The sequence below is a fragment of the Nocardioides carbamazepini genome (assembly GCF_024614185.1).
Classification (GTDB): domain Bacteria; phylum Actinomycetota; class Actinomycetes; order Propionibacteriales; family Nocardioidaceae; genus Nocardioides; species Nocardioides carbamazepini.
Genome location: NZ_JAHTLF010000002.1, coordinates 55,002 through 106,052, shown reverse-complemented (window position 1 = coordinate 106,052; position 51,051 = coordinate 55,002). Strand labels below are relative to the sequence as shown.

Sequence of the window (51,051 nt, the reverse complement as noted above, 5' to 3'; positions counted from 1 at the left end):
AGTTACGGCGGCCATAGCGGCAGGGAAACACCCGGTCCCATCCCGAACCCGGAAGTTAAGCCTGCCAGCGCCGATGGTACTGCAACCGCGAGGATGTGGGAGAGTAGGACGCCGCCGGACAAACATTGGCTCAGGGCCAGCACGTCACGTGCTGGCCCTGAGTGCTTTTTGGTCCCATCGGCTCGATCTCGGACCGTTGATTCTCCACAGCCGAGGGTGCGCGGCGGCTTCTCCACAGGCGTCGTCGTCAGGAGCGCGTCCAGGCGGGCCGATTCCGGATGATGTTCGTGAAGGGCGAGCCGCGGGGCTGGCCCGACGAGCTCATCGGGAGGTGCGGGCCATGACGGTCGAGCAGGACACGGGTGCGGCCAATGCGGTGCTGCTGACGGGTCGGGTGGCGGCGGACCCGGAGGAACGAGTGTTGCCGAGCGGTGATCGGCTGTGGACCTGCCGCGTCATCGTGCCGCGGGCCGACGTTCGCGTGCTCGCATCGGGCCGGAAGGGTCCGTCGGTCGACGTGGTCGATCTGGCCGGCTGGTCGGCGAGGGTGCGGCGGTCCATGCGCGGTTGGCGCGCCGGTGACGTGGTCGGTGTGGAGGGTGCGTTGCGACGCCGGTTCTACCGCGCCGGCGGGCAGACGGCCTCGCGGATGGAGGTCGAGGTCACGACGGCTCGGGTGCTACGTCGCGCAGTGAACGGATGAGCACCCCGAGGCTGGGCTTGGGCTGGAAGGACGTGGCCTTCTCGGGAAGCAGTCGATCGGCCTCGGCGACCCGGAGCACCAGCTCGACCGACGGCGCCGGCATCAGCACGGCGATGGCATCAGAGCGGGCGCCGCCGAGGGCGTCGTCGACCGTGTGGTGGTAGGCGATGGCGGTGGGGCCGTGAGGCAGAGCCGGGACGATCCGGCGATGGAGCGCCTCGACGGCGGCCTCGTCGGGCCCGATGCCGAGTCCCACGACGGCCCAACGCTCACCGTCGGTTGCGGCGAGGCGTGCGGACGAGAGCGCCTGGACGGCGTCGGCCTGGGGCTGCTCGCGGTACTCGAGGCCGAGCGTCTCCGCGGCGTCGCGGAGGTCCGCCAATGACGTGCCACTGAGCGTGCGGTGGATGGGCCCGAGGAAGAGCGGCGTGTCGGCCTGGTCGACGAGCATGGCCAGGCCGAGGTCGGTCGGGCGGGGACCGGTCGGGGCACCCACGCGACGTCGCTGGAGCCGGAGGTAGGCCGCGTAGCGGTGATGCCCGTCGGCGATGAGGGCCCGACCATCGGCCAGCTCGGTGGCGATGGCTGCCAGAGTGGTGGGGGAGCGCTCGGCCCAGATCCGATGCTCCTGACCGCCACGGTCGGTGAAGGCGTGGTCCGGATCGCGACGGGCTACCGCGGCGAGTATGTCGCGCAGACGCCGGCCGCCCTGGTGGACGAGCAGGATCGGAGCCGGGTTGAGCTGCATCTCGTCCATCCGGTCGGCGAGCTCGTCGGCCTGGGCGGGATGGATGCCCTCATGCGGCAGCACGGCGCGGTCCTCGGGCCGGGCGGCGCGCCGGGAGACGTCGAGGGCGCCGACGAGACCGCGGACCGTCATCCCGTTGGCGCTGTACTCGTGCAGGTAGAGCGCCGGCTCCGTGTCCGCGGTGAGCAGGCCACGTGACTGCCAGCGCTGGAGGCGGGCGGAGACATCCTTGTACGGGCGGGCGAAGGCGCGCCCGGTGGTCGGGTTGCCGACCCGGGCGGGGGCCAGCATGAGGGCAGGGAACGGCTCGAGACGCAGCGGGCCCGCGACGTACGGCGGGGTCACCAGGGCGGTCGCGTCCATCAGGGCATCGTACGGAGCCTGTGGTGGGGGCGGATGGCAAGGTGGTCCCGTGTTGCTCACCTCCACCACACCCCTGGCCGCGACCTACGACCTGGCGATGCTGGACCTGGACGGGGTCGTCTACATCGGCCAGCATGCGGTCACCGGTGCCGCCGAACATCTGGCCCGGGCCCGCGACGCGGGGATGCGGATCGCCTTCATCACCAACAACGCCTCCCGGTCGGCAGGGGTGGTCGCCGAGCACCTGCGTGAGCTCGGCGTGCCCGCGGCGGAGGGCGACGTGGTCACCAGCGCGCAGGCGGCGGCGCGGCTCCTCGTGGAGCGGTTCGGTCCGGGGGCCCGGGTGGTGTGTCTGGGCGGTCCCGGCCTGCGGGCCGCGCTCGATGAGGTGGAGCTGGTCGCCGTCGACGGGGACGCCGACGCGGTGGCGGTGGTCAGCGGGTACGGTCCCGACCTGCTGTGGCGCGACATCATGCAGGCGGCGGTGCGGATCAGGGACGGGCTCCCGTGGCTGGCGAGCAACACCGACCACGCCATCCCGACCGCCTACGGCGTGGCGCCGGGGCACGGAGTGCTGGTGGACATGATGCAGCGGTTCACCGGGATGACGCCGCAGGTGGCCGGGAAGCCGGAGCGGCCCCTGCTCGACGAGACCGTGCGTCGGGTCGGCGGCCGGCGGCCACTGATGGTCGGCGACCGGCTGGACACCGACATCGAGGGCGCGCGCAACGCCGGCGTGGACTCGCTGCTCGTGCTGACGGGCGTGACCGGTCTCCCCGAGCTGGTCGCCGCGGACCCGGCGGAGCGCCCGACCTACATCGCTCCGGACCTCGGTGGTCTCACGGTGCCGCACGAGGCGCCGGAGTCCGTCGAGGGACAGGGCTGGCGCCTGGGCGCCTGGACCGGACGGGTCGCGGCCGGCCGGCTGGAGCTGGATCGGTCCGGCGCGCACGCGTCGGCCGCCGACTGGTGGCGGGTGGCCGCGGTGACGGCCTGGGACCACCGGGACCGGACCGGACGGGCGCCGGACATCACGACGGCACGGGTCCCCGAACCCGGCCCGGGGGCGCGGTAGCCTCACGTCATGACCGAGGTAGGTGTTCCAGCGCCCACGCCGACCGGGATCGATGCCGTCGACCGAGTGCTCGACCTCGTAGCGGGGCTGGACGGGCGTCCGATCGAGGAGCACGCCGGCGTGCTGGAGGAGGCGCACGGCGAGCTCCGGCGCGCCCTCGACAGCCCGCCCGCCGGCCCCGCCACACCGTAGTGCCGCCGCGCCGACTGCGCCTCGACGCGGAGCTGGTCCGCCGCGGGCTGGCGCCGTCCCGAGAGCGCGCCGCACAGCTGATCGCCGACGGCCGGGTCAAGGTGGCGGGCGCCGTCGCCTCCAAGCCCGCGACCGGCGTCACCACCGATGTCGCCATCGTGGTGCGCGAGGGCGAGCACGGACCCGACTACGTCTCGCGGGGCGCGCACAAGCTGGTGGGCGCACTGGCCGCGTTCACCCCACGGGGTCTGCGGGTCGACGGGCGGCGCTGCCTCGACGCGGGCGCCTCGACGGGCGGGTTCACCGACGTCCTGCTCCGCTCCGGCGCGGCGGAGGTCGTGGCGGTCGACGTGGGCTACGGCCAGCTGGACTGGTCCCTCCAGCAGCACGAGCGCGTGGTCGTCCACGACCGGACCAACGTCCGCACGCTCACGACCGAGGACATCGGCGGACCGGTCGACCTCGTCGTCGGTGACCTGTCGTTCATCTCCCTCACCCTGGTGCTCGACGCCCTCCTCGGCGTCACCCGGCCGGATGGCGATCTGGCCCTGATGGTGAAGCCGCAGTTCGAGGTCGGCAAGGACCGGCTCGGCAAGGGCGGCGTGGTCCGGGACCCCGAACTGTGGGTCGAGACGGTGCTGGGTGTGGCGCACGCGGCCGCGGAGCGTGGCTGGGGGGGCCGCGCGGTGACAGTGAGCCCGTTGCCGGGGCCGTCGGGCAACGTGGAGTTCTTCCTGTGGCTGCGGCACGGACCTGCGGAACTGGACGACGCGTCCATCGCGGAGGTCGTCCGCCGCGGGACGTCGGCGCCGGATGAGAGGGTGAGCCCATGACGTCCGTGACCGACGAGACTCCACGCCGGGTGCTCGTGCTCGCCCACACCGGGCGCAGCGAGGCCCGCGACGTCGCACGAGCATTCGTCAAGGAGCTGACCGGGCACGGCATCGTCGTCCGGCTGCTGCGTCACGAGGCCGACGAGCTCGACCTGGCGCCGCAGGACTACGAGCCGTCGGTCGAGCTGACGGACTCCGAGTCCGACGCGAGCCACGGCTGCGAGCTCACCGTGGTGATCGGCGGCGACGGCAGCATCCTGCGCGCCGCCGAGGTGACCCATCAGCGGTCGACCCCGGTCCTGGGCGTCAACCTCGGCCACGTCGGGTTCCTCGCCGAGGCCGAGCACGAGGACGTCGCGGCGACGATCGACGCGATCATCGACCAGCGCTACACCATCGAGGACCGGCTCACCCTGGACGTCAAGGCGTACGTCGAGGGTAGACTCGTCTACTCGACGTTCGCGGTCAACGAGGCCAGCGTCGAGAAGGCCGCCCGCGAGCGGATGCTGGAGGTGGTCGTCGAGATCGACGACCGACCACTGTCGCGCTGGGGCTGCGACGGCGTCGTGTGCGCGACGCCGACCGGTTCGACGGCCTACAACTTCAGCGCCGGCGGGCCGATCGTGTGGCCGCAGGTCGAGGCGCTGTGCATCGTGCCGCTGAGCGCCCATGCGCTGTTCGCCCGCCCCGTGGTGGTCGCGCCGTCGTCGGTCATCGCGATCGAGGTGCTCGAAGGCAACCAGGGCTCCGGCGTCCTCTGGTGCGACGGCAGGCGCAGCGTCGACCTGCCGCTCGGCGCACGGATCGAGGTCAGCCGCGGGCAGCGCCCGGTCCGCCTGGTGCGGCTGCACTCGGCACCGTTCACCGACCGGCTGGTCGCGAAGTTCGGTCTGTCCGTCGAGGGCTGGCGCGGCGCCGCGGCGGAGCGCCGCCTGCGGCAGAGCGAGGCGGCGGCGACGGCGACGGGAGAGACCCCGTGATCGAGGAGATCCGGATCAGCTCGCTCGGGGTCATCGACTCCTCGACGCTCGAGCTCGGCCCGGGTCTCACGGTCATCACCGGTGAGACCGGCGCCGGCAAGACCATGGTCGTCACGGCGCTCGGCCTGCTGCTGGGCGGCCGTGCCGACAGCGGCGCGGTCCGCGCCGGCGCCAAGCAGGCGCGGGTGGAGGGGCTCGTCTCGGCCACCGCGCTGCCCGGCCTGGTCGCCGCGGTCGAGGAGGCCGGCGGGGAGGCCGAGGACGACGGGATCGTGCTGGCCCGCAACGTGAGCGCGGAGGGCCGCTCCCGCGCGTTCGCCGGCGGAGCCGCGGTTCCGGTCGCCACCCTGGCCGCGCTCGCCGAGCCGCTCGTCGCGGTGCACGGCCAGTCCGACCAGCATCGGCTGCTGAAGGCGCAGACCCAGCGTCACGCGCTCGACCGGTTCGGCGCCCTGGAGGAGCTGCACGCCCAGTACGTCAGCCTCCACGACCGGCTCGTCGCCACCGAGCGCGAGCTGGCGGAGGTGGCGGCGACCGCCCGCGAGCGGGCGCGGGAGGCCGACCTGCTGCGGTTCGGTGTCGACGAGATCGCCGCCGTGGCACCCCAGCCCGGCGAGGACGCGGAGCTGGCAGCGGAGGAGGCGCGCCTGGGGCATGCCGACACCCTGCGTGGGGCCGCCGAGCAGGCCCGGGAGGTGCTCTCCAGCGAGGACGGCTCGCCCGATGCCCTCGCGGCAGTGGCCGCCGCGCGCGGCCTCCTCGACGGTGTCCGTGGCCACGACGCCGAGGCGGGCGCCCTCGCCGACCGGGCCGCCGAGGTGAGCTACCTGCTCTCCGACGTCGCCGCCGACGTGGCGTCGTACGCCTCCCGGATCGACACCGACCCGACCCGTCTGGCAGCCGTGTCCGAACGACGGGCCGCGTTGACCGCCCTGACCCGCAAGTACGGCGACACGATCGACGAGGTGCTGGCCTGGGCCGAGCAGTCGGCGCTGCGGCTGCTGGACCTCGACTCGACCGACGACCGGATCAAGGAGCTGACCGCCGAGGCGACCAGACTCCGGGCCGACCTGGCGACGGCGGGCAGCAGCCTCAGCGAGGCGCGGGTGAAGGCCGCGAGTCGGCTGGGGACCGCGGTCTCCGACGAGCTGACCCTGCTGGCGATGCCCCATGCCGTGGTGACCATCCGGGTCACGCCGCGCGCCACCGAGGCGCCGAGCGATCCCGAGCATCCGCCTGCGGACGTGCTGCGGGTGGGGAAGCGCTGGGTCCGGTTCGGTCGCAGCGGACTCGACGAGGTCGAGTTCCTGCTCGCCGCCAACACCGGCTCCGAGCCCCGTCCCCTCCACAAGGGCGCCTCCGGCGGCGAGCTCTCGCGGGTCATGCTCGCGGTCGAGGTCTGCCTGGCGGGCACGAGTCCGGTGCCGACGTTCGTGTTCGACGAGGTCGACTCGGGTGTCGGTGGCGCCGCGGCGGTCGAGATCGGCCGTCGCCTGTCCACGCTGGCCGGCCAGGCCCAGGTCCTCGTCGTGACCCACCTGCCGCAGGTCGCGGCGTTCGCCGACCGCCACGTCCTGGTCGAGAAGTCCAGCGACGGGTCGGTCACCAGCTCGGGCCTGGTCACCCTCGACGACACCGGCCGCGAGCGCGAGCTGTCCCGCATGCTGGCGGGCCTCGCCGAGTCCGACACCGCCCTGGCCCACGCTCGGGAACTTCTCGAACTCGCACGAAACGCCCCGCGGGCACGGTGAAACGCCCGGGCATGACGTAGGATGGAATCCCGTGAACATGGCGCCGGGTAAGCAGGCAAAGCACGTCTTCGTCACCGGAGGTGTCGCCTCCTCGTTGGGCAAGGGACTCACGGCCTCCAGCCTCGGCCGGCTGCTGCGCTCGCGCGGTCTGCGGGTCACGATGCAGAAGCTCGATCCGTACCTCAACGTCGACCCCGGGACGATGAACCCGTTCCAGCACGGCGAGGTGTTCGTCACCAACGACGGCGCGGAGACCGATCTCGACATCGGCCACTACGAGCGCTTCCTGGACACCGATCTCAACCAGATCGCCAATGTCACCACCGGGCAGGTCTACTCCTCGGTGATCGCCAAGGAGCGCAAGGGCGAGTACCTCGGCGACACGGTCCAGGTGATCCCGCACATCACCAACGAGATCAAGGACCGGATCCTCGCCATGGGCCGCGGCCCCGACAACACAGCGCCGGTCGCTCCTGTTGATGTCGTGATCACCGAGATCGGCGGCACCGTCGGTGACATCGAGTCGCTGCCCTTCCTCGAGGCCGCGCGTCAGGTGCGCCACGACATCGGACGCGACAACGTCTTCTTCCTGCACGTCTCGCTGGTGCCCTTCATCGGCCCCTCGGGTGAGCTCAAGACCAAGCCCACCCAGCACTCGGTCGCCGCACTGCGCCAGGTCGGCATCCAGCCCGACGCCGTCGTGTGCCGCGCCGACCGGGAGCTGCCGGAGAGCATCAAGCGGAAGATCTCCCTGATGTGCGACGTCGACCAGGAGGCGGTCGTAACCGCCGCCGACGCGCCGTCCATCTACGACATCCCCAAGGTGCTGCACCGCCAGGGTCTCGACGCCTATGTCGTACGCCGGCTCAACCTGCCGTTCCGCGACGTCGACTGGACGGTCTGGGACGACCTGCTCCGCCGGGTGCACCACCCGAAGGAGGACGTCACCATCGCCCTGGTGGGCAAGTACATCGACCTGCACGACGCCTACCTGTCGGTGACCGAGGCGCTGCGTGCCGGTGGCTTCGCGCACGAGGCGAAGGTCCACATCCGGTGGGTCGCCTCCGACGAGTGCGAGACACCCGCCGGCGCGATGAAGCACCTCTCCGACGTCGACGCGATCTGTGTTCCCGGCGGCTTCGGCATCCGCGGCCTCGAGGGCAAGCTCGGTGCGCTCACCTACGCCCGCACCCACGGCATCCCGACGTTGGGGCTGTGCCTGGGCCTGCAGTCGATGGTGATCGAGTACGCCCGCACCGAGCTCGGGCTCACGAAGGCCGGGTCGACCGAGTTCGATCCCGACACCCCCGAGCCGGTCATCGCCACGATGGAGGAGCAGAAGTCCATCGTCGAGGGGGCCGGTGACCTGGGCGGCACCATGCGGCTCGGCCTCTACCCGGCCCATCTCGAGCCCGGCACGATCGCGCGCGAGGTCTACGGCGCCGAGGTGATCGAGGAGCGGCACCGCCACCGCTACGAGGTCAACAACGCCTACCGGGCACAGCTCGAGGAGGCCGGTCTGGTGTTCTCCGGGCTCAACGCCGAGCTCGACCTGGTCGAGTTCGTCGAGCTGCCGCGCGACGTGCACCCCTACTACATCGGCACCCAGGCGCACCCGGAGCTGCGCTCGCGGCCGACCCGTCCCCACCCGCTGTTCGCCGGCCTGATCGGCGCCGCCATCGAGCGGCAGCGCGAGACCCGGCTCGAGATCGACGACTCCAACCTGCACGCCGAGCCCGCCGACGACCAGTGAGTGTGCTACGGGACGTCCCCGAGTCCTGGCCGGTGGAGGACAGCGCCGACCTCCACCGCGACGACTGGGTCGTGGCCTTCCGCTCGGACCGGATCCGGCGCCCCGGCGCCGACGACGAGGAGCCGTTCCGGCGGCTCGTCCTCGAGCACCCGGGAGCGGCCGTCGTCCTGGCGATCGACGAAGACGACCGGGTGCTCTGCCTGCGGCAGTACCGGCACCCGGCGCAGTACCGGCTGGTCGAGCTGCCCGCGGGCGTGATCGACCACCCCGGGGAGGACCCGGAGGAGGTCGCCCGGCGCGAGCTGCGCGAGGAGGCGGCGCTGGCGGCCGAGCGCTGGACCCATCTGCTGTCGACGCTCAGCTCGCCCGGCTACTCCGCCGAGCGCATCCACTACTACCTCGCCGAGGGCCTCTCGCCGGCCGACCGGGGCGACTTCGTGCTGCGGCACGAGGAGGCGGACCTGGAGACGTTCTGGGTGCCCTTCCCCGACCTGGTCGACGCTATCCTCGCCGGCGACGTCACCGACGGTCCGGTCGTCCAGGCGGTCCTGGCGTGCCAAGTGCTGCGGGACCGGAGCCCGCGGGCGTAGATTGCCCGGTATGCGCATCGGCGTGCCGAAGGAAGTCAAGAACCACGAGTACCGGGTGGCGATCACGCCGATCGGCGTCCACGAGCTGGTCGCCCACGGTCACGAGGTCGTGGTCCAGACCGGCGCCGGTGAGGGCTCGTCGATCGACGACGCCGAGTACGTCGCCGCGGGGGCCGCGATCCTGCCGGACGCGGACGCGGTGTGGAGCTCGGCCGAGATGGTCCTGAAGGTCAAGGAGCCCATCGCCGAGGAGTATGCGCGGATGCGGGAGGGGCAGGTGCTCTTCACCTACCTCCACCTCGCGGCCGACAAGACGCTCACCGAGGAGCTGATCGCGCGCAAGATCACCGCGATCGCCTACGAGACGGTGCAACTGCCCTCCGGTGCGCTGCCGCTGCTGTACCCGATGTCCGAGGTCGCGGGCTGTCTGGCGCCTCAGGTCGGCGCCTACGCGCTGATGAGGGCCCAGGGCGGGCGTGGGGTGCTGATGGGCGGGGTCGGTGGTGTCGCCAACGCCAAGGTCGTCGTGATCGGCGCCGGTGTCGCGGGCCAGAACGCCGCGAACATCGCGCTCGGCATGGGGGCGGACGTGACGCTGCTCGACACCGACCTGGACAAGCTGCGGATGTCGTTCTGGCGCTACAACAACCGCGTCCACGGGCTGGCGTCGTCGAGACTGGCGATCGAGCAGCAGGTGATGGAGGCGGACCTGGTCATCGGTGCGGTGCTGATCCCGGGGGCGGCGGCGCCGAAGCTGGTGTCCAACGAGCTGGTGTCGCGGATGAAGCCGGGCTCGGTCCTGGTCGACATCGCGGTCGACCAGGGCGGCTGCTTCGAGGACACACATCCGACGACGCACGCCGATCCGACGTACCGGGTGCACGGCTCGACCTTCTACTGCGTGGCGAACATGCCGGGCGCGGTGCCGACCACGTCCACCTACGCGCTGACGAACGCGACGCTCCCGTACGCCGTCGCGCTGGCCGACAAGGGCTGGCGTGAGGCGTGTCGCGCCGATCCGAGCCTGGCGTCGGGCATCAACACCCATGCCGGCGAGCTGACCAACGGCCCGGTCGGCGAGGCCACCGGCATCGCGTCGGTCCCGATGGCCGAGGCGCTAGCCTGACCGCGTGAGTGGCGCAGGGGCGGTGGACCGGGCGGTCCGTACGTACCTGGACCACCTGACGGTCGAGAAGGGCCTGGCGCCGAACACGCTGACGTCGTACCGCCGTGACCTGCGTCGGTACCGCGCCCACCTCGCCGCGGCCGGCATCGACTCGCTCGACGCCGTCACCGAGGCAACGGTGGTCGACTTCCTCGTCCGGCTGCGCGAAGGCGATGCGGACCATCCGCCACTGAGCGCGGCCAGCGCCGCGCGCACGGTGGTCGCGGTGCGGGGCTTCCACAGGTTCGCCGTCGCCGACGGGCTGGCGCAGGCCGACCCGGCGGCTGCCGTGAAGCCGCCGAGTCCCGCCAAGCGGCTCCCCAAGGCGCTGCCGCTCGGCGACGTCGAGGCGATCCTCGAGGCGGCCGGTGCCCCCGACACCCCCCTCGCACTGCGTGACCGCGCCCTGCTGGAGCTCCTCTACGGCACCGGGGCGCGGATCTCGGAGGCGGTCGGCCTCGACGTGGACGACGTCAGCCACCTCGCCGAGCCGGGACTCGACCCGGCCGACGCGACCCTGCTGCTGCGCGGCAAGGGCGGCAAGGAGCGGATGGTGCCGGTCGGCTCCTACGCGCGGGCCGCGCTGGCGGCGTACCTCGTCCGGGGACGCTCGGCGCTGGTCGGGGTCTCGACCGGCTCGACCAGCAGTGCGGCGCTGTTCCTCAACGCCCGCGGCGGCCGGCTCTCGCGCCAGTCGGCGTGGGCGGTGCTGGTCAAGGCCGCCGAGCGCGCCGGGGTGACGCGCGACGTCTCGCCCCACACGCTGCGCCACTCGTTCGCCACCCACCTGCTCGACGGTGGCGCCGACGTCCGCGTGGTCCAGGAGCTGCTCGGGCATGCGTCGGTCACGACGACGCAGGTCTACACGCTCGTCACCGTCGACAACCTGCGTGAGGTCTTCGCCACCGCGCACCCGAGGGCCCGCCATGGCTGACGCCTACGACCGCATCCTGGAGCATGCCGAGAGCCAGGGGCTCACGCTCTACCCGCACCAGGAGGACGCGATCCTGGCGCTGCTCTCCGGCGACAACGTCGTGCTGGCCACGCCGACCGGCTCGGGCAAGTCGCTGGTCGCGATGGCCGCCGCGATGGGCGCACTCGCCGAGGACCGGGTCACCTTCTACACCGCGCCGATCAAGGCGCTGGTGAGTGAGAAGTTCTTCGACCTGGTCGAGATCTTCGGTGCCACCGACGTCGGCATGCTCACCGGCGACGTCGCGGTCAACGCCGACGCCCCGATCATCTGCTGCACCGCCGAGGTGCTCGCAAACATCGCCCTGCGGGAGGGCAGCGCCGCCGATGTGGGCATGGTGGTGATGGACGAGTTCCACTTCTACGGCGAGCCCGGTCGCGGCTGGGCCTGGCAGGTGCCGCTGATCGAGCTGCCGCAGGCACAGTTCCTGCTCATGTCGGCCACCCTCGGCGACACGACCGAGCTGGCGGCGGACCTGACCCGCCGCAACGGTCGCGAGACGTCGGTCGTCGACGACGCCGAGCGTCCGGTGCCGCTGGACTTCTCGTGGTCCCTGGAGCCGATGGGGGACAGGCTCGCGGAGCTCGTGACCACCGGCCAGGGGCCGGTGTACGTCGTCCACTTCACCCAGGCCGCGGCAGTCGAGCACGCGGTGTCGCTGCTGAGCGGACCCGGCCGGCTCGACGTGGTCCTGCCGAAGGACCGAAAGGAGCAGATCGCCGATCGGATCGCCGGAGTCCGGTTCGCCGCCGGCTTCGGCAAGACCCTCAACAAGCTGCTGCGACAGGGGATCGGCGTCCACCACGCCGGCATGCTCCCCCGCTACCGCCGCCTCGTGGAGCAGCTCGCCCAGGCCGGGCTGCTGACCGTCATCTGCGGCACCGACACGCTCGGCGTCGGCATCAACGTGCCGATCCGCACGGTGCTCTTCACCGGGCTCGCGAAGTTCGACGGCAGCCGGCAGCGGGTGCTGCGCACGCGGGAGTTCCTGCAGATCGCCGGCCGGGCAGGACGCGCGGGCTTCGACACGGCCGGGTATGTCGTCGTCCAGGCGCCTGAGCACATCATCGAGAACGAGAAGGCGAAGGCCAAGGCGGCCGCCAAGAACGCCGCGATGAGCGCCGAGAAGCAGGCGAAGCGGGGCTCGAAGGCCCAGCTCAAGAAGCCGCCGCCAGGCACTGTGGTGTGGACCGAGCAGACCTTCGAGAAGCTGGTGGCCGGCAAGCCGGACCCGCTGAAGTCGCAGATGAAGGTCGACAACGCCATGCTGGTCAACGTGCTCTCCCGCGAGGAGGACGCGTTCCCGGTCCTGCGGCGGCTGCTGATGGACAACCACGAGGAGCGGCGCGGCCAGCTGCGGCTGGCGAAACGGGCGGTCCGGCTGGCCCGCAGCCTGGTCACCTCCGAGGTGCTGACCCGGCTCGACCAGGTCGACGGGTTCGGGCGGCGCTATGTGCTCACCGAGGCGCTGCCCGAGGACTTCGCGCTCAACCAGCCGCTGTCGCACTTCGCGCTCGCCGTGCTCGACGTGCTCGATCCCGACAGCGACACGTTCACGCTCGACGTGGTCTCGGTCGTCGAGGCGACCCTGGAGGCGCCCCGGCCGCTGCTGATGGCGCAGCGCCATGCCGCGCGGGGTGACGCGATCGCGGCGCTCAAGGCCGACGGCGTCGAGTACGACGAGCGGATGGCTCTCATCGAGGACATCACCTGGCCCGAGCCGCTGAGCGACCTGCTCGAGCCGCTCTTCGAGACGTACCGCGAGCGGCACCCGTGGCTCGCGCCCGACGCGCTGGCGCCGAAGGCGGTCGTGCGTCAGATGTGGGAGCAGGGCATGGGGTTCACCGACCTCGTCTCCCGCTACCAGGTGGCCCGTTCCGAGGGCCTGGTGCTGCGCTACCTCACCGACGCCTACCGTGCGCTGCGCCAGAGCGTGCCGGCGGCATACCGGACCGACGAGCTGGACCTCCTCGCCGACTGGCTGGGGGAGACGATCCGGCAGGTCGACTCCTCGCTCCTCGACGAGTGGGAGGCGCTCAACGACCCCGACCACGCCTCGACGGCGGTCAGCCACCACGAGCCCCCACCGCCGCCGCGGCCCCTCAGCCAGCAGGGCCGGGTGTTCGAGGTCATGGTCCGCAACGCGCTGTGGCGCCGGGTCGAGCTGGTCGCCCGCGACGACGTGGCGAACCTGGCGGCGTTGGACACCGCCGCGGACGCTGACAGGGGCGGTGACGAGTCCGACTGGGGCAGTGCCGAGTGGGACCAGGCGATCGAGGACTACTACGCCGAGCACGACCGGCTGCTCACCGACGCCGACGCGCGCGGTCCGGTGCTGCTGAGCGTGGAGAAGGGGGCTGATCGGTGGCGGGTGACGCAGACGCTGCACGACCCGGACGGCAACCACGACTGGGTGATCCGCGCCGAGGTCGACCTCGCGGCCAGCGACGAGGCCGGCGAGGCCGTCGTCCGGACCCTCGAGATGGTGAGCCTGAGCGGCCCCTCCTGAGCGCCCCCTGAGTGCCCTCCTGAGTGATTGTCGGCGCGCCTCCCGAATGTCGCTGTGTCGACATTGTTGGATGGAGGAGTCCCGGGCTCTGGGGAAGGAGCCCGCAACCACTCCAGACAAAAGGTGAGGGCGATGGCCGGCTTCTACGGAGGATCCAGTGCACCCGACATGCCGCCGCGGATGCCGATCCCGGCGCCCGGCAGTGACGTACCACTCGGCACGGAGGACGCGGCCGTGACGAGCGAGGCGGCGCGCGAGGACGCCATGACCCTGCAGTTCCCGCTGCCTGAGCAGCGGGTTGTGGAGAGCGCCGCCGGGCGTGCCGCCGTGCAGACGGTCACCGGCGAGACCGGCCCGACCGGTCGCCCGATGCCGGTCCTGCCCGACCCCCGGCCGGTCACCGAGCACGGCAACGCCCGCGTGATCTCGATGTGCAACCAGAAGGGCGGCGTCGGCAAGACCACGACGACCATCAACCTGGGCGCGGCGCTCGCCGAGTACGGCCGCAAGGTGCTGCTCGTCGACTTCGACCCGCAGGGCTCGCTGTCGGTGGGGCTCGGCCTCAACCCGCACGAGATGGACAGCACGGTCTACAACCTGCTCATGGACCCCGAGGCCACGCTCGACGAGGTCGTCGTACCGTCCGGCGTGCCCGGCATGGACCTGCTGCCGTCCAATATCGACCTGTCGGCCGCCGAGGTGCAGCTGGTCCACGAGGTCGCCCGCGAGCAGACGCTGCAGCGCGTCCTCGCGCCGGCGATCGAGAAGTACGACGTCATCCTCATCGACTGCCAGCCGTCGCTCGGCCTGCTGACGGTCAACGCGCTCACCGCGTCCGACGGCGTGATCGTTCCGCTGGAGTGCGAGTACTTCGCGCTGCGCGGCGTCGCGCTGCTCAAGGCGACGATCGACAAGGTCAAGCAGCGCCTCAACCCGGGCCTGGAGGTCGACGGCGTCCTCGGCACCATGTACGACGGCCGCACCCTGCACGGGCGCGAGGTGCTCGAGCGCCTGGTGCAGGCCTGGGGCGATCAGGTCTTCCACACCGTCATCCGCCGCACCGTGAAGTTCTCCGACTCCACCGTCGCGGGTGAGCCGATCACGTCGTACGCCTCGGGGTCGAGCGGGGCGGAGGCCTACCGCCAGCTCGCGAAGGAGGTGGCCGCCCGGTGTCTCGACGTGTGAGCATGCCGGCCGCGGACGACCTGTTCCGGCCGACCGCCGAATCGGCAGGGCCGGCGGTCCGCGCGGTCCCGGACCCGCCGGCCGACGTCCCCGAGCAGCCCCAGAAGGGTCCGAGCGGCCGGGTCCGGCACGACGAGAAGATCACCGTCTACGTCACCGCGGCGGAGCTGATGGAGCTGGAGAGGGCCCGGCTCACGCTGCGCGGGGAGCACGGCATGGCGGTCGACCGCGGCCGTCTGGTCCGCGAGGCGCTGCACCTGGTCCTGGGCGAGCTCGAGTCCGAGGGGGAGGGCTCCGCGCTGGTCAGGCGCCTGCGTGAGTCATGATGCAGGCGTGAGCAGCCAGGACGGGGTCGAGGGCGGCTTCGCCGTCCACCTGGCGAACTTCGAGGGTCCGTTCGACCTGCTGCTGAGCCTGATCTCCAAGCACAAGCTCGACATCACCGAGATCGCGCTCTCGCAGGTCACCGACGAGTTCATCGCCCACATCAAGCAACTCCCCGACCTCGGCGACACGGGCCTCGAGGAGACCACGTCCTTCCTGCTGGTCGCCGCCACCCTGCTCGACCTCAAGGCCGCCCGGCTGCTGCCGGCCGGCGACGTGGAGGACGAGGAGGACCTCGCCCTGTTGGAGGCGCGGGACCTGCTGTTCGCGCGGCTGCTGCAGTACAAGGCCTACAAGCAGGTCGCTGCGGTGTTCGACGCCCGGCTGCAGGCCGAGTCGCGGCGCTTCCCGCGGGCCGTCGGGATCGAGGAGAGGTTCGCGGCGCTGCTGCCCGAGGTGCTGATCGGCATCGGGCTCGACCAGTTCGCCGCGCTCGCGGCCAAGGCGATGACACCGAAGCCGGAGCTGCAGCTGACCCTGCACCACATCCACGCCCCCACGGTCAGCGTGCGGGAGCAGGCCGCGATCGTGGTCGACCGGCTGCGGCGCAGCGGCACGCTCACCTTCCGGGCCCTGTGCGGCGACTCGCCCGACACGCTGACGACCGTGGCGCGGTTCCTGTCGTTGCTGGAGCTGTTCCGCGAGGGTGCGGTGGCCTTCGACCAGGTGACCCCACTGGGCGAGCTCACCGTCCGCTGGACCGGCGACGAGGCGGTCGACGTCGAGGACCTGATCACCGACGAGTTCGACGGGGTGGCGCCGGCCGACGAGCCGCCCCCGGAGGAGAATCCGAGCGATGACTGAACAGACCGACGTGCCCACCGACGAGGCGCTGCCCGTCCCCCTCGCCGAGCTCCGCCCGGCCCTGGAGGCGGTGCTCATGGTGGCCGACCAACCCCTCGACGCGGTCTCGCTGGCCACGGCGGTCGGCTACCCGCAACCCCAGGTCGCCGAGGCGCTGTCCATGCTGGCCGCCGAGTACGACGAGCAGCGCCGCGGCTTCGAGCTGCGCAATGTCGCGGGCGGATGGCGCTACTACACGCGCGAGGAGTTCGCTCCCGTCGTCGAGGCCTTCGTGCTGGAGGGCCAGCAGGCCCGGCTCACCCAGGCCGCGCTGGAGACGCTCGCCGTCGTCGCCTACCAGCAGCCGGTCTCGCGGGCCCGCGTGTCCGCGGTGCGCGGGGTCAACGTCGACGGTGTGATGCGGACCCTGATCAGTCGTGGTCTGGTCGAGGAGGCCGGCCGCGACGGCGAGCACGGTGCCACGCTGTACCGCACGACGTCGTACTTCCTGGAGCGGATCGGCATCGTGTCCCTCGACGAGCTGCCCGACCTGGCACCGCATCTGCCGGACCTCGCCGACGTCGAGGAGGAGCTGGCGCCGACGTCGGAGCCGGAGGAGGAGCCCGCCGATGACGCGTGACATCGCCGTCGACGACGACGGCCAGATCCGTCTGCAGAAGCTGCTCGCCCAGTCCGGCGTCGCCTCCCGGCGTCGCTGCGAGGAGCTGATGCTCGCGGGCGAGGTCGAGGTGGACGGCGAGATCGTCACCCGGCTCGGCACCAAGGTCGACCCGCGCGCGGCGGTCATCAAGGTGTCCGGCAAGCGGCTGCCCCCGATCTCCGACCACGTCTACCTCGTGCTCAACAAGCCACGTGGCGTCGTCTCCACGATGTCCGACCCGCAGGGACGACCCACCTTGACGGACGTGGTCGCGAGCTGGCGGCCGGGCGACGAGGCTCTCCGGCTGTTCCACGTGGGACGCCTCGACACCGACACCTCGGGCCTGCTGCTGCTCACCAACGACGGTGACTTCGCGCACCGGATGGCACACCCCTCGTTCGAGGTCGAGAAGACGTACGTCGCCGAGGTGGCCGGTCGGCTCGCCAAGGGCACCGTCGCGGACCTGCTCGCCGGCGTCACGCTCGACGACGGACCGGTCGAGGTCCGCCGGGCCCGCGTCATCGACACCTCCGCCGACAAGTCGATCATCGAGCTGGTCATCCACGAGGGCCGCAACCGGATCGTGCGGCGGCTGCTCGACCAGGTGGGGCACCCGGTGCGCCAGCTGAGCCGGACGAGGTTCGGTCCGATCGAGCTCGGCACGCTGCGGAGCGGCGCGCTGCGGGAGCTGTCCGACGACGAGCTGGGCCAGCTGCTGGAGCTGGTCGGTCTCTAGACCTACGGTGGGTGGGGTGATCCCGGTTCCACCGGTGCCCGCCTCGCTCCGGAAGTACGTCGTCGCATGGATCCCGTACGACGTCGACTTCGGGGCGCCCGGCACCCACCGCGGACTGCCATCGACGACGCTCACCCTGGTGCTGCCGCTCGACGACCCGCTGCGGGTCTCCTGGGCGGGCCGGCCGGCCACCCTGCACGCGGCGTGGGGCTCGCTGTCGGGGCTGCACACCGAACCGGCCACCATCCACCACGACGGCTCCCAGCGCGGCGTGCAGCTGGCGTTGACCCTCGAAGGCGCGCGGGTGCTCCTCGGCCGCCCGGCCGCGGACCTGTCGGGGGCGCTGACCGACCTCGACCAGGCCGCCGTACCGCCGACCCTGCGAGAGCTGCCCGAACGGCTGCACGGGGTCCCCACCTGGGCGGGACGGGTGGCGCTCGTCGACCGCACCCTCGCCCGGCTGGCCGCGCGCGGGGGAGACCCGGAGCCGCGGGCCGAGGTCGCGCACGCCCTCGCACTGCTGACTGCCGGGACCCGGGTGGCGGACGTCGCGGACGCGGTCGGCTACAGCCGGCGGCGGCTGGGCACGCTCGTCCGGGTGGAGTGCGGGCTGGCGCCGAAGGCGTTCCAGCGCGTGGCGCGCCTCGAGGCAGCGCGCAGGGTGCTCGGGCGACGGCCGCTGGCGGAGGTCGCCGCGGCCTGCGGGTACGCCGACCAGGCGCACCTCGCGCGGGAGTGGAGTGCGCTGGCGGGATGCACGCCGACGACATGGCTGCGCGAGGAGTTCCCGTTCGTTCAAGACCACGGCAACGACGAGGGGCAGGCTCAGGGGCATGAACACTGATGCAGCAGCAGTCCGGCTCTGGCCGGCGATGCAGTTCCGAGACGTCGACGCGATGACCGCGTGGCTGCGGGCGATCGGCTTCACCGAGCACGCCACCCACCGCGACGAGGCCGGCACCGTGGTCCACGCCGAGTGGCTCTGGCCCGGTGGCGGTGGGCTGATGTTCGGCGCCGTGCGTCCCGAGAGCCCGCTCCAGCCGGCCGGGTCCGGCGCGGTGTACCTGGTGACCGACGACCCCGACTCCGTGTTCGACGCCGCCGTCGCCGGGGGCGCGAGCATCGAGCGGGCGATGGTCGACCAGGACTACGGCGGTCGCGGCGGCAGTGTCCGCGATCCCGAGGGCAACCACTGGTCGTTCGGGTCCTACCAGCCGGGCGCGGAGGCCATCCCCTAACCTGTCCTGCGTGTCAGAGACGAGTGTGCTCACGGGCCCGGTCGAGATCGTCGGGACCGGCCTGATCGGCACCTCGATCGCGCTGGCCTGTCGCCGGGCCGGCCTCGACGTGCTGCTCACCGACACCACCCCGGACCACGTGCGGACCGCGTCCGGCCTCGGCGCCGGCCGGCCCCGTACGGAGCAGGACGTGCCCCAGCTCGTGGTGGTCGCCGTACCTCCGGACGCCCTGGGCGCCGTCCTCACCCAGGTCCTCGACGACGCCGGGCCGGACACCGTCGTCACCGACGTCGGCAGCGTCAAGTCCGGCCCGCTGGCCGCCGTCGCCGGGCATCCGGCGGCGAGCAGGTACGTCGGCAGCCACCCGATGGCGGGCACCGAGCACTCCGGGCCGCTCTCGGCGAGTGGTGAGCTGTTCGACGGGCGTCCCTGGGCGCTCACGCCGGGACCGGGGGTCTCCCCGGCCGCGACCCGGGTGGTGGAGGCGCTGGCCGTGGTCTGCGGCGCGGTGCCGGTCCACCTGAGCCCCGTCGAGCACGACCGGGCCGTGGCCCGGACCTCGCACGTGCCGCACCTGATGGCCTCGCTCGTCGCCGGGACCCTCGCGGGCGCGTCACCGGACCACCTCGCCCTGTCGGGCACCGGCGTGCGCGACGTCACCCGCGTCGCGGGTGGGGACCCTCGTCTCTACAGCCAGATCATCAGCGGGAACGCGACCGCCGTCGCGGCGCTCCTCGCCGAGATCCGCGACCGCCTCGACCTCGCGCTCGAGGCCGTCGTCGGCGGCGACCGGGTCGGCCTGGAGTCGCTGCTGGCCTATGGCCAGGCCGGCACCCGTGCGATTCCCGGCAAGCACGGTGCGGCACCGCAGCCGATGGAGGCGGTCCGCGTGGCCCTGCCCGACCAGCCGGGCGGCCTGGCTCGGCTCTTCGCCGACGCCGGCGACAGCGGGGTCAACATCGAGGACGTGCGGATCGACCACGACCCCGGCCGACCCGTCGGCCAGGTCGAGCTCGACGTCGTCGCCGACCGCGCGGATGAGCTGCGCGCGGCGCTGGAAGCACGGGGCTGGACCACCCACCGGTAGGGTGCAGGCCGTGAACGAGCCGGTGAACGTCCCCGTCAGTGTGGTTGTCGCCGTGGACGGGACCTCCGGCTCGGGCAAGTCCAGCACCTGCCGCGCGGTCGCCGACCGGCTCGGTCTGCGCTATCTCGACACCGGCGCGCAGTACCGCGCGATCACCTGGTGGATGCTCGACCACGACATCGACGTGCACGACGCGGCCGCCGTCGCGGCGCGTGCCGGCGAGCCGGTGCTCGTCTCCGGGACCGACCCGCTCGCGCCCACCATCACCGTCGACGGGGTCGACGTGTCGGTCGAGATCCGCAGCGACGTGGTCAACGGCGCGGTCTCGCCGGTCAGCGCGGTCCCCGAGGTACGCACCCGGCTGGTCGAGCTCCAGCGGGAGCTGATCGCCCCCTCTGACGGGCCCCGTGGCGGCATCGTCGTCGAGGGCCGCGACATCGGCTCCGTGGTCTGGCCGCAGGCCGAGCTGAAGGTCTACCTCACCGCCGACCCGGCCGCCCGCGCCGCTCGCCGGGCCCTGGAGAACGGCGGCGCCGACGTCACCGCGACCCAGGAGTCCCTGCTCGCCCGCGACAGGATCGACTCGGGCCGGGCGGTCGCTCCGCTGACCATGGCCGACGGCGCGGTCCACGTCGACTCCACCGAGCTGAGCCTGGACGAGGTCGTGGACGTGGTGGTGGGCCTGGTGATGGAGCGCGTGTGAGCGCGCACAGGGCCCCACGGCCCGCTCGCCGGCTCCTCGTCGGGGGAAGACCCACGGCACGGTGGCTGATCCGGCGCCGCTGGGACGTCCGTGTACGCCACGCCGAGCGGTTCCCGGCGACGGGACCGGCCGTCGTCGCGGCCAACCACATCGGGTTCGTCGACGGCCCGCTGATGGCGATCTTCGCGCCCCGGCCGGTGCACGCGCTGACCAAGATCGAGATGTTCAAGGGGCCCCTCGGGCCGTTCCTGCGGGCATCGGGGCAGATCCCGCTCGATCGCGACCACACCGACCCGGGCGCGGTACGGATCGCGCTGCGGGTGCTCCACGAGGGGGACGCGGTCGGGGTCTTCCCCGAGGGGACGCGGGGTCCGGGGGACCTCGAGACCTTCCGCGGAGGGGCGGCGTACCTGGCGCTGGTGACCGGGGCGCCCGTCGTCCCCCTGACCTTCCTGGGGTCCCGCGACCCGGGCGGCTCGAGCGGCTCGCTGCCGCGCAAGCGGGCCCGGATCGACATCGTGGTGGGGGAGCCCTACGTCGTCGATGCGGTGCCCTGGCCCCGGACGCGGGAGAATGTCCGTCTGACCTCGGCCGCGCTGCGCGATCACATGCAGCAGCAGCTGGCCGTTGCCCTGGACGAGACGGGGCGGAGCCTACCGGGCCCGCTCCCGCAAGGAGAGCGTGATGAGTGAAGACACCCCGACCGGGGTGGTCCCGGTGCTGGCCGTCGTCGGTCGCCCGAACGTCGGCAAGTCGACCCTGGTGAACCGGATCCTCGGCCGCCGTGAGGCGGTCGTCGAGGACGTCCCCGGCGTGACCCGGGACCGGGTCTCGTACGACGCCGAGTGGGCCGGGCGGGCGTTCACGCTCGTCGACACCGGCGGCTGGGACCCCGACGCCCGCGGCATGGCCGAGCGGATCAAGATGCAGGCCGAGGTCGCCGTCACCCTCGCCGACGCCGTGCTCTTCGTCGTCGACGCGTCTGTGGGCATCACCGACGCCGACGAGGCCGTGGTCCGGGTGCTGCGCAAGTCCGGCAAGCCGGTCGTGCTCGCCGCCAACAAGGTCGACGACGAGCGCGCCGAGGCGGAGGCCTACGGCCTGTGGAACCTCGGCCTCGGTGAGCCGTTCGTCGTCTCCGCCCTGCACGGCCGCGGCTCCGGGGACCTGCTCGACGCCGTCCTCGAGGTGCTGCCGGTGGCGCCCGACCGGGTGGGGGAGGAGATCGGCGGACCCCGCCGGATCGCCATCGTCGGTCGGCCCAACGTCGGCAAGTCCTCGCTGCTCAACAAGCTCGCCGGCGAGGAGCGCGTGGTCGTCGACAATGTCGCCGGCACGACGGTCGACCCGGTCGACGAGCTGGTCTCGCTGGGCGGGCGGGAGTGGCGGTTCATCGACACCGCCGGCATCCGCAAGCGGGTCAAGGAGGCCTCGGGTCACGAGTACTACGCGTGGCTGCGGACCTCGACGGCCATCGAGCGCGCCGAGGTGTGCGTGCTCGTGCTCGCCGGCAACGAGTCCATCGCCGAGCAGGACATGCGGATCCTCCAGGAGGTGCGCGAGGCCGGCAAGGCGCTCGTGATCGCCTTCAACAAGTGGGACCTCGTCGACGCCGAGCGCCGCTACTACCTCGACCGCGAGATCGACCGTGACCTCGTGCAGGTGCAGTGGGCGCCGCGGATCAACATCACCGCGAAGACCGGCTGGCACGTCGACCGGCTGGTGCCTGCTCTCGACCGCGCCATCGAGGGCTGGGAGACCCGGATCTCCACCGGTGCCCTCAACGCCTTCCTCGGCCGGATCGTCGCCGAGCACCCGCACCCGGTGCGCGGCGGCAAGCAGCCGCGGATCCTGTTCGGGAGCCAGGTGCAGAGCGCGCCGCCGGTGTTCAAGCTGTTCACCACCGGCAAGCTCGACCAGGGCTACGAGCGGTTCATCGAGCGCCGGCTGCGCGAGGAGTTCGGGTTCGTCGGCACGCCGATCGAGATCAAGGTGCAGCCGCGGGAGAAGCGCGCGCGCAGGTAGGCCGGTTGTTGCGGTTTGGTCCCAAACCGCAACAATTCGGGTCCCGGGCATGCGGTCTCTGCCCAATCGAGGGGGCCGCCGCTTGCCATGTTCGAACAAATGTTCGAATATGGCGGAGTGAGCGTCCGCCCCCTCGAGATCGACGACCCCCGCGCGGTCGTGGACCAGCTGCGCGGGCGGATCGCCGCCCTCGAGGGCGGTCCGACCCGGCTGCACGTGCCGGTCCTGCCGGTGCTGGCCGGGCTGGTCCAGCTGCGCACCGGCGGGGTCTACGGCGTCGACTCGGCGACCCTCGGCATGACCCTGGCCGCCGGTGCCTCGCAGGCCGGGGAGTGGGTCGGCTTCGCCGGCTGGGACGACTTCGGCGCCGAGGCCGCCCAGCAGCGGGGGATCGTGCTCGGGCGCACGGTCCTGGTGCCGGCGCCCGGGGAGCACTGGCTCGAGGTGACGGCGGCCCTGGTCGACGTACTCAAGGTCGTGGTGCTGCGCCCGCCCGGTGGCGTCGACGCCACGTCCGCCTCGCTCCTCGAAGCCCGGCTGCGGGCCCGGTCGGCGGTGCTCGTGGTGCAGGGGGAGTGGCCGCGCTGCGAGGCGCGGATCAGTGCCGAGCAGGTCGCCTGGGACGGGATCGGCCAGGGCCGCGGCCGGCTGCGCGAGCGTCGGACGACGCTCGTCGCACGCGGTGGTGGGCGGATGCCTGCTCGCGTGGACGTGGTGCTGTGATGCGGACGATGGTCCTGTGGTGCCCGGACTGGTCGGTCACCGCAGGCATGCTGGAACTGGCCGACTCCAGCGCGGGAGCGGGAGCGGGACCGGACGTCGACGCGGCGGCCCCGGCCGTCGTGCTCGCCAACAACGTGGTGGTCGTGTGCAACGCCGCCGCCAGGGCCGAGGGCGTACGCCGCGGGCAGCGGCGCCGAGACGCCCAGGCGCGCTGCCCCGACGTGGTACTGCTCGCGGCCAACCCCGACCGGGACGCCCGGTGGTTCGAGCCGGTGCTGGCGGTGGTCGAGGAGGTGCGGCCGGGAGTGGCGCCCCTGCGACCCGGACTGCTCGCTGTCCCCGCTCCGGGGCGCTACTTCGCTCGCGGTGGGCTCGACGGGGAGGAGGCCGCGGCCGCGGTGCTCGCCGAGCGCCTCGTGCGGGCGGGGGTGTGGGACAGCCGGTTCGGGGCTGCCGACGACCTCTACACCGCCGAGCGGGCCGCCCGGCAGGCGTCGCCGCAGGCCTGCCTGTCGATCTCCTCGGGAGGCTCGGGTGAGTTCCTGCGCGGCCTGCCGGTCACCGTCCTGGCCGACGACGGACCGGAGGGTGCCGAGCTCGCCGGCCTGCTGCGCCGGCTCGGGCTGATGCTGCTCGCCGACTTCGCCCGGCTCGGGGCGGGCGAGGTCGCCAACCGGTTCGGCAGCTACGGCACCGACGTGTGGCGGCGGGTGCAGGGCCGGGAGACGACCCGCCTCGCCTCCCGCACGCCACCGCCCGAGCTGGCCTGCGAGATCTCATTCGAGCCGCCGCTCGAGTCCGCCGAGGCGGTCACCTTCAGCGTCCGCACCACCGCCGAGCGGTTCGTCGTCGGGCTGGCCGACCGGCAGCTGGTGGCGACGTCGGTGCGGATCGAGGCGGAGTTCGAGGAGGGCGTCTCCACCCGGACCTGGCTGCACCCGCGCTGCTTCACCTCCCGCGACCTGGTCGACCGGGTGCACTGGCAGCTCCAGGCCGGGATGGCGTCCTCGGGGCTGCGCAGCCGCAAGTCCACCGGGGAGACCATCGCCTCCGCGGTCACCGTCGTCCGCTTCCTGCCCGACGTCGTCGAACCCGCGGGCGACCACGCCGACGGACTGTGGGGCGGAGGTGCCGAGGAGCAGGTGGTGCGCGGCGTCGCCCGGGTCCAGGCGATGGTCGGGTACGACGCCGTCCGGATCCCCGTGCTCCAGGGCGGGCGCGGCGCCGCCGACCGCCAGGCGCTGGTGCCGTGGGGTGAGCGGCCGGTCGGACTGCGTCCCGTCGATCGTCCCTGGCCCGGCCGGATCCCCGGCCCCGCACCGAGCCGGGTCTTCGCCGCGCCCCTTGAAGCGGAGGTCGTCGACGAGGCCGCGGTCCCCGTGGCGGTCACCCCTCGCGGCCTGGTGACCGGCGAGCCGTGGCGGATCCGGATCGATCGGCACTGGTGCCCGATCGCCTCCTGGGCCGGGCCCTGGCCGATCGACGAGGGCTGGTGGCTCGCGTCCGCCGGCTCGTCGGGCGCGGGGTCCGCGGCGGGGCGGGCTGCCCGGTTCCAGGTGGTCGGCGTCGACGGCCGAGCCTGGTTGCTGTGCTGGCGCTCGCCCGGCAGCTGGGAGGTGGAGGCGGCGTACGACTGACGCCGCTTCGCGGGCCCTGTCCTCCTCGCCGTGTGATGGCTACCCTGCAGGAGGAGGGGCGACGTCTGGAGGAACCATGGGACGGACCGGGAAGCCGGCTGACCTCGTCGGGCGCAACCTGCGGGCACTGCACGGCGCACTCGAGCACAGCGTGACCATCCAGATGAGCCGGCTGCAGGGCCTGATGGACGACCTCGTCGCCCGTGGCTCGCTGACCCGGGCCGAGGCCGACAACCTCCTCGGCCAGCTCGTCAGCACCGGCAAGGCCTACTCCCAGGCGCTGCTGCAGGTGCTCGACACCGTCCGCGGCCAGGCGCCCAGGCTGCCTCCGATCCCCACCCAGCTGGTCCCGACCCAGCTCCTCCCGGGACGCCGGAGGCAGGCGGACGATGGGACGCGGGCATCCGACAACGTCGAGGCGCTCGTCGTACCCGATCTCGACCAGCTCACCGTCCCCCAGGTGAAGGCTCGCCTGGCCGAGCTCGGCCAGGCCGACCTGCTGCGGGTCCAGGAGCGTGAGGTGGCCGGCAAGAACCGCAAGGGCGTCCTCGGCGAGATCGACCGGCTGCTGAGGGGCTAGCCGAGCTGACCGGCGAGACGCCGCCGTAGGACGGGTACGCCGTCGCCGGCGAGTTCGTCGAGCACCACCGGCCGCCCGCCGATGGCGAGTGCGAGGGACTCACCGGTGCCGCGCACCTCGGGACCGGATCCTCGTGACCAGTCGAGATCTGTGGCGACGAAGCTGAGCCCCTTGCTGCGCCGGCCCGGGAAGGACAAGGGGTCGGGGTGGTCCAGGGCAAGGCGCAGCCGTTCCTCAGGGATGGTGCGGGCACGACCCAGCGGCCGGCGGATGTCCTGATGATGCACGAGCAGGTCGGCGAACACGATCCGCGGCACCCATCGTGAGAGCGTGCCGGCCTCAGCCTCGAGCTTCTCGACGATGCGGCTGGTCGGCATCGCGCCACCCCGAGCGGCGAGGTCGTTGTTGACGCGGTTCACGCCGAACCCGTGGCGCACCACGATGCCTGCGTAGGTCGACCCCGGAATGCAGTCGTAGAGCAGATGTCCGGCCACCTCGCGCACCCGCCAGCCCGCGCACAGCGACGGCGCGTCCCATTCGTCGACGGACAGGTCGCGCAGGAGGGCGACGAGGTCGCGTCGCTCGGCTGCCAGCAGGGCACGGACGTCCACGATCGTCAGCCTAGTTCGCGACGAAACCGTCGGCGGTGAGCAGCGGCACGACCTCGTCCGCATCGAGCTCGGCGGCTGTGGTCACGTCCTCGCCGAACCCGATGCCGATCAACTCCTGGCCACTTGCACAGGCGTCGAGCGCCGCTCTGAAGCCGTCGGCCACGGACCGGTACGCCGCTCGGGCATGCAGCGCTTCGGGACCGAGCAGGCTGGCAGCAGGCGCCGGCAGCGCGTCGAGAACGGCACCGGCGCCCCAGAGGTCCTCGACCGCCGGCCGCAGTGACCCGTCCGGCCAGCGTTCCCCTGATGCGACGACGGCGACCACCGCCCCCTCGGCGAGGCGGTCGGCCGTCCACCGGGCGACCGCCGCCCGGTTGCGCAATGCAGCGCCGACAACGCGCGGGTGCGCGTCGCTCTCCTGGAGCGCCGCGCAGATGGTCGATCCGTTCGGGGAGGGCAGCACCAGACGGTCCACCGGTTGGCCGGCAAGGAGCTGGGCAGGCGACAGGCTCGGTGGCGGAACCGCCGACCGGCGCGCCTCCAGGCGACCGACGGCAAGGGTGGCGCCCAGCTCCTCGGCGTACGCGAGAGCCCGATCCTCCTTCCATGGGAACGGATGCACGCGGGTTCCACGGGAGGTCGCGACCGAGAGGGCCGTCGTGAAGGAAAGCACGTCCACCACGATCGCGATGTCGGCGGCCGCGCTGATCGCGGCCGCGCCGGTCGGCCCCCACTCCAGGCGGATCCGGTGCGCGGCCTGCGCGTGTGCGGCGGCGGTGGAGGTGGAGGCGGCGGATGCTGAGGGGTTGCCCGGCACGGTGCGCAGCCTAGCGGCAGGTGACGTGCGTCCCAGCCTGTAACGAATCCGCGCGTCCCGACGCTGTGAGGGGGGAAGCAGATCGGGAACGAGGAGTGTGGGGAATCGTGCGGTTCGGGTGGGGTACGTCGACTGTCGGCTGGACTCGGGGGCTCGTCGCGACGACGGTGGCACTGCTCCTCGCGACGGCGTTGCTGGTGGTGGGACAGGGTGACCTGACCCGGGCCGACGCGGCGCCGGCCGTCGTGGTCGCGAAGAAGGGGCCCGACCCGGCGTACGTCGTGCAGCCGGGGATCGTGTTCAACCACCCGTTCCGTGGCACGAAGAAGAAGACCAGGGTCCAGCGCAAGATCATCAACACGGTCAAGAACGTGCCGGCCGGCGAGACGATCCGCCTGATGACCTGGAACTTCGACTCGCCGAAGTACGCGAACGCCTTCATCAAGGCCCACCGCCGCGGTGTCTCGGTGCAGATCATCATGGCCCGCGGCCTGGCGAAGTCGCAGGGACCCGGCCGCTCCTACCCGACCCTGCGCAACGCGCTGAAGAAGGGCAATGCGGACCGGCCGAAGGCGCTGCGTAGCTGGATCCGCACCTGCGTGTCGACCTGCCGGGGCAAGGGCGGCGCGATGCACTCGAAGCTGATGCTGGTCAGCCGCTCCGGCGCGACCACCAACATCGCGATGCAGGGCTCGGGCAACTTCACCGGTGCCGCTGCCGTGCAGCAGTTCAACGACTGGACCACCGTCACCGAGAACCCGGGCGTCTACGACGGCTGGATGCTGATGTGGAAGCAGGCGAAGAAGGACAAGAACGTCAAGCCGCTGCGGTTCACGGTTCCCAGCACCACCACTCCGGGCGCCACCATCACGACGATGTTCGCGCCGCACCGGAAGAAGACCGACCCGGCGCTGAAGGTGCTCAACAAGGTGCAGTGCACGGGCGCCACGAACGTCCCGGGCGGGCGCACCCAGGTGCGCATCGCCAACGCGGTGTGGGGGGACCAGCGCGGGGTGAAGATCGCGAAGAAGGTCCGTGCGCTGCACCACGCCGGCTGCGACGTGCGGATCGTGTTCATGATGATGCCGCTGAAGATCCGCGCCATCCTCCGCGGCCTGCCGGCGAAGCAGATGGTCTACATCACCGGGGCGACGGCCAACAAGTTCAAGGACCGGTACGTCCACATGAAGGGCCTGTCGGTCCAGGGACACGTGGGCGGCCGAGCCGATGGCAACGTGGTCCTGTCCAGCAGCGAGAACTGGACCCAGCTCGGCTGGCACTCCGACGAGCAGAACGTCATCTTCTGGGACGACCCGGCGATGACCGTGAAGTACGCCGGCTGGGTGGACCTGATCTTCCGCCAGGCGCCGCGCAACCTGAACAACTACGTGAACTCCGCCGACCCGAACGGCCGGATCACGCCGGGCACCGAGTTCCTCGCGCCCAAGGACTACCCGTTCCACGAGCTCGAGCTGTACTGATCCTCCGGTGCGCCTCCCGGGTGGGGCCCGTCAGTGCTCGAGCGACGGGTCCCACCGGTTGGCGATCAGCTTGAAGCTCGGGGTGTCGTCGAGTGACGTCATCGCCTCGTAGATCCGCTCGTACTGGGTCGACGCGATCCGCCAAGCCCCGTCGGGGTCGCGCCGGTAGGTGTCGACGTAGTAGCCGCCGCCGCGGATCTGCACCTTGAAGTCCGGCACGATCACCGTGTCCTCGAACGCCCACGAGCCGGTCGCGGCGTCGCCGTCGACGTCGATCTCGGGGTGGTTCGCGATGTGGATCGTGATGATCGAGGGGCCGAGGTTCTTCTCCATGTACGCCACGACTTCGGACCGGTTGTCGAAGTGCAGCGGCTCGCCCATGGCCTGCGTGCCGTAGCGGGCGCTGACATCCTCGGTGAGGCAGTCGGCGTACTCGTCCCACCGCTTCAGGTCGAGGGTGCGGAAGTAGCGGTGCTTGAGGCGCTTGATCTCCTCGATCGCGGCAAGGTCCATGGACGCACTGTAGAACGTGTTCTAGATCTGGTCGAGGGGTGTCGGCGCGTGCTGGCAGCATCGGCCTGGTGGAGGGTGCGCGCGGGCTGCTGGAGGCGGAGCGGGATGAGGCCTGGCAGCGTCTGGCCGGACTGATCGGCAGCTTCGCCGAGGTTGTCGCCGCGTCGCGGGACACCAATGCGGACGACGAGCACGATCCGGAAGGTGCGACCATCGCGTTCGAGCGCTCGCAGCTCACGACGCTGGTGGCCCAGGTCCGATGGCACCTGGCCGAGGTGGAGGCGGCTCTCCTGCGACTGGATGCGGGCACCTATGGGGTGTGCGAAGGCTGCGGGGCGCCGATCCCCGAGGCCCGGCTCGAGGTGAGGCCCGTCGCGCGGACCTGCGTCGGATGCTGAGCGGTCGGCCGCGCCAGGACGGGTCGTCTCCGCGAGCGGGGCGAGATCATCAACTGAGCGGGCCGGAGTCCGCAACCCCGTCGTACGCCGGCAGCTCGGGACCGTCGACGGCGCGCTGGATGAGGTCGGTCAAGGCGTCCAGGTCGGGCTCCGGGGCGGGCTGGCCCGTGAGCATCTGCACGTGCATGCGGCCGATCTCCTGGTTGGCGTCGACGTACCCGAGCATCCGTTCCTGGTAGCCCGCGAACCCGGCTTCGGGATCCCAGTCGGCCGCGGCCAGCTCGCCCGCCAACAGGTAGGCGCCGACGAGAGCCAGTCCGGTGCCCGCGCCGGACATCGGTGAGGCACAGAACGCGGCGTCGCCGAGGAGCCCCACGCGGCCACGTGACCAGCGGTCCATCGCCACCTGGGCGACCTGGTCGAGGTAGAAGTCCGGGGCATCGTCGAGGTGGTCGAGGAGGCGGGGGGTCTGCCAGCCGAAGCCGGCCATCTGCTCGCGCAGCAGCCGCTTCTGTGCCTCGACGTCGCGGTGGTCGATGTCGAAGTCGGGGGCGGGGAAGGACAACATGGCGATCGCCTCGGTGGCGTCGGGGACGGGCCGCAGGCCCGCCCAGCGACCAGCCTCCTGATAGTCGAACATCCAGCCGTCCAGCCCGAACTCGTTGGGCACCGTGTAGAAGGCCAGCACCAGCCCGAGGTGGCGGACGAACTGCTCGCGCGGCCCGAACGCCATCCCGCGCAGTGCCGAGTGCAGGCCATCGGCGCCGACCACGAGGTCGAACCGTCGGCGGTCGCCGCCCGTGAGCATGACGTCGACCCCGCCCGCGTCCTGGGTGAGCTCGGCGATCCGGTCGCCGAAGATGTACTCCACGCCATCACGGGTGTCGTCGTAGAGGACCCGGGAGAGGTCGCCGCGCAGGATCTCGATCTCGGAGACGTACCCGTCACCGTCGTGCTCGTCGGCCCGGTGCGTCTCCAGCACGTTGCCCTCGGCGTCCACCGAGTAGGCGCCGAGGGTGTTCGTGCACGCCGCCCGCACGGCCGCGTCGAGGCCCATGCGCCGGATGACCTCTTTGGCGACACCACGCGCATCCACGGCCTGCCCGCCCGGCCGCAGCCCGTCGGCCTGCTCCACCACGGTCACCTCGGCGCCCCGCCTGTGCAGCCAGTGGGCGAGCGCGGGACCCGCGATACTCGCTCCCGTCACCAACACCTTGATGTCACTCATCGCGCCTCCTGCTCGTCCGTCGACCCACGCTTGCCTGACCGGAGGATCACGCCCCGTCGTACGCGGCCTGCAGCTCGGCGATGTCGATCTTGCCCATCTTCAACATCGCCTGGCACGCCGCCTGGTTGGCGGGGGTCGTGTAGTCGCCGCACAGCTCCTCGAGCTCGACGGGGACGACCTGCCAGGACACGCCGAACCTGTCCTTGCACCAGCCGCACGGGCCGGGCTCGCCGCCGTCGGCGGTGAGGATCTCCCAGTACTTGTCGACCTCCTCCTGGCCGTCGACGCGGAGGTAGAAGGAGAACGCCTCGTTGAGATGGAACTCCGGGCCGGCGTTGAGGCCGGTGACCTCGTGGCCGGCGACGGTGAACTCGACGACCTCGGCGACCGATGTGCCGGGCTCGGTCCAGGCGGTGAGAACCTGACCGACGGACGAGTCGGGGATGTGCTCGGCGTAGAACCTCGCGGCCTCGATGGCCTTGTCGTTACCGAACCACAGGTGGGTGCGTACCGAAACCATGGGGAGTCTCCTCCGGCCGAGGGCCCTCCGGATGAGGGTCGCTGGCAAGGATGACCGGGCTCCGGGCCGGGACTCATCGCCGAGCGGCTGGTCGCGGCTAGTCGAGGCAGAACTCGTTGCCCTCGACGTCGAACATGTTCTGGCAGGACTCGTTCTCGCCGTCGGCGAGCAGGAGGGTGCCGCGTCTCGCGCCGAGGGCCTCGAGGCGGGTGGCCTCGTCCTCGAGGACGGCGAGCCGTTCGTCGCCGGTCAGGCCGGTCACGACGCGGACGTCGAGGTGGACCCGGTTCTTCGCGGCCTTGCGCTCGGGCACGCGCTGGAAGTACATCCGCGGCCCAGCGCCGGTCGGGTCCTCGCAGACCGCCCACGCGTCGTCAGGGTCGGGCGGGTGCGGCGGGTCGACGTACCCGAGCGCCGCCTTCCAGAAGTCCGCGACCGCGCGGGGGCTCGCGCAGTCGAAGGTCACCTGCACCTGTCGCACATTGTCCACAGCGCCAGCCTAGGCAGTTGGCGTTCGAACGCGTGTTCGATTAAGGTGGGGCCATGGATATTCCCCTCACCGCTGACGAGATCCGGTCGTACGCCGACCGCGTGCTCGTGGCGCCCGGTGGGGGAGCGGCCGACCAGGTCGAGGTGATCGCGGCGCTGGAGGAGCTGAAGTCCGCCGTGTGCGCCGCGCAGGCACAGGCCGCGGTCGCCTTCGACGTCCAGCGCCGCGCGGAGCAGGCGAGGGCCGGGGTCCGGGCCGACCGGCAGGGGCGGGGGACCGCGGCGGAGATCGCGCTCGCCCGGCGTGAGTCGCCACACCGGGGGCAGTCCCTGCTCGGCCTCGGGAAGATCCTCGTCGCCGAGATGCCGCACACCCTGGCGCGGCTCCGCGACGGCTCGCTCAACGAGTTCCGGGCCACGCTCCTGGCCCGGGAGACCGGCTGTCTGAGCGCGGAGCAGCGCGCCTTCGTCGACGAGGAGCTGTGCGCCGACCCGCGTGCTCTCCACGGTGTCGGCACCCGCGAGCTCCTCGGCCGGGTGCGCCGGATGGCTGCCGAGCTCGACCCCGCTGCCGTCGCCCGGCGTGCCCGCCGGGCCGAGGCAGACCGCAATGTCACGGTGCGGCCGGCGCCGGACACGATGGCGTACCTGACCGGGCTGATGCCGGTCGCCCAGGCCGTTGCGGCGTACGCATCCGTGCGCGCGGCGGCGCTGAGCGCCCGTGCGCAGGGTGACCAGCGCTCGCTCGGACAGTTGATGTCCGACCTGATGCTGGCCCGGATGACCGGGTTGCCCGACACGGGTGGCGGCGAGCACGCCCCCGCCGTACCGCTCACGATCAACCTGACCATGTCCGACGAGACGCTGGCCGGGGGCCACGCGCCCGCGGTGCTGTCCGGCGACGGTGTGGCGGGCGAGGTGGTCCCGGCCGAGGTCGCCCGTCACCTGGCGGCGCAGGCATCCGGCAGCGGGGCCGCGGTGTGGTTCCGGCGGCTCTACCGCAACCGGCTCGGCCGCCTCGTGGCGATGACCAGCCGGCAGCGTCTCTTCCCGGACGGGATCGCCGAGCTCCTCGCCCTGCAAGGACTGGGAATCTGCGCCAGCCCCTACTGCGATGCCCCGGTGCGCCACACCGACCACATCCAGCCCGCCGACGAGGGCGGCGCGACCAGTGCCGCCAACGGGCAGGGCCTGTGCGAGGCCTGCAACCACGCCAAGCAGGCGCCCGGATGGCGACAACGGGTGGTCTCGAGCCCGCGCGAACGCCCCGAGGTCGAGACCGTCACCCCCACCGGACACCGTTATGCAGCCACCGCCCCCGCCCCACCAGGCTGGCGTGAACCGCGGTTCGTGCAGGTCGGTCCCGGCCGCTACGGCCTGATCGCCTGAGCGTCGTCATGGGCTGGCACAACCCACCGGTCTCGTGGCGCGAGCACGAGCGCCGCATGTCCGGGCTGGTGTCGGAGGCCCCTGTCTCGCGCCGCAAACAGCCCCGTGCCGAGCCGGAACGCGTCGCGCGTCCGGAGCGTGCGACGCCGTACGCCGAGCTGCACTGCCACAGCCACTTCAGCTTCCTCGACGGCGCCAGCTCGCCCGGTGACCTGGTCAAGGAAGCGACCCGGCTGGGCCTGGACGCACTCGCGCTGACCGACCACGACGGGTTCGCGGGGGCTCCGCTGTTCGCGGAGGCAGGGTCCGACTACGCCATGGCGACGGTGTACGGCGCCGAGCTGACCCTCGACGTCCATCGCTCGCAGAACGGCATCCCCGACCCCGAGGGCAGCCACCTGCTGGTGCTCGCGCGCGGGGTGGAGGGCTACCACCGGCTCTCGGGGGCGATCACCGAGGCGGGGCTGCGCGCGCCGGAGAAGGGCAGTCCCGCCCACGACCTCGATGAGCTCGCCGAGCGGGGGAGGGGGCACTGGGTCGTCCTCACCGGTTGCCGCAAGGGTGCGGTACGCCAGGCCCTGAGACACGACGGCCCGGCTGCCGCCGCCCACGAGCTCGACCTGCTGGTCGACCGGTTCGGCCGCGAGCACGTCGTGGTGGAGCTGACGGTCAGCGACCACCCGGGTGGCGAGGAGGACAACGACCTGCTGGCGCGGATCGCCGACGACCGGGGGCTGCCGGTGGTGGCGACCGGCAACGTCCACTTCGCGACGCCGGAGAAGCGGCGACTGGCGGCGGCGATGGCGGCGGTGCGGGCGCGGCGCAGCATCGCCGAGCTCGATGGCTGGCTCGACCTGTCGGGTGGTGCGCATCTGCGCAGCGGGGAGGAGATGCTGCGGCGGTTCGCGCACCGGCCGGACGCGGTGCGCCGCTCCGTCGTCCTCGCCGGCGAGCTGGCCTTCGACCTGCGCAAGGCCTCGCCGCGGCTGCCGAAGCAGGGCATTCCCGAGGGGTGGACGCAGGCGGACTACCTGCGCCACCTGGTGGAGGAGGGCTTCGCCCGGCGATACGCCCACGAGGACCACGCGGCGGAGGCACGGGAGCGGATCGAGAAGGAGATGCGGGTGATCCTGGAGAAGGACTTCGCCGGCTACTTCATCATCGTCCACGACATCGTCGCCTTCGCTCGGCGCAAGAAGATCCTCTGCCAGGGCCGGGGCTCCGCGGCCAGCTCCGCGGTCTGCTACGCCCTCGGGATCACCGCGATCGACTCGGTCCTCTTCAACCTGCCCTTCGAGCGGTTCATCTCCGCCCACCGTGAGGAGGAGCCGGACATCGATGTCGACTTCGACTCCGACCGGCGCGAGGAGGTGATCCAGTGGGTCTACGACACCTACGGCCGGCGCAATGCCGCTCAGGTGTGCAATGTGATCAGCTATCGGCCGCGGATGGCGATCCGCGATGCCGCGAAGGCGCTCGGCTACTCCCAGGGCCAGCAGGACGCCTGGTCCAAGCAGATCGACGGCTGGGGCCGGGAGATCAGCGAGGAGGTCGGCGTACCGCCGCAGGTGCGGTCACTGGCCGAGGAGCTGATGGGGGCTCCCCGGCACCTCGGGATCCACTCCGGCGGCATGGTGCTCACCGAGCGGCCGATCGGGGAGGTCTGCCCGATCGAGAGGGCACGGATGGACAAGCGGACCGTGCTGCAGTGGGACAAGGACGGCTGCGAGTCGATGGGGCTGGTGAAGTTCGACCTGCTCGGGCTCGGCATGCTCGGCGCGCTCGACCACATGATCCGGCTGGTCGAGGAGCACCTCGGGAAGCGCTGGGAGCTGGAGACCATCCCGAAGGAGGAGACGGCGGTCTACGAGATGCTCGGCCGTGCCGACGCGATCGGCGTGTTCCAGGTCGAGTCCCGCGCCCAGATCGGCACCCTGCCGCGGCTCAAGCCGGAGCGCTTCTACGAGCTCGCCATCGAGATCGCACTGATCCGGCCCGGGCCGATCCAGGGAGGAGCGGTCCATCCCTACATCCGGCGCAAGACCGGGCGAGAGGTGGGCTGGAAGTACGACCATCCGTCGTTGGAGCCGATCCTGGAGCGCACCCTCGGTGTGCCACTCTTCCAGGAGCAGCTGATGGAGATGGCCAAGACGCTGGGGGACTGCACGGCCGACGAGGCCGATCTGCTGAGGCGGGCGATGGGCTCGAAGCGGGGCATCGAGCGGATCGAGAAGGTCAGGGACAAGCTCTACGCCGGGATGGAGAAGCGCGGCATCACCGGCAAGAGGGCCGACGCGATCTACCTCAAGATCCTCTCCTTCGCCGACTTCGGGTTCGCCGAGTCCCATGCGCTCAGCTTCGCGCTGCTCGTCTACGCCTCGTCGTGGTTCAAGCTCCATTACCCGGCGGCCTTCCTCGCCGGGCTGCTCCGCAACCAGCCGATGGGCTTCTACTCCCCGCAGTCCCTGGTCGCCGACGCCCGCCGTCACGACGTCCTCGTGCTGCCGCCGGACCTGGTCAGCTCCGACGTCCAGGCGGGGCTCGAGTCGTGTGCGGCGGCGCCCGAGGATCCGCTGAGGTACGACGCCGCGCTGGCCGTGCGCCTCGGGCTGGACTCGGTGAAGGGGATCGGGAAGGAGGTCGCGACCCGCATCGTGGCGGAGCGTGCTGTGGCGCCGTACGTCGACATCCGCGATCTCTCCCGCCGTGCCGGGCTGACCCAGGCCCAGCTCGAGGCGCTGGCGACCGCGGGGGCGTTGGACGGGTTCGGGCTGGATCGACGGCAGGCGCTGTGGATGGCGGGCTATGCGGAGGACGGTGCCCAGCTCCCGGGGAGCACGCCCGCGCCTGCCCCGCCCGAGCTGCCGCGGATGTCGGCCTGGGAGGTGACCTTGGCGGACCTGTGGGCGACCCGCATCTCCACCGACATCCACCCCGTCCAGCATTTCCGCGGGGTCCTCACCGCGGCGGGGATCAAGTCGGTCGCGGAGCTGCCGGTCACGGATGCCGGCCGACGGGTGCATGTCGCCGGGCTGATCACCCATCGACAGAGCCCGGGAACGGCCGGCGGGATCACCTTCCTCAACCTCGAGGACGAGACCGGGATGCTGAACGTGGTCTGCTCCTCGGGGGTGATGAAGGTGTACCGGCGGGCGGCACGCAACCGGATCGCGGTGGTGATCCGGGGCAAGGTGGAACGTCAGGACGGCGTCACCAACCTGGTCGCCGACCGGATCGAGCCGCTCGACAGCGTCCTGCCGGGTGCCGGCGCCGCGCTGCAGATCCGCCAGACCTCGCGCGACTTCCGCTAGCGACGAGGCCGATTCGAGAGAGCCTGGGAGCCTGCGGTAGTGTTCCGTTCGCTCCGGCCGGTGCTGCCGAACGGGGCTTCGGGCTGTAGCGCAGCTTGGTAGCGCACCTGACTGGGGGTCAGGGGGTCGCAGGTTCAAATCCTGTCAGCCCGACCGAGAAAACCGGCTCTGACCAGCGGAAACGCTGAGTCAGGGCCGGTTCTGTCAGGTCGGCCTCGTGGTCTCAGATCCCTGCTCAGGTCACCGGACGGACTCCGGGTGGGGGTGATGACCGAGCGCGTCGTGGAAGTCGGTGCCCGGCACGGGGGAGGGGCTGACGTGGACCGTGACGTCGACCAGCTTGGTCACGCCGTGCAGGAGCCGGTGGTGGACGTCGTTGGCGATCTCGTGTGCCGCGACGACGTCGAGGTGGTGGTCGACCTGGATGCCGGTCTCGGCGTACAGGCGGTGGCCGATCCACCGCATCCGGAACGACTCGACATCATCCACGCCCGGAGTGGCCCGGACGATCGAGAGGGCGTCGGCAGTCAGGGCCGGGTCGACGGCATCCATCAGCCGGCGGTAGATGTCGCGGGCAGCGCTGCGCAGGACGAGCAGGATCGCGACAGTGATGACGAGACCGATGATCGGGTCGGCCAAGGGCATCCCGACCAGGACGCCGACGGCGCCGATGACGACGGCGAGTGAGGTGAACCCGTCCGTGCGGGCGTGCTGCCCGTCGGCGACCAGGGCCGCGGATCCGATCCGTCGGCCGACCCGGATCCGATAGACCGCGACCGCTTCGTTGCCGAGGAACCCGATCACGCCGGCGCTGGCGACCACCCACGGGTGGTCGATGGGCTGTGGGTCGATGAGGCGGGCGATCGACTGGTGGCCGGCCACGACCGCCGACAGCGCGATCATGGCGACGATGAAGATCCCGGCCAGGTCCTCGGCGCGACCGTAGCCATAGGTGTAGGACCGCGTCGGCCGGCGGCGTCCCAGGACGAAGGCGATCCACAGCGGCACCGCGGTCATCGCGTCCGACAGGTTGTGGATCGTGTCGGCCAGGAGGGCGACCGAACCGGTCAGCCCCACGAGGACGGCCTGCGTGGCTGCCGTGATGCCGAGCACGACGAGGCTGAGCTTGACCGCGCGAATGCCCTCGGAGCTGGCTTCGAATGCGTCGTCGACGGAGTCTGCGGCGTCGTGGCTGTGGGTGCGGAAGATCTCCCGTAGTGCGTTCAGCACGCCGCCGTGCCCGCGTCCGTGTCCGTGACCATGCCCGTGTCCATGCCCGTGACCGGCGCCGCGGTCGTCGTGCGTCGCGGTCATCGGGTCTGCTTCGGTGCGGCGAGTGCGGGGCAGGCGTGATGCGCGGGGACGCCGGGCCCGAGGTGCTCGGCGTGCCGCACCCCGTCGACGACCAGCTGGCTCACGTGCTCGTTGGTCAGGGCGTAGAAGACCTGTGCTCCCTGACGGCGGGTGGTGACCAGCCGTGCCAGGCGCAGCTTGGCCAGGTGCTGTGACACGGTGGCCTGGGGCTTGCCGACCTGCTCCGCCAGCTGCAGCACCGGTGCCTCGCCCTCGCGCAGCAGCCAGAGGAGCCGCACCCTGGTGGGGTCGGCCAGCATTCGGAACACCTCGACCGCGAGCTCGACCTGCTCCGCCGCCGGCAGCGGAGGCGCACCAGCCTCTACATATTCGCGCATGCGAATACGATGACATGCGCTCGACCGCCCGCCAAGTCCTGGACGGAAGGACTCAGCCGATCAGCGTCGACGCGAGGCCCAGCACCGCGCAGACCGCGAGCGTGCGCATGGTCGACCACCTGCGCCAGAAGATCAGCGCAACCGCCACCGCGGTGATGGCGAAGGCGACCGGGTCCCACGAGGAGAGCACCGGGACATCGACGTCGACCGCACCCCACGCGACGCTGCGTGAGCGGTCGAAGAGGTTGTGCAGCGCGAAGAAGACCGCCAGGTTCGCGATCACCCCGACGACGGCCGCGGTGATCCCGGTGAGGGCGGCGGTGAGGTGGTGGTTGCTCCGGAGGCGTTCGACATAGGGAGCGCCCAGGAAGATGAACAGGAAGCAGGGTACGAAGGTCACCCAGGTCACCAGGAGCGACGCCAGGACGGCGGCGACCCACGGGTCGAGGGATCCCGGATCGCGGTAGGCGCCGACGAAGGCGACGAACTGCACCACCATGATCAGTGGCCCCGGGGTGGACTCGGCAAGGGCGAGCCCGCGGACCATCTCCCCGGCCTGGAGCCACCCGAACACGGTGACGGCCTGGTGCGCCACATAGGACAGCACCGCGTAGGCGCCACCGAACGTGACCACCGCGGCGCCGGAGAAGAACAGGCCCTGATCGACGAAGACGCTGTCGCGGCTGAACAACATCGCGGCGAGGGCGACCGGGGCGAACCAGAGCACGAGGCCGAGGCTCAGGACCCGTAGGCCGCGAGCCGTGGACGGGGCATCGTGGTGCAACGCGTCGTCGCTGATCAGGGGCGGCGGTCCGTCGGCCGACGGACCGGTGCGCTTGCTCTGGGTGAAGGAGGGGACCGACTGTCCGGTGGCCCAGCCGAGAACACCGGCCGAGGCGATCACGACAGGAAACGGAACCTTGAAGACCGTCAGAGCCACGAAGGACGCGATCGCCATGGCGACCAGGACGGGGTGGTGCAGGGCGCGCTTGCCGACGCGTTGCACGGCCTGGACGACGATCGCGATCACCGCCGGCGCGAGGCCGGCGAACAGGCCGCCGACGAAGGCCGTGGTCCCCGCGCCGACGTACAGCGCGGAGAGGCCGAGCAGCGCGATCGCACCGGGGAGCACGAACAGGGTCCCGGCGATCAGGCCGCCGAGGGTGCCGTTGAGCAGCCAGCCGACGTAGATGGCCAGCTGCTGGGCCTCGGGGCCGGGTAGGAGCATGCAGTAGTTCAGGGCGTGCAGGAACCGTTGTTGACCGATCCAGCGCTTCTCGTCGACGAGCTTGTGCTGCATCACGGCGATCTGGCCGGCGGGGCCGCCGAAGGTCTGCAGCGAGATCGCGAACCAGGCGCGGGTGGCGTCACGGAGCGGGATGACGTCGCCGGCACGGCTCCTCTCGAGGGTCACGACGGACCCGTCCCGGCCACCTGCGCCACTCCCGGGCGGTGGAGCCGGCGCCACAACGCGAGCCGCGAGCCGGACGGAGCCCGGGGCAGGGTGCAGGTCAGGAGCACCCACGTGCCATGCCCGCCCTCGCCGCTCACGATCTGACTGTAACGACGGCGACAGGTGCTGATGCGGGCCCGCGCCCGCCCGGTCTCACGCACATGACCTCCGAGGTCATGGGTGCCCGGACCCCGGTTGCCTAGGCTGCGGGCATGACGGCGTTGGTGGAGAGCCCCTCGGTGGGGCCGTTGCTCCGTTCGTGGCGGGAGCGCCGCCGGTTCAGCCAGCAGGAGCTGTCGAACCGGTCGACTGTGTCGACCCGGCACCTGAGCCGGGTGGAGACCGGTCGGGCACATCCGACACCGGACATGATCCTGCACCTGGCCGAGAACCTGGAGGTCCCGTTGCGCGATCGCAACCGGCTCCTGCTGGCGGCGGGCTACGCGCCGCGGTACGCCGAGCACTCGCTGGAGGACGGGTCGCTGGCGGTGGTCATGGACGGCCTGCGCCGGCTGCTCGACGCCCACCTGCCGTATCCGGCCCTGCTGCTCGACGACTACTGGGACGTGGTCGACGCCAACGCCGCGATCGCCCCCTTCCTGGCCGGGTGCTCGCCGGCGCTCCTGGAGCCGCCGATCAACGTGGTCCGCCTGTGCCTGAGCGAGGACGGGCTGGCCGACCGGATCGGCAACCTCGACCTGTGGGCCGGCCACCTCTACCACCGGGCCGTCGGGCGGGCCGAGCGCACGCACGACCCGCGCCACCACGCGCTGGCCGCCGAGATCGCGGAGCTCTCGGGCGGTGTGCCGCGGCTGGACCCGGTGACCACCGGTCCGGTGCTGACCATGGAGCTCCGGTACGACGAGCAGCTACTCCGGATGTTCAGCACCTCCGCGCAGCTGACGACCGCGACCGACGCCGCCCTGGAGGGGCTGGCGCTGGAGACCTTCCTGCCGGCGGACGAGGAGACCCGCGCCTTCTTCACGTCCTGAGCGCGGCCGCTAGGTTCGACCTGTGCAGACCACCCAGATCCGCCTCGCCGCCCGCCCGGTGGGCGAGCCGTCCGACGACGACTTCGCCTTCGTTACCGAGGACCTTCCCGAGCTCGCGGACGGCCAGGTGCTGCTCCGCACGATCTATCTCTCGCTCGACCCCTACATGCGCGGCCGGATGAGTGCCGCGAAGTCGTACGCCGAACCGGTGCCGGTCGGCGGAGTGATGGTCGGCCAGACGGTGTGCGAGGTCGTGGAGAGCCGCTCCGAGCGGCACGCGGTCGGCGACATCGTGCTGGCCTACACGGGTTGGCAGACGCACGCGGTCGCGGACGCGCGGCATACCCGCGCGCTCGACCCGGCCGAGGCGCCGGTGTCGACGGCGCTGGGCGTGCTGGGGATGCCCGGCTTCACGGCGTACGCCGGGCTGCTGGAGATCGGGCGCCCGCAGCCGGGGGAGACGGTCGTGGTAGCGGCCGCGACCGGGCCGGTCGGCTCGGCCGTCGGGCAGATCGCGCAGATCAAGGGCGCGCGCTCGGTCGGCATCGCGGGCGGGCCGGAGAAGGTCCGTGCCCTCACCGAGGACTTCGGCTTCGACGTCGCCCTCGACCACCGCTCGCCGACGTTCCGGGAGGACCTGGCCGCGGCGACGCCGGACGGGATCGACGTCTACTTCGAGAACGTCGGCGGACCGGTCGCCGACGCGGTGAACCGGCGGCTCAACTTGTACGCGCGGATCCCGGTCTGCGGTCTGGTCGCCGACTACAACGCGACCGAGGCGCCGGCGGGCCCGGACCGGCTGCCGGCGTACCTGCGGCGGGTGCTGACGCTCAGCCTGACCGTGCGCGGCTTCATCCAGAGCGAGTTCGAGCCGGCGTTGAGCGAGCCGTTCCGGCGGGACATGGCGGCCTGGGTGCGCGAGGGGCGGGTGCGCTACCGGGAGGACGTGGTCGTGGGCCTCGAGAACGTGCCGGAGGCGTTCCGCGGCCTCCTGGTCGGTCGCAACTTCGGCAAGCTGCTGGTCCGGCTGGGGGACGATCCGACGGCATGATCCTTGCGCTAGATGTTACCGGCGGTAGCATCTAGTCATGGGTGGCATCGGTGTGGACCAGACGGACTACCAGGACCTGCTGCGGACGCTGTCCGTCGCGTCGGTCGAGCATCACTTCGACGCCTTCGTCGACGTGCCGTGGGACGACCCGGCGTATGCCGTCGACCCGAAGGACCCGCGCTGGATCCTGCCGGACGTCGACCCGCTCGGGCGCACGGAGTGGTATCGCTCGCTGCCGCTCGACCGGCAGATCGAGGTCGGCTTCTACCGCCAGACCAACGTCGTCAAGGTGGGCCTGCAGTTCGAGCAGGTGCTGATCGCCGGCCTGATGATGTACTGCCTCGACCTGCCCAACGGGCGCGCCGAGTTCCGGTACTCCACGCACGAGGCGACCGAGGAGTGCCACCACACCCAGATGTTCCAGGAGTTCGTGAACCGGACCGGCCTGGACGTCCCCGGCGCGCACAGCCTCTTCCGCGCGCTCGGCCCCTTCCTGCCCCTGGCCGCCAAGCACCTGCCCTTCATCTTCTTCGTCGGCGTGCTCGGCGGCGAGGAGCCGATCGACTACGTGCAGAAGGTGATGCTGCGCTCCGGTGCGCCGATGCACCCGCTGCTGGAGCGGATCAGCCAGATCCATGTCGCCGAGGAGGCCCGGCACATCGGCTTCGCGCACCAGTTCCTCGAGCACCGCGCGCCCGGGCTCAACCGCGTCCAGCGCGCCTTCGCCTCGGTCCTCACGCCGGTGCTGATGCGGGTGCTGTGCGACGCCATCGTCGTGCCCGGCCCCAAGGCGGTGCGTGACATGGGCATCCCCCGGGAGGTCGTGCGCGAGGTCTGGTGGGGGAGTCCGGAGTCACGGAAGTTCCTGCGCGACATGTTCGGCGACGTGCGGATGCTGGCCGAGGAGACGGGGCTGATGAACCCCGTCTCGCGGCGGGTCTGGCGCGCCCTCGGCATCGCGGGACGCCCCAACCGGTTCCGCAGCGAGCCGGCGCCGGCAGCGGACTGAGAGCGGAGCTCGGCTCAGCCGGAGGTGATCGCGCGCTCGGTGCCCAGGCTCGCCCGCGCGGCGGCCCGGGTGCCGGCATCGCGCGAGCCGGGTGCCGCGTGCCCGGCCTGGGCGGCGCCCTTCCAGGTGCCGCGGATGCCGTGGTCGCGCTGCATCCGGCCGAAGTAGTCGACGACCTCGACCTCCCGTGCCCGCAGAGCGAGCTCGGTGGACGTCGGTCCCTCGGGCACCGGGGCGTCGGCGGCGATCGCTGTGGCCCGGGCCTCGGCACGCGCGGTCGCCAGTCGCTCGCCGATGTGGTCGGCCCATGCCTCGTAGAACGCCGCCCGCGCGGTCGAGCCGTGCACCGGCCGGACCTCCCAGCGCCGGCGGCGCGGGTTCCACACCTCGCGCTGGTCGGCCTTGTGGGCGCCGGAGCGCAGATGGGCGTCGCCGTCGGCGACCATCTGGGTGACCAGCGTGGCGTAGAGCGCCTGCACGACGGCGATGTCCGAGGGGAAGCCGTAGAGCGTGACGCGGGTGTTGCTGGTGTAGATCGCCACCCGCACCTCGTTGGCGCGGGCGATCTCCAGGACGAGTCGCACGTAGCGGGCCAGCGAGCGCTTCCCGGTCTCGCCGATGAGCACTGTCTCCCAGGTCGGCTCCTCACGCCTCTCCTCGGCACCGGCGGACGCGCGGGCGACGGCCAACGCGATCTGGTGGTGGGTGGCCAGCGACTGCGCCTTCGCGAAGAACGCCTCGCGCTCAGCCGCGTTGGACGTGCGCTCGGCCTGCCGCAGCAGCCGCCCGATCCGCAGCAGGGTGCGGTCCTCGCCGTCGACGCCGGTGTCGAGCCCGTGCAGGCGGTAGGCGGTGTGGAGGAGATCGGCCTGCACCGGCCGGCCGATGTCCTCGAGCAGCCGCAGGTAGGTCGTGCGGAAGGCCGCGTCGTGTCCCTCGGCCCCCGCCAGGTGGTGGGCGACCTCGTGCAGGACGACCGCCGCCCTGAGCGACCATCCACCCCCGACCTCCCGGGGCGGGATGGCCATCACGCCGCGCGCCGGCAGCTCGTCGAACTCGTAGTGGGCGCGGGTGTGGCCCCGTCGTGGACGGACCACGAGCGGCACCCCGGCCAGATCGAGGCCGGCGCCGTCGTCGTACCTGGCCCCGGTGGCGACGAGATGGGCCAGCACCTTGTCGACGAACGCCTGGACGTGCGCCGGGTCGGTGAACCGCGGCTCCGTCTCGGGCTCGAACGCCTCCAGCGCACTGCCGACCCGGATCCGCAGCGGCTCGCCCGGCGTGCGGGACGCCTCGTCCAGCCAGCCGGCGAACAGGTCCTCGGCGGCGTAGACCTCGCGGGTGTCGGGCATGCGCCCAGCCTGTCAGGCGGCCCCGACAGTTCCGTCGACGTGGCCCTTGAGCCGGTCGCGGAGCTCGACGAGCTCGGTGATCGCCTCGACGAAGCGGACGGTGCTGTCGCCGACGCCGTTGTCGTCGAAGTAGTGGTGGCGCATCGCGGCCCGGGCGATCCGGTGCTCGTCGTGGTCGAGCCGGGCGGTGAGCAGCCCGGCCAGGCCGGCGAGGCCGTCGGCGTCGACGACGTCGGCGCAGCGGCTGACCGGCACCTCCCGGCGCAGCCGCTCGGCGTCGTGGTGCCGGTCGGTGATGAGGATCGGCTTGTCGGTCCGGAGGTAGAGCCAGTCCAGGCCCACCGAGGAGACGTCGGTGACCATGGCGTCGCAACCCGGGAACACCGAGAGGATGTCGCCCTGCCAGATCGCGGCGTGCCCGGCCTCCGGATCGCCCTCGGCGGCCCGCTCGACCAGCTCGAGGATGGCCTGGTGCGCCTCGCGGATCGCGGGCGTCAGGCTGGTGGTGACCTTCGGGTGCGGCTTGTAGACGAGCCGCACGTCCGGTACGGCCAGGATCGAGCGGACGATCTCGACGCCGAACACGTCGACAGAGGTGTAGTCGTTGTAGTCCGCGTCGCCCTCCCAGGTCGGGGCGTAGAGGACGGTACGGCGCTCGCTGGCCGGCAGCAGGGGAGCGGGGTGCAGGTCGAGCTGTGGACGGCCGATGCGCACCAGGCGGGACTCGTCGAGCTCCATCAGCGCGGCCCGGTGGCGCTGCACGGCGGCCTCGCCTGCGACGAACACCCGGTCGTAGGCCTTCGCGTTGTTGGACACCATCGACTGCTTGTCGCTCTCGCCGTGGTTGATGTGCACGTGCAGCATCCGGCCGTCGAGCAGCGAGTTGAAGTTGAGCATGGAGTTGTTGCAGTAGACGACGACCTTGGCGTCGAGCTCGTCGTACGCCGCCGCGAGGTCGGCGAAGCCGGGGGCGAGGAGGACGGGCAGCGAGGTGCGCTCGTCGAGGATCGCGCTGGTCTGCGGGTCGCGGGTCACGATGCCCACGGGATGGGTGTCATCGAGCCGCTCCAGCACCGGGAGCCACTGGAGGAGCTGGTAGACCCGGGTCGGGTCGTCGGCGAAGTAGGCGATGACGGGCTTGTGCACTCCCGGACTTTACGGCCCGGAGAGGGAGCCGGACGAACCGGCGGAGTCCCGGGAAGGTTGCAGTTGGGTAACCTCGGCCGGTGCTCGATCTCCGGCGTCCGCTCCGCCGCCTCCTGAACCGGTCCGTCCACTCCGCATGGCGCTGGGCCGAGCACATGGGGGACGTCTCGCCGGGCACCGTGCTCGCCGACGAGTTCGGCGCCTTCGGGCCGGGCGCCTGCCTCGCGTTCCCGCTCTCGGCGGTGGTTAACGCCTCCGCGATCCACGTCGGCCGGGACACCCTGATCGGGAAGTACGCCACGCTCTCCGTCGGCTACGGCCCGACCCAGACGGTCCTCCCCGAGCGCGGGCTGGTCATCGGGGAACGCTGCGTCCTCGGCGCCCGGGTCTGCGTCACCGCCCACGAGTCGATCGAGATCGGTGACGACGTGTGGTTCGGACAGGACGTCTTCGTCTCCGACGCCAGCCACGGCTACGAGGACCCCGACGTCCCGATCGGCCGGCAGTTCGGCGCGCACCGCCCGGTGCGGGTCGGCGCCGGCTCCTGGATCGGACACGGGGCGATGATCCTGCCGGGCACGACGATCGGACGCAACGTCGTGGTCGCGGCCGGCTCGGTGGTACGCGGCGACGTCCCCGACCACGCTGTCGTCGGCGGCGTCCCGGCGAAGCTGATCCGGCGCCTCGACGCCGGCGGCCACTGGGCGCGCGCGGGCGAGGCGGCACCCAGGTAGTGTGGACGCTCCCGAGCTGATCGACTGGTACCGAACCGTGGGCAGGAGCCGCAGAACCCGATGACCGCCTGGCTACTGCTGGGGCTCGCCATCCTCCTGGTGCTCGCGTGCGGACTGTTCGTCGCGGCCGAGTTCGCCTTCGTCACCGTCGACCGCGGCCAGGTCGACCGAGCCGCCGCCGGCGGCGACGTCGGGGCGATCGGCGTGCAGAAGGCGCTGCGCTCGCTGTCGACCCAGCTCTCCGGAGCGCAGGTCGGCATCACGATCACGAACCTCGCCATCGGCTTCCTCGCCGAGCCCGCGATCGCCGAGCTGCTCCACGACCCGCTCGCGCAGGCGGGCGTGGCCGACAGCGCCGTGCGTCCGGTGGGCGTCGCGCTCGGCCTCACGCTGAGCACGCTGCTGACCATGCTGATCGGCGAGCTGGTGCCCAAGAACGTCGCCATCGCGCTGCCGCTGACGACCGCCCGGCTGACCCAGCGCCCGATGCGGGCCTTCACCGCCGCCTGCCGCGGACCGATCCGGGTCCTCAACGGCAGCGCCAACGCGATCGTGCGCCGGCTCGGCGTCGAGCCCCAGGAGGAGCTCCGCTCCGCCCGCAGCTCCACCGAGCTCGCCTCCCTCATCCAGCACTCGGCCGACGAGGGCACGCTCGACGCGGAGACGGCCGAGCTGATGGAGCGCTCCGTCGAGTTCGGCACCCGCACCGCCGGCGAGATCATGACGCCGCGGGTCCGGACCCGCTCGCTCGAGGTCAACGACCGCGCCAGCGCGGTCATCGCCCTGGCCCGCGAGTCCGGCAACTCGCGCTTCCCCGTCCTCGACGACGCCGACGCGGTCGTCGGCACCGTCCACGTCAAGAACGCCGTCGCGCTGCCGCTCCACGAGCGGGCCACCACCAAGGTCAAGCACCTGATGGCCAAGCCGATCCTGGTGCCCGACTCGCTGCGCCTCGACCCGCTGCTCGCACTGCTGCGTGCCGACGGCTTCCAGATGGCGATCGTCCTCGACGAGTACGGCGACCACGCCGGGATCGTGACGCTCGAGGACGTCATCGAGGAGATCGTCGGCGACATCGCCGACGAGCACGACCGGCTGGGCAACCGGGGCCGACTGCGCCGCGACGGCACCTGGTCGCTCTCCGGCCTGCTGCGCCCCGACGAGGTCGAGGATCTCACCGAGGTCGAGCTTCCCGAGAGCGAGGACTACGACACCGTGGCCGGGCTCGTGCTCAAGCTGCTGGGCCGCATCCCTCAGACGGGCGACACGGCCGTCGTACCCCTGCCGACGACGGGGGAGGACGACGACGAGCCGCTGCGTCGCGCGGTCCTGACGGTCGACCACATGGACGGGCGGCGGGTCGACCGGATCTCGATGCGGGTCGAGGAGGTCGGGACCGATGGGTGACCTCGGTGGTGTCCTGCTCGCGGTGGTGCTGCTGGCCGCCAACGCCTTCTTCGTGGGCGCCGAGTTCGCGCTGATCTCGGCGCGGCGCAGTCAGATCGAGCCGCGGGCCCAGGCCGGGTCGCGGATGGCCCGGATCACGTTGTCCGCGATGGAGCGGGTCTCGGAGATGATGGCCGGCGCGCAGCTGGGCATCACCATCTGCTCGCTCGGGCTGGGCGCGGTAGGGGAGCCCGCGCTCGCGCACCTCATTGAGCCGCTCTTCCACGAGCTGGGCGTCCCCGAGGAGTGGCTGCACCCGGTCGCCTTCGTGATCGCGATGACGATCGTCGTCTTCCTCCACGTGGTGCTCGGCGAGATGGTGCCCAAGAACATCGCGATCGCCGGGCCGGACCGGGCGGCGCTGATCCTCGGCCCGCCGATGCTCGGCATCGTCACCGTGCTCCGGCCGATCATCGCCGGCATCAACGCGATCGCCAACGGCATCCTGCGCCTGCTGAGGGTCGAGCCGAAGGACGAGGTCGGCAGCACCTACACCCGCGAGGAGGTCGCCGCGCTCGTCGAGGAGTCGCACGGCGAGGGGCTGTTGGCCGCCGACGAGTACGACCGGCTGTCGTTCGCCCTCGGGTTCACCGAGAAGACGGTCGGCGAGGTGATGATGCGCCCGGGCACGCTCGCGACGGTCGTGCGTGGGTCGACCGGTGCCGACGTCGAGGCACTGTGCGCCGCGACCGGCTTCAGCCGGTTCCCGGTCGTCTCCGCGGGCGCCGAGGGCGAGCTGCTCGGCTACCTCCACATCAAGGACGTCCTCGAGCCCGTCGAGGAGCGCCGTGAGCGCCCGGTCGCGGACCGCTGGATCCGCCCCTTCGCGACGGTGACCCGCGACGCGCTCCTGCACGACGTGCTCGAGGTGCTGCAACGCCGCGGCGCCCACATGGCCAGGGTTGTCGACCTCGACGGTACGACGCTCGGCGTCACCGCCCTCGAGGACGTGATCGAGGAGCTGGTCGGTGAGATCCGCGACGCGGCCCACTCCGAGGAGTCATTATCGTGACTGTGCTGACGCTGCCCAACCTGATCAGCTTCCTGCGGCTGCTGGGCGTCCCGCTGTTCCTGTGGCTGGTGCTCGGACCCGAGGCCGACGTGCTGGCCCTCGTCGTCCTCATGTTCTCGGGCGTGACCGACTTCCTCGACGGCTGGCTGGCGCGCCGGCTGGACCAGACCTCCGAGCTCGGCGAGCTGCTCGACCCGATCGCCGACCGTCTCTACATCCTGGCCGTCGTGGTCGGCCTGGCGATGCGCGACATCATCCCGTGGTGGGTGGCGCTGTGCCTGCCGCTGCGTGACCTGCTGTTGTGGGGCCTGGTGCCACTGCTGCGCACCCGTGGCTACAGCGCGCTGCCGGTCCACTTCCTCGGCAAGGCCGCCACCTTCAACCTGCTCTACGCCTTCCCGCTCCTCCTGCTCGGCGACGGCGACGGCACCATCGCCACCCTGGCCCAGGTGTTCGGCTGGGCGTTCGCGCTGTGGGGGATCGGCCTCTACTGGTGGGCCGGCGTCCTCTATGCCTGGCAGGTGCGCAGGCTGCTGGCCACGACGGAGCGGCGGGCCCATGCCTGACACCCTCGACCGGGCCCGGACGCCGCTGCTCACGCTGATCACCCAGGAGGCGGTCGACCGCGACTACCAGGTCGCGGCGGCGCGGATCGCCTCCGCGGGCGATCGCGGCCCCCGGCGGGGCTACCGCGTCGCGGTGGTCCTGGTGGTCGGCCTGTTCGCGATGCTGGTGACGGTCGCCGCCGTGCAGACGTCCCAGAACGCCGACGTCGACGATGCCAGCCGGGCCAGCCTGATCGACCGGATCGAGTCCCGGCGCGCCGCGGTCCGCGGTCTCCAGAATGAGCTCGGAGAGCTCCGTGCGTCCAACGCCGCCGCCGAGGACACGTTGCTCTCGCTCGGCCGCAGGTACGCCGATGTGCAGGCGCGCCGCTCCCAGCGCGGCGCCCTCACCGGGTTCGAGCCGGTGACCGGCCCCGGCGTCAAGGTCACCGTCGACAACCCGTCCCTGGCCGGCGCCGACGAGCAGTTGCGCGACTCCGACCTCGTGATGCTCGTCGCCGGGCTGTGGGACGCGGGCGCCGAGGCGATCTCGGTCAATGGCCAGCGGCTCAACGCACGGGGCGGGATCACCAACGTCGGGGAGGCGATCGAGGTCAACGGCGTCGGCGTCGCGCCGCCGCTCACGGTGCTGGCGATCGGCGATCCCCGTACCCTCAGGTCGTACTTCGTCGAGACCCAGGCCGGCCAGCGCTTCCTGTCGCTGAGCCAGCAGTACGGGTTCGAGCACAAGATGGAGGACGCCGACGACCTCCGCCTGCCTGCCGCACCGGGTGGACTGCGCCAGCTACGGTCGGCGGTGCAGGATCAGGACCGGTCGAAGATGCGTGGAGGTGAGGTGCCGTGATCGCGGTGCTCGGGCTCGTCGTGGGTGTCGCCCTCGGCTTCGTCTTCCAACCGGACGTGCCCCGCTCGGTCGAGCCCTATCTCCCGATCGCGGTCGTCGCTGCCCTGGACGCCGTCTTCGGCGCCCTGCGTGCCTACCTCGACGGGATCTTCGACGACAAGGTGTTCGTCGTGTCCTTCCTGAGCAACGTGGTGATCGCGGCGGGCATCGTCTACCTGGGCGACCGGCTCGGTGTCGGCGGCCAGCTCTCCACCGGCGTGATCGTCGTGCTCGGGATCCGGATCTTCACCAACGTGGCAGCCATCCGGAGACACGTCTTCCATGCCTGACCCGGAGGCCGCCGCGCCGGCCACGCCGACCGACCGCCTGCGGGCGGCCCTGCTGCGCCCGTCGCGCCGGCAGCTGGTCGCCGCGGTGCTGCTGGCGCTGCTCGGCTTCGGCGCGGTCACCCAGGTCCGGCTGACCGGCGTCGACGACGACTACACCGGTCTGCGCGAGCAGGAGCTGATCGACCTGCTCGACGGCCTGGCGGGCACCCGGCAGCGCACCGAGGCCGAGATCGACCGGCTCGAGGAGGTCGCCAGCGGGCTGCGCGACGACTCGACCAAGCGCCAGACGGCGATCGACCAGGCCGACGACGAGGTCGACAGCCTCAACATCCTGGCCGGCCTGGTGCCGGTGACCGGTCCTGGGCTGCGGGTGCGGATCACGGAGGACGACGGCCGGATGCGGCTGGCGTCCCTCCTCGACACGATCCAGGAGCTGCGCACCGTCGGAGCGGAGGCGATCGCCGTCAACGGCACCGCCCGGGTCGTGGCGCAGACGTCGTTCGCCGAGACCAACGGCGGCTTCGAGATCGACGGGGAGCGGGTGGAGGGGCCCTACGTCATCGAGGCGATCGGCGAGCCGAGCGTCCTCGCGGGCGCGATCACCTTCTCCTTGGGCCCCCGCAAGCAGCTCGAGGACGACGGCGCCACCGTCGAGGTCGAGGAGCGGCGCACGATCGACATCGAGGCGGTCGTACAGCGCGACCAGCCTTCGTATGCGGTCCCGGATCAGGGGCAGTAGCCTTCCGCCCATGACGAACCCCGCGGACCTGAAGTACACCGCCGAGCACGAGTGGCTGCGCCGCCCCGGCGGGGTCGCCGGCTCGGTGCGGATCGGGATCACCGACTATGCCCAGGATGCGCTCGGCGACATCGTCTACGTCTCGCTCCCCGAGGTCGGTGCCGCCGTCGCCGCGGGGGACGCGTGCGGTGAGCTGGAGTCGACCAAGTCGGTCAGCGACGTCTACGCGCCGGTCGCCGGCGAGGTCGTCGCGGTCAACGAGGCCCTCGACGCCACCCCCGAGCTGGTCAACAACGACCCGTACGGCGCCGGCTGGCTCTTCGAGATCGTGCCGGCCGACGCCGGGGCCCTCGACGGCCTGCTCGACGCCGCCGCGTACGAGGCCCAGCTCGACACCTGATCCGGTAGGTTCGAGACAGACCCACCGTGAGGAGCCCCTGATGCCGTTCTGCACCGCCTGTGGTCGGCAGAACCCCGATGACGCCCGCTTCTGCTCGCAGTGCGGGAGCCGCCTGGTCGCGCCCGAGCCGGCCCCGGTGACCGACGCCACCGC

At 71.9% G+C, this 51,051-nt stretch carries 54 protein-coding genes, 1 tRNA gene and 1 rRNA gene (1 of these 56 cut by a window edge); 43 read left to right on the top strand and 13 right to left on the bottom strand.

Features of this window, described 5'->3' with window-relative positions; translation table 11 throughout:
• Nucleotides 1-3: 3 nt before the first annotated feature.
• Nucleotides 4-120, top strand: a 5S ribosomal RNA gene (gene rrf, locus KVF89_RS00590).
• A 220-nt stretch (nt 121-340) separates the two neighbouring features.
• The gene (locus KVF89_RS00585) at nt 341-703 is read left to right on the top strand and encodes a single-stranded DNA-binding protein (RefSeq protein WP_099081429.1); all 363 of its coding nucleotides are present in this window, start codon (nt 341-343) and stop codon (nt 701-703) included.
• On the opposite strand, the gene KVF89_RS00580 is transcribed toward KVF89_RS00585, so the two are convergent.
• On the bottom strand, nt 663-1,814 hold the full coding sequence (locus KVF89_RS00580; protein WP_257422550.1) for a DUF1015 family protein: 1,152 nt from the start codon (nt 1,812-1,814) through the stop codon (nt 663-665). The two genes, KVF89_RS00585 and KVF89_RS00580, sit on opposite strands and share 41 nt — an antisense overlap.
• A gap of 49 nt (nt 1,815-1,863) precedes the next feature.
• Between KVF89_RS00580 and KVF89_RS00575 the strand changes: the two genes are divergently transcribed.
• The 24 genes from KVF89_RS00575 (at nt 1,864) to KVF89_RS00460 (ending at nt 25,377) form a co-directional block, all read left to right on the top strand.
• The gene (locus KVF89_RS00575) at nt 1,864-2,889 is read left to right on the top strand and encodes an HAD-IIA family hydrolase (protein WP_257422549.1); all 1,026 of its coding nucleotides are present in this window, start codon (nt 1,864-1,866) and stop codon (nt 2,887-2,889) included.
• A 9-nt stretch (nt 2,890-2,898) separates the two neighbouring features.
• Nucleotides 2,899-3,081, top strand: coding sequence for a hypothetical protein (locus KVF89_RS00570; protein WP_257422548.1), 183 nt, complete (start codon nt 2,899-2,901; stop codon nt 3,079-3,081).
• Nucleotides 3,081-3,914 carry a TlyA family RNA methyltransferase gene (locus tag KVF89_RS00565; protein WP_257422547.1) on the top strand — a complete coding sequence of 278 codons (834 nt, stop codon included), beginning with the start codon at nt 3,081-3,083 and terminating at the stop codon, nt 3,912-3,914. Before KVF89_RS00570 ends, KVF89_RS00565 begins: the two co-directional genes overlap by 1 nt.
• Nucleotides 3,911-4,894, top strand: a complete 984-nt coding sequence (locus KVF89_RS00560; protein ID WP_257422546.1) for an NAD kinase — start codon at nt 3,911-3,913, stop codon at nt 4,892-4,894. The genes KVF89_RS00565 and KVF89_RS00560 overlap by 4 nt, the downstream gene beginning before the upstream one ends.
• Nucleotides 4,891-6,645, top strand: a complete 1,755-nt coding sequence (recN, locus tag KVF89_RS00555) for a DNA repair protein RecN (RefSeq protein ID WP_257422545.1) — start codon at nt 4,891-4,893, stop codon at nt 6,643-6,645. Before KVF89_RS00560 ends, recN begins: the two co-directional genes overlap by 4 nt.
• A gap of 37 nt (nt 6,646-6,682) precedes the next feature.
• The gene (gene pyrG, locus KVF89_RS00550; RefSeq protein ID WP_257422554.1) at nt 6,683-8,398 is read left to right on the top strand and encodes a CTP synthase; all 1,716 of its coding nucleotides are present in this window, start codon (nt 6,683-6,685) and stop codon (nt 8,396-8,398) included.
• A complete protein-coding gene (locus KVF89_RS00545) occupies nt 8,395-8,988 on the top strand; it encodes an NUDIX domain-containing protein (protein WP_257422544.1) in 594 nt (197 codons plus the stop codon). Before pyrG ends, KVF89_RS00545 begins: the two co-directional genes overlap by 4 nt.
• A gap of 10 nt (nt 8,989-8,998) precedes the next feature.
• Nucleotides 8,999-10,114, top strand: a complete 1,116-nt coding sequence (gene ald / locus KVF89_RS00540; RefSeq protein WP_257422543.1) for an alanine dehydrogenase — start codon at nt 8,999-9,001, stop codon at nt 10,112-10,114.
• Nucleotides 10,115-10,118: 4 nt separating this feature from the next.
• Complete coding sequence (locus KVF89_RS00535) at nt 10,119-11,087, top strand: site-specific tyrosine recombinase XerD (RefSeq protein WP_257422542.1); 969 nt, start codon at nt 10,119-10,121, stop codon at nt 11,085-11,087.
• Complete coding sequence (locus KVF89_RS00530; protein ID WP_257422541.1) at nt 11,080-13,635, top strand: DEAD/DEAH box helicase; 2,556 nt, start codon at nt 11,080-11,082, stop codon at nt 13,633-13,635. Before KVF89_RS00535 ends, KVF89_RS00530 begins: the two co-directional genes overlap by 8 nt.
• A gap of 264 nt (nt 13,636-13,899) precedes the next feature.
• On the top strand, nt 13,900-14,820 hold the full coding sequence (locus KVF89_RS00525; protein WP_443689990.1) for a ParA family protein: 921 nt from the start codon (nt 13,900-13,902) through the stop codon (nt 14,818-14,820).
• A gap of 2 nt (nt 14,821-14,822) precedes the next feature.
• Nucleotides 14,823-15,146 (top strand): hypothetical protein, encoded by a 324-nt coding sequence (locus tag KVF89_RS00520; RefSeq protein WP_306808829.1) that lies wholly within the window; start codon nt 14,823-14,825, stop codon nt 15,144-15,146.
• A 7-nt stretch (nt 15,147-15,153) separates the two neighbouring features.
• Complete coding sequence (locus tag KVF89_RS00515) at nt 15,154-16,008, top strand: segregation and condensation protein A (protein ID WP_257422539.1); 855 nt, start codon at nt 15,154-15,156, stop codon at nt 16,006-16,008.
• Nucleotides 16,001-16,627, top strand: coding sequence for an SMC-Scp complex subunit ScpB (gene scpB, locus KVF89_RS00510; protein WP_257422538.1), 627 nt, complete (start codon nt 16,001-16,003; stop codon nt 16,625-16,627). The genes KVF89_RS00515 and scpB overlap by 8 nt, the downstream gene beginning before the upstream one ends.
• Nucleotides 16,617-17,384 (top strand): pseudouridine synthase, encoded by a 768-nt coding sequence (locus tag KVF89_RS00505; protein WP_257422537.1) that lies wholly within the window; start codon nt 16,617-16,619, stop codon nt 17,382-17,384. Before scpB ends, KVF89_RS00505 begins: the two co-directional genes overlap by 11 nt.
• 16 nt (nt 17,385-17,400) lie before the next feature.
• Nucleotides 17,401-18,228, top strand: a complete 828-nt coding sequence (locus KVF89_RS00500; RefSeq protein ID WP_257422536.1) for a helix-turn-helix domain-containing protein — start codon at nt 17,401-17,403, stop codon at nt 18,226-18,228.
• The gene (locus KVF89_RS00495) at nt 18,218-18,622 is read left to right on the top strand and encodes a VOC family protein (RefSeq protein ID WP_257422535.1); all 405 of its coding nucleotides are present in this window, start codon (nt 18,218-18,220) and stop codon (nt 18,620-18,622) included. Before KVF89_RS00500 ends, KVF89_RS00495 begins: the two co-directional genes overlap by 11 nt.
• Nucleotides 18,623-18,632: 10 nt before the next feature.
• Complete coding sequence (locus tag KVF89_RS00490) at nt 18,633-19,709, top strand: prephenate dehydrogenase (RefSeq protein ID WP_257422534.1); 1,077 nt, start codon at nt 18,633-18,635, stop codon at nt 19,707-19,709.
• A 10-nt stretch (nt 19,710-19,719) separates the two neighbouring features.
• Nucleotides 19,720-20,412 carry a (d)CMP kinase gene (gene cmk, locus KVF89_RS00485; RefSeq protein ID WP_257422533.1) on the top strand — a complete coding sequence of 231 codons (693 nt, stop codon included), beginning with the start codon at nt 19,720-19,722 and terminating at the stop codon, nt 20,410-20,412.
• Nucleotides 20,409-21,104 (top strand): lysophospholipid acyltransferase family protein, encoded by a 696-nt coding sequence (locus tag KVF89_RS00480; RefSeq protein ID WP_257422532.1) that lies wholly within the window; start codon nt 20,409-20,411, stop codon nt 21,102-21,104. The genes cmk and KVF89_RS00480 overlap by 4 nt, the downstream gene beginning before the upstream one ends.
• The gene (gene der / locus KVF89_RS00475) at nt 21,097-22,437 is read left to right on the top strand and encodes a ribosome biogenesis GTPase Der (RefSeq protein WP_257422531.1); all 1,341 of its coding nucleotides are present in this window, start codon (nt 21,097-21,099) and stop codon (nt 22,435-22,437) included. Before KVF89_RS00480 ends, der begins: the two co-directional genes overlap by 8 nt.
• Nucleotides 22,438-22,554: 117 nt before the next feature.
• Nucleotides 22,555-23,160, top strand: coding sequence for a DnaE2-dependent mutagenesis accessory factor ImuA' (gene imuA', locus KVF89_RS00470; RefSeq protein WP_257422530.1), 606 nt, complete (start codon nt 22,555-22,557; stop codon nt 23,158-23,160).
• On the top strand, nt 23,160-24,797 hold the full coding sequence (locus tag KVF89_RS00465; RefSeq protein WP_257422529.1) for a Y-family DNA polymerase: 1,638 nt from the start codon (nt 23,160-23,162) through the stop codon (nt 24,795-24,797). The genes imuA' and KVF89_RS00465 overlap by 1 nt, the downstream gene beginning before the upstream one ends.
• A 76-nt stretch (nt 24,798-24,873) precedes the next feature.
• Nucleotides 24,874-25,377, top strand: a complete 504-nt coding sequence (locus KVF89_RS00460) for a hypothetical protein (protein WP_257422528.1) — start codon at nt 24,874-24,876, stop codon at nt 25,375-25,377.
• Here the strand turns inward: KVF89_RS00460 and KVF89_RS00455 are convergent.
• Together KVF89_RS00455 and KVF89_RS00450 are read right to left on the bottom strand one after the other, a co-directional pair.
• A complete protein-coding gene (locus KVF89_RS00455; protein WP_257422527.1) occupies nt 25,374-25,988 on the bottom strand; it encodes a maleylpyruvate isomerase family mycothiol-dependent enzyme in 615 nt (204 codons plus the stop codon). The two genes, KVF89_RS00460 and KVF89_RS00455, sit on opposite strands and share 4 nt — an antisense overlap.
• Before the next feature lie 10 nt (nt 25,989-25,998).
• Complete coding sequence (locus tag KVF89_RS00450; protein ID WP_257422526.1) at nt 25,999-26,805, bottom strand: 2-phosphosulfolactate phosphatase; 807 nt, start codon at nt 26,803-26,805, stop codon at nt 25,999-26,001.
• 107 nt (nt 26,806-26,912) lie between these two features.
• On the opposite strand from KVF89_RS00450, the gene KVF89_RS00445 reads away from it, so the two are divergent.
• On the top strand, nt 26,913-28,286 hold the full coding sequence (locus tag KVF89_RS00445) for a phospholipase D-like domain-containing protein (RefSeq protein WP_257422525.1): 1,374 nt from the start codon (nt 26,913-26,915) through the stop codon (nt 28,284-28,286).
• Between the two features lie 30 nt (nt 28,287-28,316).
• On the opposite strand, the gene KVF89_RS00440 is transcribed toward KVF89_RS00445, so the two are convergent.
• Entirely contained in the window at nt 28,317-28,799 is a 483-nt protein-coding gene (locus KVF89_RS00440) for a nuclear transport factor 2 family protein (protein ID WP_257422524.1), read from the bottom strand.
• Between the two features lie 38 nt (nt 28,800-28,837).
• On the opposite strand from KVF89_RS00440, the gene KVF89_RS00435 reads away from it, so the two are divergent.
• Complete coding sequence (locus tag KVF89_RS00435) at nt 28,838-29,197, top strand: TraR/DksA family transcriptional regulator (RefSeq protein WP_257422523.1); 360 nt, start codon at nt 28,838-28,840, stop codon at nt 29,195-29,197.
• A 49-nt stretch (nt 29,198-29,246) separates the two neighbouring features.
• Here KVF89_RS00435 and KVF89_RS00430 read toward each other — a convergent pair whose 3' ends face one another.
• From KVF89_RS00430 to KVF89_RS00420, 3 genes are all read right to left on the bottom strand, one after another.
• Nucleotides 29,247-30,425 carry an FAD-dependent monooxygenase gene (locus tag KVF89_RS00430; protein WP_257422522.1) on the bottom strand — a complete coding sequence of 393 codons (1,179 nt, stop codon included), beginning with the start codon at nt 30,423-30,425 and terminating at the stop codon, nt 29,247-29,249.
• 46 nt (nt 30,426-30,471) lie between these two features.
• Nucleotides 30,472-30,945 (bottom strand): VOC family protein, encoded by a 474-nt coding sequence (locus KVF89_RS00425; RefSeq protein WP_257422521.1) that lies wholly within the window; start codon nt 30,943-30,945, stop codon nt 30,472-30,474.
• A 97-nt stretch (nt 30,946-31,042) separates the two neighbouring features.
• Nucleotides 31,043-31,435: a VOC family protein gene (locus KVF89_RS00420; RefSeq protein WP_257422520.1), complete on the bottom strand. Its 393-nt coding sequence runs from the start codon at nt 31,433-31,435 to the stop codon at nt 31,043-31,045.
• A gap of 53 nt (nt 31,436-31,488) precedes the next feature.
• Here KVF89_RS00420 and KVF89_RS00415 point away from each other — a divergent pair, with 53 nt between their 5' ends.
• From KVF89_RS00415 to KVF89_RS00405, 3 genes are all read left to right on the top strand, one after another.
• Nucleotides 31,489-32,823: an HNH endonuclease gene (locus KVF89_RS00415; protein WP_257422519.1), complete on the top strand. Its 1,335-nt coding sequence runs from the start codon at nt 31,489-31,491 to the stop codon at nt 32,821-32,823.
• Nucleotides 32,824-32,831: 8 nt separating this feature from the next.
• Nucleotides 32,832-36,134 (top strand): error-prone DNA polymerase, encoded by a 3,303-nt coding sequence (locus tag KVF89_RS00410; RefSeq protein ID WP_257422518.1) that lies wholly within the window; start codon nt 32,832-32,834, stop codon nt 36,132-36,134.
• Between the two features lie 79 nt (nt 36,135-36,213).
• A tRNA-Pro gene (locus KVF89_RS00405) sits at nt 36,214-36,287 on the top strand.
• 87 nt (nt 36,288-36,374) lie between these two features.
• Here KVF89_RS00405 and KVF89_RS00400 read toward each other — a convergent pair.
• The 4 genes from KVF89_RS00400 to KVF89_RS30275 are packed head-to-tail and all read right to left on the bottom strand — an operon-like array spanning nt 36,375 to nt 39,376.
• A complete protein-coding gene (locus KVF89_RS00400; protein WP_257422517.1) occupies nt 36,375-37,448 on the bottom strand; it encodes a cation diffusion facilitator family transporter in 1,074 nt (357 codons plus the stop codon).
• Nucleotides 37,445-37,825: an ArsR/SmtB family transcription factor gene (locus KVF89_RS00395; protein ID WP_257422516.1), complete on the bottom strand. Its 381-nt coding sequence runs from the start codon at nt 37,823-37,825 to the stop codon at nt 37,445-37,447. The genes KVF89_RS00400 and KVF89_RS00395 overlap by 4 nt, the downstream gene beginning before the upstream one ends.
• 52 nt (nt 37,826-37,877) lie before the next feature.
• Complete coding sequence (chrA, locus tag KVF89_RS00390; protein WP_257422515.1) at nt 37,878-39,239, bottom strand: chromate efflux transporter; 1,362 nt, start codon at nt 39,237-39,239, stop codon at nt 37,878-37,880.
• A complete protein-coding gene (locus KVF89_RS30275) occupies nt 39,236-39,376 on the bottom strand; it encodes a hypothetical protein (RefSeq protein ID WP_257422514.1) in 141 nt (46 codons plus the stop codon). Before KVF89_RS30275 ends, chrA begins: the two co-directional genes overlap by 4 nt.
• A 114-nt stretch (nt 39,377-39,490) precedes the next feature.
• On the opposite strand from KVF89_RS30275, the gene KVF89_RS00380 reads away from it, so the two are divergent.
• The 3 genes from KVF89_RS00380 to KVF89_RS00370 are packed head-to-tail and all read left to right on the top strand — an operon-like array spanning nt 39,491 to nt 42,330.
• Nucleotides 39,491-40,270, top strand: a complete 780-nt coding sequence (locus KVF89_RS00380; protein ID WP_257422513.1) for a helix-turn-helix domain-containing protein — start codon at nt 39,491-39,493, stop codon at nt 40,268-40,270.
• 22 nt (nt 40,271-40,292) lie between these two features.
• Complete coding sequence (gene curA, locus KVF89_RS30270) at nt 40,293-41,321, top strand: NADPH-dependent curcumin/dihydrocurcumin reductase (RefSeq protein ID WP_257422512.1); 1,029 nt, start codon at nt 40,293-40,295, stop codon at nt 41,319-41,321.
• A gap of 37 nt (nt 41,322-41,358) precedes the next feature.
• On the top strand, nt 41,359-42,330 hold the full coding sequence (locus KVF89_RS00370) for an AurF N-oxygenase family protein (RefSeq protein ID WP_257422511.1): 972 nt from the start codon (nt 41,359-41,361) through the stop codon (nt 42,328-42,330).
• 14 nt (nt 42,331-42,344) lie between these two features.
• Here KVF89_RS00370 and KVF89_RS00365 read toward each other — a convergent pair whose 3' ends face one another.
• Nucleotides 42,345-43,682, bottom strand: a complete 1,338-nt coding sequence (locus KVF89_RS00365; protein WP_257422510.1) for a DUF7168 domain-containing protein — start codon at nt 43,680-43,682, stop codon at nt 42,345-42,347.
• 12 nt (nt 43,683-43,694) lie between these two features.
• The gene (locus KVF89_RS00360) at nt 43,695-44,828 is read right to left on the bottom strand and encodes a CDP-glycerol glycerophosphotransferase family protein (protein ID WP_257422509.1); all 1,134 of its coding nucleotides are present in this window, start codon (nt 44,826-44,828) and stop codon (nt 43,695-43,697) included.
• Between the two features lie 80 nt (nt 44,829-44,908).
• Between KVF89_RS00360 and KVF89_RS29785 the strand changes: the two genes are divergently transcribed.
• The 9 genes in view from KVF89_RS29785 to KVF89_RS00310 are tightly spaced (at most 60 nt apart) and all read left to right on the top strand, a layout consistent with a single transcriptional unit that may run on beyond the window.
• Nucleotides 44,909-45,562 (top strand): acyltransferase, encoded by a 654-nt coding sequence (locus KVF89_RS29785; protein WP_273475440.1) that lies wholly within the window; start codon nt 44,909-44,911, stop codon nt 45,560-45,562.
• Nucleotides 45,563-45,622: 60 nt separating this feature from the next.
• Entirely contained in the window at nt 45,623-46,969 is a 1,347-nt protein-coding gene (locus KVF89_RS00345; RefSeq protein ID WP_257422508.1) for a hemolysin family protein, read from the top strand.
• Complete coding sequence (locus KVF89_RS00340) at nt 46,962-48,020, top strand: hemolysin family protein (protein WP_257422507.1); 1,059 nt, start codon at nt 46,962-46,964, stop codon at nt 48,018-48,020. Before KVF89_RS00345 ends, KVF89_RS00340 begins: the two co-directional genes overlap by 8 nt.
• Nucleotides 48,017-48,586, top strand: a complete 570-nt coding sequence (gene clsA / locus KVF89_RS00335; RefSeq protein ID WP_257422506.1) for a cardiolipin synthase ClsA — start codon at nt 48,017-48,019, stop codon at nt 48,584-48,586. Before KVF89_RS00340 ends, clsA begins: the two co-directional genes overlap by 4 nt.
• Nucleotides 48,579-49,430, top strand: a complete 852-nt coding sequence (locus KVF89_RS00330; protein WP_257422505.1) for a DUF881 domain-containing protein — start codon at nt 48,579-48,581, stop codon at nt 49,428-49,430. Before clsA ends, KVF89_RS00330 begins: the two co-directional genes overlap by 8 nt.
• On the top strand, nt 49,427-49,759 hold the full coding sequence (locus KVF89_RS00325) for a small basic family protein (protein WP_257422504.1): 333 nt from the start codon (nt 49,427-49,429) through the stop codon (nt 49,757-49,759). Before KVF89_RS00330 ends, KVF89_RS00325 begins: the two co-directional genes overlap by 4 nt.
• Nucleotides 49,752-50,498 (top strand): DUF881 domain-containing protein, encoded by a 747-nt coding sequence (locus KVF89_RS00320; RefSeq protein ID WP_257422503.1) that lies wholly within the window; start codon nt 49,752-49,754, stop codon nt 50,496-50,498. The genes KVF89_RS00325 and KVF89_RS00320 overlap by 8 nt, the downstream gene beginning before the upstream one ends.
• Nucleotides 50,499-50,508: 10 nt before the next feature.
• The gene (gcvH, locus tag KVF89_RS00315) at nt 50,509-50,898 is read left to right on the top strand and encodes a glycine cleavage system protein GcvH (RefSeq protein WP_257422502.1); all 390 of its coding nucleotides are present in this window, start codon (nt 50,509-50,511) and stop codon (nt 50,896-50,898) included.
• Between the two features lie 40 nt (nt 50,899-50,938).
• Nucleotides 50,939-51,051, top strand: the 5' end (the start) of a protein-coding gene (locus tag KVF89_RS00310) for an FHA domain-containing protein (protein ID WP_257422501.1). Its footprint extends 394 nt past the window's final position; only the first 113 of its 507 coding nucleotides appear in the window; the start codon lies at nt 50,939-50,941; its stop codon lies beyond the right edge, outside the window.

Excerpts from the sequence above, each read along its gene's own strand:
- KVF89_RS00585 (WP_099081429.1), top strand. The coding sequence starts at position 341 with ATGACGGTCGAGCAGGACACGGGTGCGGCCAATGCGGTGCTGCTGACG.
- KVF89_RS00580 (WP_257422550.1), bottom strand. The coding sequence starts at position 1,814 with ATGGACGCGACCGCCCTGGTGACCCCGCCGTACGTCGCGGGCCCGCTG.
- KVF89_RS00570 (WP_257422548.1), top strand. The coding sequence starts at position 2,899 with ATGACCGAGGTAGGTGTTCCAGCGCCCACGCCGACCGGGATCGATGCC.
- KVF89_RS00560 (WP_257422546.1), top strand. The coding sequence starts at position 3,911 with ATGACGTCCGTGACCGACGAGACTCCACGCCGGGTGCTCGTGCTCGCC.
- pyrG (WP_257422554.1), top strand. The coding sequence starts at position 6,683 with ATGGCGCCGGGTAAGCAGGCAAAGCACGTCTTCGTCACCGGAGGTGTC.
- ald (WP_257422543.1), top strand. The coding sequence starts at position 8,999 with ATGCGCATCGGCGTGCCGAAGGAAGTCAAGAACCACGAGTACCGGGTG.
- KVF89_RS00530 (WP_257422541.1), top strand. The coding sequence starts at position 11,080 with ATGGCTGACGCCTACGACCGCATCCTGGAGCATGCCGAGAGCCAGGGG.
- KVF89_RS00525 (WP_443689990.1), top strand. The coding sequence starts at position 13,900 with ATGACCCTGCAGTTCCCGCTGCCTGAGCAGCGGGTTGTGGAGAGCGCC.
- KVF89_RS00520 (WP_306808829.1), top strand. The coding sequence starts at position 14,823 with ATGCCGGCCGCGGACGACCTGTTCCGGCCGACCGCCGAATCGGCAGGG.
- scpB (WP_257422538.1), top strand. The coding sequence starts at position 16,001 with ATGACTGAACAGACCGACGTGCCCACCGACGAGGCGCTGCCCGTCCCC.
- KVF89_RS00505 (WP_257422537.1), top strand. The coding sequence starts at position 16,617 with ATGACGCGTGACATCGCCGTCGACGACGACGGCCAGATCCGTCTGCAG.
- KVF89_RS00495 (WP_257422535.1), top strand. The coding sequence starts at position 18,218 with ATGAACACTGATGCAGCAGCAGTCCGGCTCTGGCCGGCGATGCAGTTC.
- der (WP_257422531.1), top strand. The coding sequence starts at position 21,097 with ATGAGTGAAGACACCCCGACCGGGGTGGTCCCGGTGCTGGCCGTCGTC.
- KVF89_RS00465 (WP_257422529.1), top strand. The coding sequence starts at position 23,160 with ATGCGGACGATGGTCCTGTGGTGCCCGGACTGGTCGGTCACCGCAGGC.
- KVF89_RS00460 (WP_257422528.1), top strand. The coding sequence starts at position 24,874 with ATGGGACGGACCGGGAAGCCGGCTGACCTCGTCGGGCGCAACCTGCGG.
- KVF89_RS00440 (WP_257422524.1), bottom strand. The coding sequence starts at position 28,799 with ATGGACCTTGCCGCGATCGAGGAGATCAAGCGCCTCAAGCACCGCTAC.
- KVF89_RS00430 (WP_257422522.1), bottom strand. The coding sequence starts at position 30,425 with ATGAGTGACATCAAGGTGTTGGTGACGGGAGCGAGTATCGCGGGTCCC.
- KVF89_RS00425 (WP_257422521.1), bottom strand. The coding sequence starts at position 30,945 with ATGGTTTCGGTACGCACCCACCTGTGGTTCGGTAACGACAAGGCCATC.
- KVF89_RS00415 (WP_257422519.1), top strand. The coding sequence starts at position 31,489 with ATGGATATTCCCCTCACCGCTGACGAGATCCGGTCGTACGCCGACCGC.
- KVF89_RS00410 (WP_257422518.1), top strand. The coding sequence starts at position 32,832 with ATGGGCTGGCACAACCCACCGGTCTCGTGGCGCGAGCACGAGCGCCGC.
- KVF89_RS00400 (WP_257422517.1), bottom strand. The coding sequence starts at position 37,448 with ATGACCGCGACGCACGACGACCGCGGCGCCGGTCACGGGCATGGACAC.
- KVF89_RS00395 (WP_257422516.1), bottom strand. The coding sequence starts at position 37,825 with ATGCGCGAATATGTAGAGGCTGGTGCGCCTCCGCTGCCGGCGGCGGAG.
- KVF89_RS00380 (WP_257422513.1), top strand. The coding sequence starts at position 39,491 with ATGACGGCGTTGGTGGAGAGCCCCTCGGTGGGGCCGTTGCTCCGTTCG.
- KVF89_RS00370 (WP_257422511.1), top strand. The coding sequence starts at position 41,359 with ATGGGTGGCATCGGTGTGGACCAGACGGACTACCAGGACCTGCTGCGG.
- KVF89_RS00365 (WP_257422510.1), bottom strand. The coding sequence starts at position 43,682 with ATGCCCGACACCCGCGAGGTCTACGCCGCCGAGGACCTGTTCGCCGGC.
- KVF89_RS00345 (WP_257422508.1), top strand. The coding sequence starts at position 45,623 with ATGACCGCCTGGCTACTGCTGGGGCTCGCCATCCTCCTGGTGCTCGCG.
- KVF89_RS00340 (WP_257422507.1), top strand. The coding sequence starts at position 46,962 with ATGGGTGACCTCGGTGGTGTCCTGCTCGCGGTGGTGCTGCTGGCCGCC.
- KVF89_RS00330 (WP_257422505.1), top strand. The coding sequence starts at position 48,579 with ATGCCTGACACCCTCGACCGGGCCCGGACGCCGCTGCTCACGCTGATC.
- KVF89_RS00320 (WP_257422503.1), top strand. The coding sequence starts at position 49,752 with ATGCCTGACCCGGAGGCCGCCGCGCCGGCCACGCCGACCGACCGCCTG.
- gcvH (WP_257422502.1), top strand. The coding sequence starts at position 50,509 with ATGACGAACCCCGCGGACCTGAAGTACACCGCCGAGCACGAGTGGCTG.